The sequence below is a fragment of the Candidatus Pelagibacter sp. HIMB123 genome (assembly GCF_052048195.1).
Classification (GTDB): Bacteria; Pseudomonadota; Alphaproteobacteria; order Pelagibacterales; family Pelagibacteraceae; genus Pelagibacter.
In genome coordinates this window covers 1-57,671 of the sequence record NZ_JBNAIL010000014.1, presented here as the reverse complement: position 1 = coordinate 57,671, position 57,671 = coordinate 1, and the positions used below count along the sequence as shown (strand labels likewise).

At 28.6% G+C, this 57,671-nt stretch carries 59 protein-coding genes (1 of these 59 running past the window's edge); 31 read left to right on the top strand and 28 right to left on the bottom strand.

The window, feature by feature from the left end; all coding sequences use genetic code 11:
- A protein-coding gene (gene metX / locus ACTTBL_RS04070; RefSeq protein WP_023854674.1) for a homoserine O-acetyltransferase MetX crosses the window boundary here: on the bottom strand, positions 1-1,037 show its 5' portion. The gene continues 79 nt to the left of window position 1, outside the view; the window shows 1,037 of its 1,116 coding nt (coding positions 1-1,037); its start codon is at positions 1,035-1,037; its stop codon lies off the left edge, out of view.
- Between the two features lie 191 nt (positions 1,038-1,228).
- On the opposite strand from metX, the gene hisC reads away from it, so the two are divergent.
- Both hisC and ACTTBL_RS04060 read left to right on the top strand, forming a co-directional pair.
- On the top strand, positions 1,229-2,314 hold the full coding sequence (gene hisC / locus ACTTBL_RS04065) for a histidinol-phosphate transaminase (protein WP_440643731.1): 1,086 nt from the start codon (positions 1,229-1,231) through the stop codon (positions 2,312-2,314).
- Entirely contained in the window at positions 2,311-3,207 is an 897-nt protein-coding gene (locus ACTTBL_RS04060) for a prephenate dehydrogenase (RefSeq protein WP_440643730.1), read from the top strand. The genes hisC and ACTTBL_RS04060 overlap by 4 nt, the downstream gene beginning before the upstream one ends.
- Here ACTTBL_RS04060 and ACTTBL_RS04055 read toward each other — a convergent pair.
- Genes ACTTBL_RS04055 through ACTTBL_RS04045 form a run of 3 tightly spaced genes read right to left on the bottom strand, consistent with a single transcriptional unit; the run spans position 3,204 to position 6,758 of the window.
- Complete coding sequence (locus ACTTBL_RS04055) at positions 3,204-3,950, bottom strand: C40 family peptidase (protein ID WP_440643729.1); 747 nt, start codon at positions 3,948-3,950, stop codon at positions 3,204-3,206. The two genes, ACTTBL_RS04060 and ACTTBL_RS04055, sit on opposite strands and share 4 nt — an antisense overlap.
- Positions 3,940-5,316: an AmpG family muropeptide MFS transporter gene (locus ACTTBL_RS04050; RefSeq protein WP_440643728.1), complete on the bottom strand. Its 1,377-nt coding sequence runs from the start codon at positions 5,314-5,316 to the stop codon at positions 3,940-3,942. Before ACTTBL_RS04050 ends, ACTTBL_RS04055 begins: the two co-directional genes overlap by 11 nt.
- A gap of 2 nt (positions 5,317-5,318) precedes the next feature.
- Positions 5,319-6,758, bottom strand: a complete 1,440-nt coding sequence (locus tag ACTTBL_RS04045; RefSeq protein ID WP_440643727.1) for a TrkH family potassium uptake protein — start codon at positions 6,756-6,758, stop codon at positions 5,319-5,321.
- 91 nt (positions 6,759-6,849) lie between these two features.
- Between ACTTBL_RS04045 and ACTTBL_RS04040 the strand changes: the two genes are divergently transcribed.
- The 4 genes from ACTTBL_RS04040 to ACTTBL_RS04025 are packed head-to-tail and all read left to right on the top strand — an operon-like array spanning position 6,850 to position 10,382.
- Entirely contained in the window at positions 6,850-8,412 is a 1,563-nt protein-coding gene (locus tag ACTTBL_RS04040) for a lysine--tRNA ligase (RefSeq protein WP_440643726.1), read from the top strand.
- The gene (locus ACTTBL_RS04035; RefSeq protein ID WP_440643725.1) at positions 8,412-9,464 is read left to right on the top strand and encodes a quinone-dependent dihydroorotate dehydrogenase; all 1,053 of its coding nucleotides are present in this window, start codon (positions 8,412-8,414) and stop codon (positions 9,462-9,464) included. Before ACTTBL_RS04040 ends, ACTTBL_RS04035 begins: the two co-directional genes overlap by 1 nt.
- 52 nt (positions 9,465-9,516) lie before the next feature.
- Positions 9,517-9,828 (top strand): 50S ribosomal protein L28, encoded by a 312-nt coding sequence (rpmB, locus tag ACTTBL_RS04030; RefSeq protein ID WP_023854682.1) that lies wholly within the window; start codon positions 9,517-9,519, stop codon positions 9,826-9,828.
- Positions 9,828-10,382 carry a queuosine precursor transporter gene (locus ACTTBL_RS04025; RefSeq protein WP_440643723.1) on the top strand — a complete coding sequence of 185 codons (555 nt, stop codon included), beginning with the start codon at positions 9,828-9,830 and terminating at the stop codon, positions 10,380-10,382. Before rpmB ends, ACTTBL_RS04025 begins: the two co-directional genes overlap by 1 nt.
- On the opposite strand, the gene speB is transcribed toward ACTTBL_RS04025, so the two are convergent.
- From speB to ACTTBL_RS04010, 3 genes are read right to left on the bottom strand one after another with little or no spacing between them, the layout of a single operon-like run.
- On the bottom strand, positions 10,379-11,254 hold the full coding sequence (speB, locus tag ACTTBL_RS04020) for an agmatinase (RefSeq protein WP_440643722.1): 876 nt from the start codon (positions 11,252-11,254) through the stop codon (positions 10,379-10,381). The two genes, ACTTBL_RS04025 and speB, sit on opposite strands and share 4 nt — an antisense overlap.
- Positions 11,255-11,256: 2 nt before the next feature.
- Positions 11,257-12,300 (bottom strand): 1,9-bis(guanidino)-5-aza-nonane synthase, encoded by a 1,044-nt coding sequence (locus ACTTBL_RS04015; protein ID WP_440643721.1) that lies wholly within the window; start codon positions 12,298-12,300, stop codon positions 11,257-11,259.
- Positions 12,300-13,484 carry a type III PLP-dependent enzyme gene (locus ACTTBL_RS04010; protein WP_440643720.1) on the bottom strand — a complete coding sequence of 395 codons (1,185 nt, stop codon included), beginning with the start codon at positions 13,482-13,484 and terminating at the stop codon, positions 12,300-12,302. Before ACTTBL_RS04010 ends, ACTTBL_RS04015 begins: the two co-directional genes overlap by 1 nt.
- A 167-nt stretch (positions 13,485-13,651) precedes the next feature.
- On the opposite strand from ACTTBL_RS04010, the gene ACTTBL_RS04005 reads away from it, so the two are divergent.
- Entirely contained in the window at positions 13,652-14,215 is a 564-nt protein-coding gene (locus ACTTBL_RS04005) for an ActR/PrrA/RegA family redox response regulator transcription factor (protein ID WP_075505213.1), read from the top strand.
- On the opposite strand, the gene ACTTBL_RS04000 is transcribed toward ACTTBL_RS04005, so the two are convergent.
- Complete coding sequence (locus tag ACTTBL_RS04000; protein WP_440643719.1) at positions 14,208-14,759, bottom strand: biotin transporter BioY; 552 nt, start codon at positions 14,757-14,759, stop codon at positions 14,208-14,210. The two genes, ACTTBL_RS04005 and ACTTBL_RS04000, sit on opposite strands and share 8 nt — an antisense overlap.
- Before the next feature lie 114 nt (positions 14,760-14,873).
- Between ACTTBL_RS04000 and polA the strand changes: the two genes are divergently transcribed.
- From polA to ACTTBL_RS03965, 7 genes are read left to right on the top strand one after another with little or no spacing between them, the layout of a single operon-like run.
- Positions 14,874-17,648: a DNA polymerase I gene (gene polA / locus ACTTBL_RS03995; protein ID WP_440643718.1), complete on the top strand. Its 2,775-nt coding sequence runs from the start codon at positions 14,874-14,876 to the stop codon at positions 17,646-17,648.
- A 50-nt stretch (positions 17,649-17,698) separates the two neighbouring features.
- Entirely contained in the window at positions 17,699-18,406 is a 708-nt protein-coding gene (locus ACTTBL_RS03990; RefSeq protein ID WP_075484256.1) for a response regulator transcription factor, read from the top strand.
- Positions 18,406-19,947: a sensor histidine kinase gene (locus tag ACTTBL_RS03985; RefSeq protein WP_440643717.1), complete on the top strand. Its 1,542-nt coding sequence runs from the start codon at positions 18,406-18,408 to the stop codon at positions 19,945-19,947. The genes ACTTBL_RS03990 and ACTTBL_RS03985 overlap by 1 nt, the downstream gene beginning before the upstream one ends.
- Before the next feature lie 42 nt (positions 19,948-19,989).
- Positions 19,990-21,276 carry an adenosylhomocysteinase gene (ahcY, locus tag ACTTBL_RS03980; RefSeq protein WP_440643716.1) on the top strand — a complete coding sequence of 429 codons (1,287 nt, stop codon included), beginning with the start codon at positions 19,990-19,992 and terminating at the stop codon, positions 21,274-21,276.
- Positions 21,260-21,709 carry a tRNA (adenosine(37)-N6)-threonylcarbamoyltransferase complex ATPase subunit type 1 TsaE gene (tsaE, locus tag ACTTBL_RS03975; RefSeq protein WP_440643715.1) on the top strand — a complete coding sequence of 150 codons (450 nt, stop codon included), beginning with the start codon at positions 21,260-21,262 and terminating at the stop codon, positions 21,707-21,709. Before ahcY ends, tsaE begins: the two co-directional genes overlap by 17 nt.
- 16 nt (positions 21,710-21,725) lie before the next feature.
- Positions 21,726-22,670, top strand: coding sequence for a phosphotransferase (locus ACTTBL_RS03970; protein ID WP_440643714.1), 945 nt, complete (start codon positions 21,726-21,728; stop codon positions 22,668-22,670).
- A gap of 4 nt (positions 22,671-22,674) precedes the next feature.
- Positions 22,675-23,364 carry a sugar phosphate nucleotidyltransferase gene (locus ACTTBL_RS03965; protein WP_440643713.1) on the top strand — a complete coding sequence of 230 codons (690 nt, stop codon included), beginning with the start codon at positions 22,675-22,677 and terminating at the stop codon, positions 23,362-23,364.
- Here the strand turns inward: ACTTBL_RS03965 and ACTTBL_RS03960 are convergent.
- Positions 23,342-24,049, bottom strand: coding sequence for a 2,3-bisphosphoglycerate-dependent phosphoglycerate mutase (locus ACTTBL_RS03960; protein WP_440643712.1), 708 nt, complete (start codon positions 24,047-24,049; stop codon positions 23,342-23,344). The two genes, ACTTBL_RS03965 and ACTTBL_RS03960, sit on opposite strands and share 23 nt — an antisense overlap.
- A gap of 45 nt (positions 24,050-24,094) precedes the next feature.
- On the opposite strand from ACTTBL_RS03960, the gene ACTTBL_RS03955 reads away from it, so the two are divergent.
- Both ACTTBL_RS03955 and ACTTBL_RS03950 read left to right on the top strand, forming a co-directional pair.
- A complete protein-coding gene (locus ACTTBL_RS03955) occupies positions 24,095-24,490 on the top strand; it encodes a VanZ family protein (protein ID WP_440643711.1) in 396 nt (131 codons plus the stop codon).
- A complete protein-coding gene (locus ACTTBL_RS03950) occupies positions 24,471-25,070 on the top strand; it encodes a transglycosylase SLT domain-containing protein (protein ID WP_440643710.1) in 600 nt (199 codons plus the stop codon). The genes ACTTBL_RS03955 and ACTTBL_RS03950 overlap by 20 nt, the downstream gene beginning before the upstream one ends.
- Here the strand turns inward: ACTTBL_RS03950 and ACTTBL_RS03945 are convergent.
- The 4 genes from ACTTBL_RS03945 to msrA are packed head-to-tail and all read right to left on the bottom strand — an operon-like array spanning position 25,060 to position 30,399.
- Positions 25,060-28,188 carry an efflux RND transporter permease subunit gene (locus ACTTBL_RS03945; RefSeq protein WP_440643709.1) on the bottom strand — a complete coding sequence of 1,043 codons (3,129 nt, stop codon included), beginning with the start codon at positions 28,186-28,188 and terminating at the stop codon, positions 25,060-25,062. The genes ACTTBL_RS03950 and ACTTBL_RS03945 overlap by 11 nt on opposite strands.
- A gap of 14 nt (positions 28,189-28,202) precedes the next feature.
- Entirely contained in the window at positions 28,203-29,138 is a 936-nt protein-coding gene (locus tag ACTTBL_RS03940) for an efflux RND transporter periplasmic adaptor subunit (RefSeq protein WP_440643708.1), read from the bottom strand.
- Between the two features lie 3 nt (positions 29,139-29,141).
- A complete protein-coding gene (locus ACTTBL_RS03935) occupies positions 29,142-29,954 on the bottom strand; it encodes a rhodanese-like domain-containing protein (protein ID WP_440643707.1) in 813 nt (270 codons plus the stop codon).
- A gap of 1 nt (position 29,955) precedes the next feature.
- A complete protein-coding gene (msrA, locus tag ACTTBL_RS03930; protein ID WP_440643706.1) occupies positions 29,956-30,399 on the bottom strand; it encodes a peptide-methionine (S)-S-oxide reductase MsrA in 444 nt (147 codons plus the stop codon).
- A 34-nt stretch (positions 30,400-30,433) separates the two neighbouring features.
- On the opposite strand from msrA, the gene ACTTBL_RS03925 reads away from it, so the two are divergent.
- The gene (locus tag ACTTBL_RS03925; RefSeq protein WP_440643705.1) at positions 30,434-31,315 is read left to right on the top strand and encodes a DMT family transporter; all 882 of its coding nucleotides are present in this window, start codon (positions 30,434-30,436) and stop codon (positions 31,313-31,315) included.
- Positions 31,308-31,943, top strand: a complete 636-nt coding sequence (locus tag ACTTBL_RS03920; RefSeq protein ID WP_440643704.1) for a DNA-3-methyladenine glycosylase family protein — start codon at positions 31,308-31,310, stop codon at positions 31,941-31,943. Before ACTTBL_RS03925 ends, ACTTBL_RS03920 begins: the two co-directional genes overlap by 8 nt.
- Before the next feature lie 9 nt (positions 31,944-31,952).
- On the opposite strand, the gene ACTTBL_RS03915 is transcribed toward ACTTBL_RS03920, so the two are convergent.
- The gene (locus ACTTBL_RS03915) at positions 31,953-32,840 is read right to left on the bottom strand and encodes a hypothetical protein (protein WP_440643703.1); all 888 of its coding nucleotides are present in this window, start codon (positions 32,838-32,840) and stop codon (positions 31,953-31,955) included.
- Between the two features lie 32 nt (positions 32,841-32,872).
- On the bottom strand, positions 32,873-33,160 hold the full coding sequence (locus ACTTBL_RS03910) for a DUF1330 domain-containing protein (RefSeq protein WP_440643702.1): 288 nt from the start codon (positions 33,158-33,160) through the stop codon (positions 32,873-32,875).
- A 43-nt stretch (positions 33,161-33,203) separates the two neighbouring features.
- Between ACTTBL_RS03910 and ACTTBL_RS03905 the strand changes: the two genes are divergently transcribed.
- On the top strand, positions 33,204-33,527 hold the full coding sequence (locus ACTTBL_RS03905) for a c-type cytochrome (protein WP_440643701.1): 324 nt from the start codon (positions 33,204-33,206) through the stop codon (positions 33,525-33,527).
- An 8-nt stretch (positions 33,528-33,535) separates the two neighbouring features.
- Here the strand turns inward: ACTTBL_RS03905 and puuE are convergent, their stop codons facing one another.
- The 4 genes from puuE to uraD are packed head-to-tail and all read right to left on the bottom strand — an operon-like array spanning position 33,536 to position 36,400.
- A complete protein-coding gene (gene puuE, locus ACTTBL_RS03900) occupies positions 33,536-34,435 on the bottom strand; it encodes an allantoinase PuuE (protein WP_440643700.1) in 900 nt (299 codons plus the stop codon).
- Positions 34,432-34,923, bottom strand: a complete 492-nt coding sequence (locus tag ACTTBL_RS03895) for an ureidoglycolate lyase (protein ID WP_440643699.1) — start codon at positions 34,921-34,923, stop codon at positions 34,432-34,434. Before ACTTBL_RS03895 ends, puuE begins: the two co-directional genes overlap by 4 nt.
- Positions 34,920-35,906 carry an allantoicase gene (gene alc, locus ACTTBL_RS03890; RefSeq protein WP_075505192.1) on the bottom strand — a complete coding sequence of 329 codons (987 nt, stop codon included), beginning with the start codon at positions 35,904-35,906 and terminating at the stop codon, positions 34,920-34,922. The genes ACTTBL_RS03895 and alc overlap by 4 nt, the downstream gene beginning before the upstream one ends.
- A complete protein-coding gene (uraD, locus tag ACTTBL_RS03885) occupies positions 35,903-36,400 on the bottom strand; it encodes a 2-oxo-4-hydroxy-4-carboxy-5-ureidoimidazoline decarboxylase (RefSeq protein WP_440643698.1) in 498 nt (165 codons plus the stop codon). The genes alc and uraD overlap by 4 nt, the downstream gene beginning before the upstream one ends.
- A gap of 47 nt (positions 36,401-36,447) precedes the next feature.
- Here uraD and uraH point away from each other — a divergent pair, with 47 nt between their 5' ends.
- From uraH to ACTTBL_RS03855, 6 genes are read left to right on the top strand one after another with little or no spacing between them, the layout of a single operon-like run.
- Positions 36,448-36,798 (top strand): hydroxyisourate hydrolase, encoded by a 351-nt coding sequence (uraH, locus tag ACTTBL_RS03880; protein ID WP_023854712.1) that lies wholly within the window; start codon positions 36,448-36,450, stop codon positions 36,796-36,798.
- Complete coding sequence (gene xdhA / locus ACTTBL_RS03875) at positions 36,799-38,235, top strand: xanthine dehydrogenase small subunit (RefSeq protein WP_440643697.1); 1,437 nt, start codon at positions 36,799-36,801, stop codon at positions 38,233-38,235.
- The gene (gene xdhB / locus ACTTBL_RS03870; RefSeq protein ID WP_440643696.1) at positions 38,236-40,539 is read left to right on the top strand and encodes a xanthine dehydrogenase molybdopterin binding subunit; all 2,304 of its coding nucleotides are present in this window, start codon (positions 38,236-38,238) and stop codon (positions 40,537-40,539) included.
- Position 40,540: 1 nt separating this feature from the next.
- A complete protein-coding gene (locus tag ACTTBL_RS03865; protein ID WP_440643695.1) occupies positions 40,541-41,011 on the top strand; it encodes a nucleoside deaminase in 471 nt (156 codons plus the stop codon).
- Positions 41,011-41,919 (top strand): urate hydroxylase PuuD, encoded by a 909-nt coding sequence (locus ACTTBL_RS03860; RefSeq protein WP_440643694.1) that lies wholly within the window; start codon positions 41,011-41,013, stop codon positions 41,917-41,919. The genes ACTTBL_RS03865 and ACTTBL_RS03860 overlap by 1 nt, the downstream gene beginning before the upstream one ends.
- Before the next feature lie 16 nt (positions 41,920-41,935).
- Positions 41,936-42,460: a phosphoribosyltransferase gene (locus ACTTBL_RS03855; RefSeq protein WP_440643693.1), complete on the top strand. Its 525-nt coding sequence runs from the start codon at positions 41,936-41,938 to the stop codon at positions 42,458-42,460.
- Between the two features lie 51 nt (positions 42,461-42,511).
- Here the strand turns inward: ACTTBL_RS03855 and ACTTBL_RS03850 are convergent, their stop codons facing one another.
- The 5 genes from ACTTBL_RS03850 to ACTTBL_RS03830 form a co-directional block, all read right to left on the bottom strand.
- A complete protein-coding gene (locus ACTTBL_RS03850; RefSeq protein WP_145596867.1) occupies positions 42,512-43,582 on the bottom strand; it encodes a BMP family ABC transporter substrate-binding protein in 1,071 nt (356 codons plus the stop codon).
- A gap of 78 nt (positions 43,583-43,660) precedes the next feature.
- Complete coding sequence (locus ACTTBL_RS03845; protein WP_440643740.1) at positions 43,661-44,581, bottom strand: ABC transporter permease; 921 nt, start codon at positions 44,579-44,581, stop codon at positions 43,661-43,663.
- An 8-nt stretch (positions 44,582-44,589) separates the two neighbouring features.
- A complete protein-coding gene (locus tag ACTTBL_RS03840) occupies positions 44,590-45,654 on the bottom strand; it encodes an ABC transporter permease (RefSeq protein ID WP_168189256.1) in 1,065 nt (354 codons plus the stop codon).
- Entirely contained in the window at positions 45,651-47,141 is a 1,491-nt protein-coding gene (locus tag ACTTBL_RS03835) for an ABC transporter ATP-binding protein (RefSeq protein WP_440643692.1), read from the bottom strand. The genes ACTTBL_RS03840 and ACTTBL_RS03835 overlap by 4 nt, the downstream gene beginning before the upstream one ends.
- 3 nt (positions 47,142-47,144) lie before the next feature.
- A complete protein-coding gene (locus ACTTBL_RS03830) occupies positions 47,145-47,735 on the bottom strand; it encodes a nucleoside deaminase (RefSeq protein WP_440643691.1) in 591 nt (196 codons plus the stop codon).
- A 125-nt stretch (positions 47,736-47,860) separates the two neighbouring features.
- Between ACTTBL_RS03830 and ACTTBL_RS03825 the strand changes: the two genes are divergently transcribed.
- Entirely contained in the window at positions 47,861-48,166 is a 306-nt protein-coding gene (locus ACTTBL_RS03825) for a hypothetical protein (protein WP_075505181.1), read from the top strand.
- 137 nt (positions 48,167-48,303) lie between these two features.
- The gene (locus ACTTBL_RS03820) at positions 48,304-49,626 is read left to right on the top strand and encodes a uracil-xanthine permease family protein (protein ID WP_075536546.1); all 1,323 of its coding nucleotides are present in this window, start codon (positions 48,304-48,306) and stop codon (positions 49,624-49,626) included.
- 47 nt (positions 49,627-49,673) lie between these two features.
- On the opposite strand, the gene ACTTBL_RS03815 is transcribed toward ACTTBL_RS03820, so the two are convergent.
- Entirely contained in the window at positions 49,674-50,120 is a 447-nt protein-coding gene (locus ACTTBL_RS03815) for an Hsp20 family protein (protein WP_440643690.1), read from the bottom strand.
- 102 nt (positions 50,121-50,222) lie between these two features.
- The gene (locus tag ACTTBL_RS03810) at positions 50,223-52,298 is read right to left on the bottom strand and encodes a S9 family peptidase (RefSeq protein ID WP_440643689.1); all 2,076 of its coding nucleotides are present in this window, start codon (positions 52,296-52,298) and stop codon (positions 50,223-50,225) included.
- 15 nt (positions 52,299-52,313) lie between these two features.
- On the opposite strand from ACTTBL_RS03810, the gene ACTTBL_RS03805 reads away from it, so the two are divergent.
- The gene (locus ACTTBL_RS03805; RefSeq protein ID WP_075505178.1) at positions 52,314-52,817 is read left to right on the top strand and encodes a J domain-containing protein; all 504 of its coding nucleotides are present in this window, start codon (positions 52,314-52,316) and stop codon (positions 52,815-52,817) included.
- On the opposite strand, the gene ACTTBL_RS03800 is transcribed toward ACTTBL_RS03805, so the two are convergent.
- Complete coding sequence (locus ACTTBL_RS03800; protein ID WP_440643688.1) at positions 52,814-53,776, bottom strand: glycosyltransferase family 9 protein; 963 nt, start codon at positions 53,774-53,776, stop codon at positions 52,814-52,816. The two genes, ACTTBL_RS03805 and ACTTBL_RS03800, sit on opposite strands and share 4 nt — an antisense overlap.
- A gap of 49 nt (positions 53,777-53,825) precedes the next feature.
- Between ACTTBL_RS03800 and ACTTBL_RS03795 the strand changes: the two genes are divergently transcribed.
- Genes ACTTBL_RS03795 through ACTTBL_RS03785 form a run of 3 tightly spaced genes read left to right on the top strand, consistent with a single transcriptional unit; the run spans position 53,826 to position 57,141 of the window.
- Positions 53,826-54,710, top strand: coding sequence for a dihydrodipicolinate synthase family protein (locus ACTTBL_RS03795; protein WP_440643687.1), 885 nt, complete (start codon positions 53,826-53,828; stop codon positions 54,708-54,710).
- Positions 54,711-55,901, top strand: a complete 1,191-nt coding sequence (locus tag ACTTBL_RS03790) for an SAM-dependent methyltransferase (protein WP_075505175.1) — start codon at positions 54,711-54,713, stop codon at positions 55,899-55,901.
- Between the two features lie 28 nt (positions 55,902-55,929).
- Positions 55,930-57,141, top strand: a complete 1,212-nt coding sequence (locus tag ACTTBL_RS03785) for a hypothetical protein (RefSeq protein ID WP_440643686.1) — start codon at positions 55,930-55,932, stop codon at positions 57,139-57,141.
- A gap of 324 nt (positions 57,142-57,465) precedes the next feature.
- Here ACTTBL_RS03785 and ACTTBL_RS03780 read toward each other — a convergent pair.
- Positions 57,466-57,671: DCC1-like thiol-disulfide oxidoreductase family protein (locus ACTTBL_RS03780; RefSeq protein ID WP_440643685.1), on the bottom strand; the 206-nt coding region annotated here is incomplete at its 5' end.

Genomic DNA, 57,671 nt, shown 5'->3' with positions numbered 1-57,671 from the left:
TGACCTTTATCTGACTCAATTTCTACAAATCCAACATCAGCTCCTATTGAGTTTAAAGCAATTACAATATCTTTGTTTTCTTGGGTTGGATAAAGCCAATCTGAAGTAAAAGAAATTATAAAAAATTTCGCGTTTGTATTTATAAATGCTTCTGAAAGATTACCATTAAATTGCTTAGCTAAATCAAAATAATCCATAGCTCTAGTAATATAAAGATAACTATTTGCATCAAATCTATCTACGAAAACTGAGCCCTGATATCTTAAATAACTTTCTATTTGAAAATCAGCGTCAAATCCAAATTTAAGATCTTCTCTTTCTTGCAACTTTCTTCCAAATTTTTCCTGCAAACCTTTTTTAGATAAATAAGTAATATGAGCTGCCATTCTAGCTACTGCCAATCCTTTTCCAGGATTAGTATCGCTTGATGTGTAATTCCCATCTTTCCAGTTACTATCAGCTGTAATAGCTTGTCTACCTAGCTCGTTAAAAGCAATATTTTGAGCTGAATGACTAGATGTGGTTGCTATCGGTATCACTGTTTTGGATTTATCAGGAAAGTTGCTAATAAACTGAAGGACTTGCATACCTCCCATTGAACCACCAGTTATAGAAAACAGTTTATCAATACCAAAATGATCAAGTAAATTATATTGAGCATTCACCATATCATTAATTGTAATAACGGGAAAATTTGTTCCAAAAATTTTTTGATCAGGATCTTTATGACTTGGTCCGTATGATCCCATACATCCACCAATTACGTTAGAGCAAATAACAAAATATTTATTCGTATCGATAGCCTTATCAGGACCTACTGCATAACTCCACCAACCCTCTTTGTTAGTTACAGGATTAATTCCCGTTACAAATTGATCTCCTGTTAGAGCATGAAAAACTAATATTGCATTATCTTTTTTTGAATTAAGTGAACCGTAAGTTTCATAGGCTATTGGAAAATCTTTTATGGTCTTTCCACAGTCTAATTTTAGTGGTTTTTTTACAATTAAAGTTTTTATGTTTTTCTCAGTATTCATAGTTTTTGACTGTTTCGAATTGTGAGAAAAAAAACTATTTTAGCGGTTTTTTTTAAGCGCTCGCAATTCAGTTAAATCAGCGCACAATTTTTTTACTAGAACTTATTTATTATGTCAATTTTTTAAAAAAACCTCTTATTCTCTATAAAATTTTGTAATTTTATCTATAAAGAGAACATAAATTAAAAAAAATGATAACTCCAAATTTCAAAAATTTTAAAATTGAGGCTTATAAGCCTGGCAAATCAAAAGTTAATAAACTTAAGAACGTAATTAAGCTTTCTGCAAATGAGTCTGCTTTAGGTATGAGCCCTAAAGCAAAGAAAATAATATCAAACAAAAATCTGAATTTAGATAAATATCCAGATGGAAAATCTCAAAATTTAAGAAAAGCAATATCTAAAGCTTATAGATGTAATTCTGAGAAAATTATTTGTGGAGCTGGTTCAGATGAAGTTATTCAAATGCTTTGTCAGTTGTTTTTAAACCCAAAAGATGAGGTTGTAGTACCAGAGTACAGTTTTTTAATGTACAGAATTTACTCAAAAATTGTAGGTGCAAAAGTTGTATTTGCAAAAGAAATTAATTTTAAAGTTTCAGTAAATGAAATTTTAAAAAAAATAACGAAAAAAACTAAAATTGTATTTATAGCTAACCCAAACAATCCTACAGGAACTTACTTAACGAAAAAAGAAGTTTTAGAATTAAGAAAAAGATTAAATCAAAAAATTTTACTAGTTATAGATGATGCCTATGCAGAATATATGAAAAACAAAGATTATTCATCTGGGTTAGATTTGTTTAAAAATAAAGACAATGTTTTCATCCTTAGAACTTTTTCAAAAATGTTTGGATTAGCTTCTCTTAGAGTAGGTTGGGGATATGGCTCAAAAAAAATAGTTGATGCACTAAATGTTATAAAACCACCATTTAATGTAAATGGTATTGCTCAATTAGCTGCCACCGAGTCATTGAAGGATAAAGCTTTCATAAATAAATCTATTAGACATAATTTATTATATTCTGAAAAAATTAAGAAATTTCTTGAGGCATATAATATTTTTTCAAATTCAGTTTCAGCAAATTTTTTGTTACTTAATTTTGAAAAATGCAGATATTCAGCAAAATTTCTGTATGAAAAACTTAAAAATAAGGGAATTATTTTAAGATCAACAGAAGATGGTTATCATATAAAGAATAAATTAAGGTTAACTATTGGATCTAAAAAAGAAAACATAAAATTTATGAGTGTTATTAAGCAAGTATTGAAAAAATGAAAAATATTTTAATTATTGGCTGTGGATTATTAGGTTCATCTTTATTAAGGCGTATTAGCAAAAAAAAAATAGCAAAAAAAATATTTATTTATGAAAAATCAAAATCAAATATTGCTAAGATAAAAAGATTAAAATTACCTGGAACAATTGTTAAATCATTAAAAGAAGGTGTAAGTAATTCCGATTTAATCATCTTTTGTACACCAATGAGTGAATACAAAAATATTATTTTAAAAATTAATAAATTTATACCATCGAAAACATTGATTACAGATATTGGTTCTTCAAAAATTGAAACTTCTAAAATTATAAATAAATTTTTAAAGAAAGGTATTCATTGGATTCAAAGTCACCCAATAGCTGGATCAGAGGTCAGTGGACCAGAGCATGGTAAAGAAAATATGTTTACTGATAGATGGTGCATAATAATTAAAGAAAAAAATATTAAAAAAAATTATATAAATATTCTAACTAAGTTTTGGAAAAAAATTGGAGCAAAAGTAGTTGTTATGAGCGCCGAAAAACATGACAAAATTTTTTCTATTACTAGTCATTTACCTCACTTAATTGCGTATAATCTGGTGAAATCTGCACAAGATTTTGAGAAAAAACAAAATTATGAGCTAATCAAATATAGTGCTGGTGGATTACGAGATTTTTCTAGGATTGCAGCATCAAATGAAATCATGTGGAGAGATATTTTTTTTAACAATAAAAATAATATTTCAAAAGCGATTGATTTATTTATTAAAAATTTAAATCAATTTAAAAAAGATATTAATTCAAAAAATAATAAGTCTATCGTAAAGAAACTTACTCAGACTAAAAAAGTAAGGTCAAAAATCATCAAATTGAAACAAGATATTGATAAACCTGATTTTGGAAGAAATTAATATTTTATTCTAGATACTTTTTTTACCTTTAGCTTGGCAGTTTTTTCAATTCTATTAATTGTTTCTATAATTGGCATAATAATTACTTTTCTTTCTGGACCATAAGCATGAATTAGTTGTTTAGAATTTAAGCACATAGCAACATGACCTTTCCAAAAAATAATATCTCCTTTTTTAAATAGTCTTTTCTTTGAATTCTTTTTTGTATATTTGATCTGATCTTTTGTATCTCTTGGATAAAACGAATTATTATAAAAATAAAAAATTTGCAATAAAGCTGAACAATCAACACCTTTAAATGTTTTTCCACCCCAAACATATTTTACTTCGAGAAATTTTTTAAATATTTTTGTAAAATTATTTTCTTTATGGTTTATTTTTTTAATATCAGCTTTTTTAATCCATTTATTTTTTTCAATTTTTACGTAATTCTTATTTTGATCAAATACAGATAATTTGGATGCAAATGGAAGCCAACTGATAGTTCCAATTCCAGGTTTTTTATAAATCTTTGCTTTTAGTGAACTGACTTTATAATTGGGGCTAAATTTTTCTATATATTTTGAATTTTTTATAAACCCCTTATAATTATCAAATAAAGTTTTAATTTTTATCCAATTTTTACTTTTTGCTAGTATTTTGAATTTTTCACCATGTATAATTTGTGAAGTTACCTCAGATCTTTTCGAAGCATTTTTGTAAATATTCGAAAAATTACCTATGAAATAAAAATTATTTTGCACCAATTTTAATTTTGTTTTTAATTAACCACAAACAAATTAATGATGGTATCACCATTATAGTCGTTAAAACAAAAAATGTTCCCCAATCTCCGTTTAACCAGTCAACTAGAGCGCCTGAGGATGAAGCTAAGGTAGTACGACCAGCAGTACCAATTGAAGCAAGCAATGCATATTGTGTGGCTGTATAAGTTCTGTCAACTAGTAATGATATAAATGCAACAAATGCTACAGTTGCAAAAGCTGCTGTGATATCATCGGCTATAACCGCAATTGCAAATAAAATTTCTGATTTTCCAGTCCACGCTAAAACTGCGAATAAAAGGTTGGTTATAGCCATTAATCCACCAGCAAAGAACATAGTTTTAATTGTTCCAGCTCTCATGGCCATTACACCACCCAACAAAGTAAATACAACTGTTGTTATCCAGCCAAGTCCTTTTGAATAAATTGCAATTTGACCTTTGGAGAAACCAATTTCTTTATAAAAAACAATAGACATTCTTCCCATAAATGCCTCACCTATCTTGAACAAGAAAACAAATCCTAAAATTCCAGCTGCAATGGCAAAACCATTTTTTCTAAAAAAACTAATGATAGGTCCGCCTATAGTTCCTGTAATATATGCGATAAAGTTTGTAATAATATTGCTAGATCCAAGTTTTCCTTCAATTAATTTGTCTGTTTCTCTCTGTTTTGCTTGTCTGTTTGTCTCTATAGGTTCATGAACAAACATTAATCCAATATTCATTAAAATTATTAAAATACCTAAAATTAAAAAAGTAGCTTGCCAATAGTCAGCCACCCCTAGGTTTTCAAAAAATTCTGCTGTGAATAAAGCAACAACTCCACCTAATTTATAACCTGTCCACCAACCAACAACAGCCATAGCTGCACCAGCAGCCATTGATTTTCCTTCATTTTCATTTATCTGTTCAATTCTTAATGCATCTACAGTTATATCTTGGGTTGCTGACGCAATAGCAATAATTAAACCTACAGTGATTAATAAAGCCAAATTTTCAGTTGGATTAATCACACTCCAAACAACAAGACTTAACAAAATAATTAATTGCATCAAAACTATCCATCCTCTTCTATGACCTAATTTTTTTGTTAGTATTGGAATTTGAATTCTATCTATAATGGGAGCCCACAAATAATTGAAAGCATATACTCCAAAAATTAAACCTGCCCATCCAATTGTTGATCTACTAAGACCTTCTTCTTTAAGCCAAAGACTTAAGCTGCTTGCAATTAATACCCATGGAAATCCACTTATTGCACCTAATAAAAGAATTCTTAACATTCGAATATCTTTATAAACTGCAAGAGAATCAAGCCATGTTTGTTTTTTTGTTTCAGACATTATTAATTTCTCCAAAAAGATGGTAAGAACAATACTAATATTGCAAACAACTCAAGTCTACCTAAAATCATACCTACAGTTAAGATCCATTTAGAAATATCAGGTAAAGATGAAAAATCTCCATTAGGTCCTATTATAGGACCTAAACCAGGACCAACATTTGATATTGATGTTGCCGCTCCAGACATAGCGGTTATAAAGTCGAGACCTGTTAATGATAATAATGCAGCTAAAATAAAAAAAATAACAAAATAAAAATAAATAAATGAAATTATTGATGCAATAAATTTATCATCAACAGATCCTTGATCGTATTTAATTACAAATATTCCCTTGGGATATATAATTTTTTTTAATTGATTTAATATAAATAAATATAGAATCTGAATTCTAAAAATTTTAATACCACAAGTAGTTGATCCAGCACAGCCCCCAATAAACATTAATGCAAGAAATATTGTTATAGGAAAACTTCCCCAACCGTCGAATTCAGCATTTACATAACCTGTTCCAGTCAATATTGAAATTGTATTAAAAAAAATAGATCTCAAACTAAAGTTTCCGTTATTATTAAATAATAAATAAATTGATAATATAATTATGCTTATAATTATTATTTTAATAAATGTTCTGATTTGAATATCGTTTAAAAATATTTTTTTATTACCACTAATAAATTTAATATATGCAATAAATGGAATACTTCCTAAAATTATAAAAATCATTGATGATATTTCTATAGGAACACTGTCAAAATATCCGATAGATTGATTATAATTAGAAAATCCACCAGTAGCTATGGTAGTCATAGAATGAGTTAAACTATCGAATTTCCCCATTCCAAATATCCAATATGATAATGCACAAAGAGCGGTTAGACCTGAATAAATATAAATAAGTCTCAAAGCTATTTCTTTTGATTTAGGAAGAATTTTTTCAGAAGAGTCGTTGCTAGAAATTTTAAATAATTGCATACCACCAACATTCATTATTGGCATTAGTGTAATTGCCATCACAATAATACCAATGCCACCTAGCCATTGTAGTATTGCTCTCCATAATAGAATGCCTTTTGGAGTATTCTCTAAGTTGGAAATAATTGTAGATCCAGTTGTTGTAATACCAGACATACTCTCAAAAAAAGCATCAGTAATTGAAAGTTCCATAGTCGAAAATATAAATGGTAAAGATCCAAAAATAGCAATACTTAACCAGGACAAAGCAGTTAATAAAAATGCTTGTTGTAAATTTAACTTTTTGTCGTGGTCTAGATTTGAAAGAAAAAATAATGATCCAAAAATTATTGTCACAATAGATGCACCAAAAAATGATGAATCTATTTCAGAATAAATAAATTGAGCAATTATAGGGATGAACATTGAGACCCCTAAAATTATTTGCAAAATTCCAAGTGTAAAAAAAACAGTTTTATAATTAGACATTTTGAAAGAACATTATTTTATGGTAAATAAATTTCAACTCTATAAGAATTAATAAAATCGCCAATTTAAGATTTTTATAAAAGATATACTCGTGATTAAAAAAGAAATTTTAGACAAAACAAGTGCTTGGCCTTTCGTTGAAGCAAAAAAAATGCTTAGAGAGAGAAAATCATTTATTGATAAAAAAGGGAAAATTACCCTTCAAACAGGATATGGCCCAAGTGGCCTTCCTCATATCGGAACATTTGGTGAAGTTGCAAGGACTTCAATGATGGTAAATGCCTTAAAGCAACTTACAGATTTACCAACTGAGATAATTACTTTTTCTGATGATATGGATGGTTTAAGAAAAGTTCCTGATAATGTTCCTAATCAGGAATTATTAAATAAAAACTTACATAAACCATTAACACAAGTTCCTGATCCATTTGAAAAATTTGCAAGTTTTGGAGAACATAATAATGAAATGTTAAAAGATTTTTTAAATAGTTTTAATTTTAAATACAGTTTTAAAAGTTCGACATCTTTATACAAAGGTGGTTTTTTTAACCCAACTTTAAAAATTATTTTAGAAAATTATGATGGTATAATGAACATTATACTTCCAACTTTAGGCAAAGAACGTCAACAAACTTACTGCCCTTTTTTACCTATTTGTCCAGACACAGGTCATGTCCTCGAAATTCCAGTTATAGAAATTGATAAAAAAAATTCTAAAATAATTTTTGATAATAAAGGAAAAAAATTAGAATCTAGTATTTTGGATGGAAATTGTAAATTACAATGGAAAGTTGATTGGGCAATGAGATGGTATGCTCTAGATATAGATTTTGAAATGTATGGAAAAGACCTTATTGAGAGCGCAATTTTATCAACTAAAATAATAAATTTGATTGGTAAAAAACATCCATCTGGATTTGCTTATGAATTATTTCTTGATGAAAAGGGTGAAAAAATTTCAAAATCAAAAGGAAATGGTATTACTATCGACCAATGGTTAAAATATGCTTCACCCGAAAGCTTATCTTTATACATGTATCAAAATCCAAAAAGAGCAAAAAAACTTTATAAAGAAATAGTCCCTAAAGCTGTAGATGAGTACCTTGATAATATTGAAAAATCAAAAAAACAAACTGAACAACAATTAGTGATGAATCCTGTTTGGCATGTTCATAATGGACATATTCCAAAAGAAGAGATGATTATGACCTTTTCTATGTTGTTGAATTTAGTTGAAACAAGTAACGCTGATAACAAAGATTTATTATGGAAGTTTGTTAAAAAATACAAATCTAATATTCATGAAAAAAATTTTCCGATTTTTGATGGACTAGTAGGTTATGCAATTAAGTATTTTAATGATGTTATTAAGGCTCAAAAAAAATATAAAAATCCATCTGAAAATGAAAAATTAGCTCTACAAGCCTTAGTTAAAACTTTAGAACAATGTAATGACCAAATGTCTCCAGAGGATATACAAACATTAATTTATTCAACAGGCAAAGAAAATGGGTATTCAGAAAACTTAAGAGATTGGTTTAAGTTAATTTATGAAGTGGTGTTTGGAGATGAAAATGGACCTAGAATGGGTTTTTTTATAAGTTTTTTCGGTGTTAACGAAACAAAAGAATTGATAATTAGTAAATTGAAATAATGTATTCAAATTTAAGATCTTTAATATTTAAAATAGATCCTGAAAGAGCACATTTTTTAGCAATTCAATCACTCAAACTCAATTTAGTTTCAAATATATTTGATGAAAACAAAAACGATCCAATTTTAAAAACAAAATTATTTAATCAAGATCTTGATAATCCTATCGGTATTGCTGCAGGTTTTGATAAGAATGCAGAGGTATATAACCCTTTATTTAAGCTGGGTTTTGGATTTGTTGAAGTAGGTACAGTTACTCCATTAAAACAATATGGAAATGAAAAACCAAGAGTATTTAGATTGGTAGAAGATCAAGCATTAATTAATAGGTTAGGTTTTAACAACCACGGATCAGATACAATATTAAACAGAATAAAATCTAATAAAAAACTAGGTGTGCTTGGTGTAAATGTAGGTCCAAACAAAGATTCTAATGATAGATTGAATGATTATTTAATTGGATTAGAAAAATTTTCTGAAGTTGCAGATTATATTACAATTAATATTTCGTCACCAAATACTGAAAATCTAAGAAACTTTCATGATGAGAATAAATTAAAAGAGTTATTAAAATCTATATCAGAGAAAAAAAAACAATTAAAAACTGAAATTCCTGTAGCTGTAAAAATTTCACCAGATATAAATGAAAATCAAATTGACTTAATTTCAGAAATACTTTTAGAAAATGAAATAAGCGCAATAATAATTTCAAATACTTCCGAATCTTCTCGGGAAACACTTCAAAATATACAGAGACATCAAAAAGGTGGTTTATCTGGAAAACCTATTGAGAAAAAATCAAATCTTTTAATAAGTAAATTCTATAACTTAATAAAAGGTAAAATTAAAATAATTGGAGTAGGTGGCGTTGACTCTGGTAAAGCAGCTTATGACAAGTTTTTATTAGGAGCAGATTATGTTCAGTTGTATACCGGCATGGTATTTCAAGGACCCAATATTGCTGGGATGATTAAAAAGGACCTAAAAGAATTACTAATAAGAGATGGTGTCAAAAATTTCACAGAAATTGTGGGAAATAAAACTGTTTCTTAAATGTATTAAACTTGACGCCTTCAATATCTCCCCTTATATAGGCACTGTTATTATGTCAAAAAAATGTGAACTTACCGGTAAAATTCCTATGAAAGGTCATAATGTTAGTCATGCTAACAACAAGACTAAAAGAAGATTTTTACCGAATCTTAAAAAAGTAAAATTTACAAGTGAGCTTACTGGAAGAAGTTTAAAACTTACTGTAAGCAATTCAGGTGTAAGATCAGTTGACAAAAAAGGAAGTTTTGATGAATTTTTAAAAACTGTAAAAAATAAAAATTTATCTCCTAGATTAAAAAAGTTGAAAAAAGTAGTTTTAATTAAATCCCCTTTTAAAAAGAAACCTGTAGCTAAATCAGCTTAATGAACAAATTATTTATCATCCTGTCAATAATGATGGGGGTTGTTGTACTATCTTCTAATTATTTAGTTCAGTTCCCAATAAACTATTTTGGATTAAATGAGATTTTAACTTATGGAGCTTTTAGTTATCCAATAGCTTTTTTAATAACAGATTTAGCAAATAGGTCTTATGGAAAATTATTAGCAAGGCAAATTGTATATTTGGGCTTTTTAATAGGAATTATATTTACATTGTTATTCTCAACTGATTTTGCAGATTTAATATCTGTAAGAATTGCAATAGGATCAGGGGTAGCTTTTATTACTGCTCAATTATTAGATATTCAAATTTTTGATAGATTAAGAAAAAAAGAGTGGTTTGTAGCACCACTTACTTCATCTTTGATTGGATCAACAGTTGACACATTTTTATTTTTCTCAATATCATTTTATGCAACAGGGGTACCTTGGGTTACTTTATCTCTTGGAGATTTAGCAGTAAAAGTTTTAGTTGCTCTAATAATGTTGATACCGTTTAGAATGTTATTGAAAATTATTAAACCAATTAAAGTTTAATATAAAAATTTATAAGACAAGATTTTATAAGCTAGCTTTGCAACAAGAAAATTATAAGAATTAAATCCTTTAATTGGAGACAGTTCATTAATATCTGCACCAACAATTTTCGAGTTTTTAGCTGCAATTCTTATTATATCCAATGTTTCATCCCACAAAAGTCCTCCTGGTTCAGGTGTACCGGTTGCAGGCATAATACTTGAATCTAGCCCATCTACATCAAATGTAAGATAAACAGTTTTATTTTTAATTAGTTTTTTAAATTTAGACAAATTCCATTTTTTTTTATCTTTCGCCCAAAAAATATTTATTCTTGAAGAATTTTTTTTTAAAAATGGGATTTCACTTTTCGAGATATTTCTTATGCCAAATGAAATTAACGAAACGTTTTTATAATCTAGACACCTTCTAATAGCTGAGGCATGTGAAAATTTTTCTCCATTATAACTTTGACGTAAATCTGCATGAGCATCAAAATGTAACAGACAAATGTTTTTATATTTTTTAGTAAAAGGAACAATACATCCAGGAGTTATTGAATGCTCTCCACCCAAAGTCATTGGAAAGAGTTTTTTATTTAAAATTTCTTTATTAATATTAGAGATTTTATTCAGTGCTTTTTTGATATTTTTATCAATTTTAAATGGTTTTAAAGTTTTAATACCTATTTTTTTATAAGGTTCGCAATTAAGCTCTTCATCATACAGCTCAACTTGATGAGATGCTTTTATAATTTCTTTAGGTCCATTTTTTGTTCCTCCCCCATAACTGACTGTTTTTTCTAAACCAAATGGAACAATTACAGCTTTTTCTTTAAAGCTAAATTTATTATCAATTCCTAAAAACCCGTTTTTATTTGATAGATATTTCAATTTTATTTAAAAATTTTAGTAAAGTTTTTTCTTGTTCTATTTTTCCACTCACCCTTATGATAAGCATCACTTGCTATCAATGGTAAAACACTAGTTGCTTCTGCAAACACCATCTGTTCTTTTGTAATATCTACTTTTCCCCATGAACTTGCTTCTTTTAATGTGGAGCTACTACAAGCACCGTCTCTACTATCAGCAACAGTAATTTGAACAGCATATTTATGCATGTCTACATCTTTTCCTAATAGTTCAGCACAAATTACAGTATCTTGAATAAAGTTTTTAGGCACACCACCACCAATCATAAATAATCCAGAACCTTTAGATTTGATTTTAATTTCTGTTAGTTCTCTAAATTCTCTAACCGAGTCTATCGTCATATGTTTTTTTGGATTTTGCTCTTGATGCATAACTAACCCGAATCCTGCACTTGAGTCGGTAAAAGCAGGGCAGAAGATAGGAACATTGTTGTTAAAAGCGGTTTCAATCAAAGAGTCTTTTTTCTTTGAGTTATTCTTTAAATATTTTCCCATTTCATAAATGAACTCTCTTGAAGTATAGCTTCTCGCTTCTAAGTTATTTGCGATTTCACATATGATTTTATCACACATTTGAAGCTCTTCTTCATCTATATAGGTATCGTAAATTCTATCTATATAGTTATTCCTCAGCTCAGTATCATCTTGAAATTGTGAACCTTGGTAATGTTTAAAACCAAGAGCTTCAAAAAAATCCATATCTACTATTGAGGCACCTGTTGCAACGATTGCATCTACCATATTATATTTAACTAAATCTTTATAAATATTCATGCATCCAGCTGCCGAAGTAGAGCCTGCTAAAGTAAGGAAAATTGTACAATCTTTATCTTTAAGCATCTCGTTATAAATATTAGCAGCATTTGCTGTTTCTCTAGAAACAAATGACATTTTTTCCATTGAGGATATAATTTTTCTAGAGTCGAAAGAAGTTATATCGATATGCTCAACAGGATTTTTTAAGAAATCTCTTTTACTGTTATGACCTGGATTTTTTTGACTCGACATTAAGCTACCATGTTAGCTTTGTTAATGTCTTTATCATACATTGTCATTATTGGGTTATCTTCAACTTCATAAATTTCATTTGAGTAATAACCATTAAACTGAGTTCTAAATGTTAATCCGTATGCCCCAAGTTGACCAAGTTCAATATAATCATTTTCTTTAATATTATTTGGAAGCAAAAAAGGACCTTTCATATAATCCATGCTATCACATGTAGGTCCAAAGAAATCAAAAGCAGTTAATTTTTTTGAAATTATTTTATTAGAATTTTCTTTAATCATTCTAGATGGGAATACAATGTTTGGTGTACCAGCATCAAAAAGAGTACCATAAGTACCATCATTAATATAAAGCTTTTGTTTTTTTCTTAAATTAACCCTTACAATTGTTGAACCACTTTCTGCAACTATAGCTCTACCAGGCTCACAAATAATTTCAGGAAGTTTTTCAAGCTTTAAATTTTCTAAACTCTTATTTATTTCATTAAAATAACTATCTAAAGATTGTGGAATTAAGTCAGGATAGATTGTAGGGAAACCTCCACCTACATTAATGTAATGTGGAATAATTTTTGTCTTTTTGATTATATTTCCAATCTCACTAATTCCTTTTGAATAAGAAATTGGATGCATACATTGTGAACCAACATGAAAACTTAAACCAATCTTTTTGGCATGTTGTTTTACAAGTCTTAATAAACCTATTGCTTCGGATGTTAAAGCACCGAATTTTTTTGATAAATCAATTTCTGCATGTTCATTTGAAACAGCAACTCTTACAAATAACTCTAAATCTTTAGCATTATTTGTACTTTCAATTATTTTAATAAGCTCATCTTTAGTATCTAATGAAAAAGTTTTTACACCATAATTAAAATAGGCTTCTTTAATACTTTCTCTACTTTTAACAGTATGCATATAAGAGCATTTTGCTGTATTGCTAAAAGTTCTAATATTTTTAATTTCCTCAATTGAAGCAACATCAAATTGCTCAACTCCACTTTCTATGATTGTTTTGATTACCTCAGGTTGCGGATTAGTTTTAACTGCATATAAAATTTTACCTGGAAATTTGTTAAGGAAAAATTTAACAGCAGATTTAATGGAATTCTTTCTAATACAGTAAACTGGTTTTTCAGGTTTCAGCCGATTAACTAATTCTTCAACTGATTTAAATTTTTGCATTTTAAATGCCTCCAAAAAAAATTTAATAAAAAAAAGTCTTTTTAAAAAAAACTTTAATATTTTTTGGCATATAAAGTAAACAGCACTAAAGTAAAGCAAATAATTCAAGCCAGAAATGCGTAAAATTCATATATTGTAATATCTTGTAGAGACCCCATATAAGAGCCATGAAAGAAGAAGCAAAACTACAGAATCTTAGTGATTTTGAAAATAAGTCATTATTAATCGTGGATGACGATAATCCTTTCCGTGAGCGTTTAGCAAGAGCGATGGAAAAAAAAGGATTTGAGGTTTTTCAAGCTGAGAGTGTACAAAAGGGAGTTGAATCTGTAAAAACTAAAAAACCTGGTTTTGCTGTTGTAGACTTAAGGCTTGCAGATGGTAATGGACTTGAAGTTGTAAAAGAAATTCAGTCTTCAAATAGTGATAGCAGGATCATCATGTTAACTGGATATGGAAATATTCCTACGGCAGTAGCTGCAATCAAAGAAGGTGCCATAGATTATTTGGCTAAACCTGCAGATGCAGAAGATGTAGAGAAAGCATTATTGGCAGATCCTTCAAAAAAAGCAGCTCCACCAGAAAACCCGATGTCGGCTGATAGAGTTAAGTGGGAACATATACATAGAGTTTTCGAATTATGTAATAGGAATGTTTCAGAAACAGCCAGAAGACTTAAAATGCACAGAAGAACTCTTCAAAGAATTCTTTCTAAAAGATCACCTAGATAAATTTTTTAATTTTAATTATTTGCTTAGTTAAAAGAGCTAAAAGCATAATTTTAAAAATCTCGGCTAATAGAAACGGTTTTGCTCCTAAAGCAAAAATTGGCTTATCCCATCCAATCAATGTTCCAAGCCAAATTAGACCCAAAATATAGATTGTTGAAGTTGCAATTATTAGCTTAAATAAAACAACGAAAAAATTATCATCAATCTTTATTTTAGAAGCCAAGTAACAAGCCGTTAAAAAACCAATTAAGTAACCCATAGTTGGCCCTGTAAAGTAAACTAACCCAACACCTTTTTCAGGTGAATTTGAAAATACAGGAAGACCTGAAATTCCTTCAATTAAATACAGACCAATTGTAGCAAGTGCAATTTTATGTCCTAAGCTTATTCCTAAAAACAATACAACAAATGTTTGCATAGTCATAGGAACTGGATAGAAAGGAATTTTGATCTTTGCTGATATAGTTAGTGCTATTGAACCAAGAACAATAACAACCAGAGATTTAAATAGTTTAGCTTGCGTGAGATTTTTTGTTAATTCCATTGTTAAATAATACTCAAAATATAAAAAATAATCTACTTATAATTGTTATAATAATTGAAAGTAAATTTTTTTATATACAGAATATGTTATCATTATAATATTTAATTATACTTCATGAATAAAATTCAAAAAACAGATCATTTTTATTTGATTGATGGCTCTGGTTATATTTTTAGAGCTTATTATGCTTTGCCTCCATTGACTAGAAAAAGTGATGGACTTCCAACAGGTGCTGTTAGTGGTTTTTGCAGTATGTTATTTAAATTATTAGAGGACTCAAAATCTGATCAAAACTTGCAAAAACCAACACATTTTGCAGTAATATTTGACTCAGCAAGAAAAACTTTCAGAAATGAAATTTATAGTGATTACAAAGCTAATAGGTCAGAGGCGCCTGATGATTTGGCTCCTCAATTTGAGTATATAAGAAAATCAGTACTAGCATTCAATTTACCATCTGTGGATCTTCCTAATTATGAAGCAGATGATTTAATAGCCACATATGTTGATCAAATCCTTAAAAAAGGTGCAAAAGTTACAATTGTCTCATCAGATAAAGATTTAATGCAGCTTTACAAAAAAGGGGTTCGAATTTTTGACCCCATGAAAAACAAATTTATAACTGACGACGATGTCTTAAAAAAATTTGGCGTAGATGCTTCAAAAGTTATTGATGTGCAATCTTTAGCAGGAGATAGTAGTGATAATGTTCCTGGTGTTCCAGGGATAGGTGTGAAGACAGCTGCAGAGCTAATTAACAAATATGGTACTTTAGAAAATTTACTAAAATCTGCTAATGAGATTAAGCAAAATAAAAGAAGAGAAACATTAATAGAGAATAAGGATAAAGCATTAATAAGTAAAAAACTTGTAACACTAGATCATAACTCTCCTGTTAATAGAGAGTTAAGTGAATTTAAATTGCAAAATATAGATAAAGATAAATTATATAAATTTTTAAGAGAAATGGAATTTAACAGGTTGTTAAGTTCTGCAATTTCTGCTTATGGAGAACCTGAACTAGAAAGTAATAAGATTGAAACTCAAAATCTAGATAAACAACAAACGATAAATAACAAAAATTATTATTTAATTAATAGTTTAGATGAAATTGATAAATGGATAGAGGAGGCAGAAGAAGTTGGTGAAGTTGCTGTAGATACAGAAACTACATCATTAGATCCACACCAGGCTGATTTAGTGGGCATTTCTCTTTGCTCTAAAGTTGGGAGAGCATGTTACATACCAGTTGGTCACAAGTCACCCAAGTGTCTTAAAAAAGACGCAGTAATTAAAAAATTAAAAAAAATATTAGAAGATCCTAGTATAAAAAAAATAGGTCAAAATATAAAATTTGATTTTATCGTACTTTATAAGCATGGAATAACGCTTTCATCAATGGAAGATACGATGCTAATGTCTTATGTCTTGGATGCAGGAAAAAATAGACATAATATGGATACTTTATCAGAAATTCATTTAGGACATAAAACTATTTCTTTTAAAGAGATGGTAGGAACAGGTAAGAAAGAAATTAATTTTAGCGAAGTAGAATTAGATAAAGCAAAAGATTACGCTGCTGAAGATGCCGATGTTACTTTTAGATTATACAAGAAATTTATCAAAAATTTAAAATCTGAAAAAATGATAAATATCTATGAAATTTTTGAAAAGCCACTAATTAAAATTCTAGCATTTATGGAAATTGAGGGAGTTGAAATTGATAGTAAGTTTTTAAAATCTCTTTCATCTAAATTTGAAAAAAAAATCCAAAAACTTGAAAAAGAAGTATTTAAAATTTCTAAAAAAGAGTTCAATATCGCATCCCCAAAGCAATTAGGTGAAATAATTTATAATGACTTGAAAATAGCTGGATTAAAGAAAACTAAAAAAGGAAGTTTTGCAACAAGTGCAAGTGTTTTAGAGGATTTAGCCTTTAAAGGTCATGAGTTTCCAAAATTAATTTTAGACTGGAGGCAAGTTTCAAAATTAAAAAATACTTATTCAGACGCTTTACCCGAACATTTAAACCCAAATACCAAAAGAGTTCATACTTCCTTTTTGCTGGCTGCTACAACAACTGGAAGACTAGCATCAAGTGATCCCAACTTACAAAACATACCAATCAAATCAGAGGATGGAAAAGACATAAGAAAAGCTTTCACTGCAAAAAAAGGACACCTGTTAATTTCTGCAGATTACAATCAAATTGAGATGAGAATTTTAGCAGATTTAGCAGATGTGAAAGAACTTAAAAAAGCTTTTAAAAATAAAGAAGATATTCACTCTTTAACAGCTAGCCAAATATTTAATATTGATATCAAAAAAGTTAATCAAGATCACAGACGAAAGGCTAAGGCTATTAATTTTGGAATTATTTATGGAATTTCGCAATATGGATTAGCTAAGCAAATAAATGTTTCTAATTATGAAGCGGAGGAATTTTTGAATTCATATTTTGCCAAGTTTCCAGAAATTAAAGTTTATATGGATAATACAATTAAATTTTGTAGAAAAAGTGGATATGTTAACAACATTTTTGGACGAAGATCTCACTTTAATGGAATAAATGACAAAAACTTTAATGTCAGAAATTTTCAAGAACGTGCTGCAATTAATGCTCCCATTCAAGGTTCTGCTTCTGAAGTGATGAGATTAGCCATGATAAGGTTAGATAAGAAATTATCAGAGGAAAAAAATTCTAATTCAAAAATGCTTTTGCAAATTCATGATGAATTAATTTTTGAAATTCCAAAAAAAGATGAAAAAGTAATGATTAAATTAATTGAGAAAGAAATGACCAGTGTAGCTCAGAGTGATTATCATTCTTTTTCAACTCCTTTAACAGTTGATATTAATGTTGGAGATAATTGGGGTATGTTACATTAAATTTATAACATTGCCCAAATTAGGACAATTTAGTATTTTTAAACTACTTTATGCAAAAACAAACAATAGCTTTAATTGATGACGATAGAAATATTTTAACAAGTTTGAGTATCGCATTGGAAAAAGAGGGTTTTAAAGTTCAAACATACATTGATGGTGAAAGTGCATTAATCGGTTTAACCAGAATGCCACCTGACTTAGCAGTCATAGATATAAAGATGCCCAAAATGGATGGAGAAGAATTACTAAAAAAACTTCGAAAAAAAACTTCCTTACCAGTAATTTTTTTAACATCTAAAGATGATGAAATTGATGAGTTGTTAGGTCTAAAGCTGGGTGCAGATGATTTTGTAAAAAAATCAGGAGGTTTTTCTATAAAAGTTTTGATTGAAAGAATTAGAGTGCAGTTAAGAAAAAAAGATTCAAATAATATTCTAGAGGAAAATAAAAGTCTGATATCCCATGGAAGATTAAAATTAGATCCATCACAACTTGAGTGTGAATGGAATGGAAAACAGCTGCCTGATAAATTGACAACAACTGAGTTTTTAATTGTTAAAGAGTTAGCAAAGAGGCCTGGTATAATTAAAGAAAGAGCTCAGCTTATGGATATAGCTTACCGAGAAGATACAGATATTGAGGATAGAACTATTGATAGTCACGTAAAACGAATTAGAAAAAAATTTAAAAAAGTAGATCCTGATTTTTCAGCTATTGAAACTAGGTATGGTAGTGGATATAGATGGAATGTTAGCTAATGTTTAGTAAATACTTAAAAACTCTTTCTATATTAAAAAAATTTTTATTTATAAATTTTGTAATTTTTACAATTATTGGACTATTTACATTCATATATTTAAATAATATTCAGCCAAGTTTAATAAAAAAAAAATCTCAAAATCACACAAACATCATTAACAACACCATTGATAATATTTTAAGGTTAGATGTAAAATTCCAATCTGACGATATTAGAAGATTTTTATTTTCTACAAGGTTTATTTTTCAAAATTTAGATAGAGTAATATTTTTTGATGATCAACTTAACCTTATTGGTGACACTGATACTTTAGATCTTGATCCAAGATCATTCTCTGCAAGGCTTGATAGAATTGAATTTGAAAGTTTAGATAATGAGGAAATAGAAAAAACTATTGAGGAAAAAAATATAAAAATTGATGAAAAAAAACCTGTTTCATTCAAAGATATATTAAAAAATTATTCTAGTTCTGAAAATTTAGGAGCTCCTTACACATTTATTCAAGAAGATTTTAATCAATTTAATGTAACAACTATTAAGAATGTTACAAAGAATGAGATAAATCTTGGTTATGTAGCTATTACAGAAAACGCTAATGAAATAAAGACTGCAATAGATGAGAGAAAAGCATTTGTAATAAGAACAGCTATATCAGTAGGATTTGTAATATTAATTTTTTCTTTTGTTTTAAGCAGATATTTTATTAAACCGATACAGAATCTCGTTGGATATACAATTCGTATCAAAGAAAAAAGTCAAGCTAAACCAGGTATTGAAAATTTAAAAAAAAGAAATGATGAATTAGGACTTTTATCTAATTCTTTAGAGGATATGACAAACGAGCTTCAAAATAGAGTTGCACATGCTGAAAATTTTTCGACAGATTTAGTTCATGAAATTAGAAATCCATTAGCATCTTTAAAAAGTGCATCAGAAATTTTACAAGACACAAATGATAGCGAACAAAGAAATAGATTATTGAATATACTTAGTCATGACGTTCAAAGAATAGAAAGATTAATTACTGATTATTCGCAAATGTTAAAGGATGAAGTTGCTTTAAGTAAAGAAAAAATGAAAAAAATTAATATTGAACCTATCATTCAATCTGTTGTTGATGATTACAATAATATTCATCAAGTGAAAAAAGGAATTAAAATTGAATATAAAAATGACGGAAAAGATAAATATTTAATAAATGGTATAGAAAACAGAATTGAACAAATCATTGCAAATTTATTAGATAATTCAATATCATTTAGTAAAGACGGTACCAATGTTTTTGTTGATGTTTCTGTTAATAAGAAAAATCAAATATCAATCAAAATTATTGATGAAGGACAAGGATTTAAAGAAAAAGACACATCAAGAATATTTAAAAGATTTTATAGTAATAGACCTGAAAAATTTGGAGAACACTCAGGCTTAGGTTTAAATATAGTAAAAAACTTGGTTGAACTCCACGATGGTGAAATTGTAGCATCTAATCGTATTGATAAAGAAGGAGCAATGATAGAGATAAGATTTCCCAATGTTTAATCATTTCTTGATAAATAAATACTTAGCTGTATAAGACTTGCCATGGAAGATTATAAAGTAAAAGACATTGCTCAAGCTGAATTTGGTAGAAAAGAAATATCAATAGCTGAAAGTGAAATGCCTGGTTTAATGGCTTTAAGAGAAGAATATTCTAAAGAAAAACCATTAAAGGGCGCAAGGATTATAGGATGTCTTCATATGACAATTCAAACAGCGGTGCTAATAGAAACTTTAGTTGCATTGGGTGCTGAAGTTCGTTGGTCTTCTTGTAATATTTTTTCAACTCAAGATCATGCGGCTGCTGCAATTGCAAAGGCTGGGATCCCTGTTTATGCTTGGAAAGGTGAAACTGAAGAAGAATATTTATGGTGCATTAAACAAACTATAGTTGGAAAACCTGACTGGAAACCTAACATGTTATTAGATGACGGTGGAGATTTAACAGCTATCATGCATAACGAGTATCAGGATTTAATGAAAGATATTAAGGGTGTTTCAGAAGAGACTACCACTGGAATTAAAGCACTAAATAAAATGGAAAAAGATAAATCCCTTTTAGTTCCAGCAATAAACGTGAACGATTCTGTCACAAAATCGAAATTTGATAATTTATATGGATGTAGAGAAAGTTTAGTTGACGGTATAAGAAGAGCGACTGATGTAATGATGTCTGGAAAAATTGCAATTGTTGCTGGTTTTGGAGACGTTGGAAAAGGAAGTGCTGCATCTTTAAGACAAAGTGGTGCTAGAGTTTTAGTTACTGAGGCAGATCCAATTTGTGCTCTCCAAGCTGCAATGGAAGGTTATGAAGTGGTATTAATGGAGGAGGCTATAAGTAGAGCGGATATAGTTGTAACAGCTACAGGTAACAAAGATATTGTTACCGCAGACCACATGAGAGATATGAAGGATAGAGCCATCTTATGTAATATTGGTCACTTTGATAATGAAATACAAGTTGAGGCTCTTAAGAATTACAAGTGGACTGAAGTAAAACCTCAAGTGCATGAAATAGAGTTGCCTAGTGGAAAAAGAATTATTCTTTTAGCTGAAGGAAGATTGGTTAATCTTGGTTGTGCAACTGGACATCCAAGTTTTGTAATGAGTGCATCATTTACTAATCAAGTAATTGCTCAAATAGAACTTTGGCATAATCATAAAAATTATGAAAATAAAGTTTACGTACTTCCAAAACATTTAGATGAAAAAGTAGCAACTCTGCATTTAAAAAAGGTTGGAGCAAAACTAACAAAGTTATCAAAAGAGCAAGCAGACTATATAAGCGTTGGAACAGAAGGTCCTTTCAAACCAGATGCCTATCGCTATTAAAGATAGCACAATCGATATCACTTCAGAGAAGTTAACTAAAGAATTAGCTAAAGAATTTACAAAATATCTTAAAGGTGGTGAGTTTGTTTTTTTATATGGAGAGATGGGTGTTGGCAAAACAACCTTTGTTAAATATTTTATAAATGAGTATCAAAAAATAAATAATTTAACACAAACAGAAATTACAAGCCCTACTTTTAGTTTATTAAATGAGTATCAGATAAAAGATATAAGAATAAAACATTATGATTTATTTAGAATTAATAGGAAAGAAGATATCAATAATTTAGATATTTTTGAAAAAGATAATAAATTAATAACACTTATAGAATGGCCACAATTAATTGCTGATAAACAAGATGTAAAATTTATAACTTTAACATTTAATTATTTAAATCAATTAAATGATAGAACTGTAGATATAAAAGTTTAAATTAAAACCTATTTTGATGAAAAGCTTAGCAAAATTGAAAAAAATAAAAGGTGACGCTTCTTTTAGAGAATTTTACAGAAACAGAGATAATAAATCTATTATTGTACTATCCAAGAAAGAAAAGTTAAAAAATCTTTTAATTTACGACGCGATAAATAAAATTTTAATTAAAAATAAAATTTTAGCACCAAATTTGTTAAGTGAAAATTACAATAATAATTATATAGAAATAAATGACTTTGGAGGTCAAACTTTGTTTCAAATTTTAAAAAACAAAAAGAATAATAAATATGTTATTTTTAAAAAGATAATAAAAATTTTAAATAAAATACAATTAATAAAAGATAAAAAAGTAAAAAATTTTAAAAACAAATTATATAAAGTTCAAGAATATAAAAACAATATTTTGTTTGATGAAACTAAACTTTTTTGTGAATGGTATGCACCAAAGATATTGTCTAAATCTAAAAGTATTCAATTTAGAAAAAAATTTAGATTAGAGATAAAAAAATTATTATCAAAATTAAATTATAAAAATGTTACATTTGTTCATAGAGATTTTCATGTTTCAAATTTGATGTATCACAATAAAAAAATTGCAGTAATAGATAGTCAAGATGCACTAATTGGCAATAGAGCTTACGATTTAGCATCCTTAATTGACGACGTAAGATTAAAAACATCTAATGAATTAAAAGAAAAAGTATTTAAGTTTTACATCAAAACAAATAAAAAAATTGATTTGAAAAAATTTAAAAAAGATTTTGAAATATTATCTGTTTTAAGAAATTTAAAAATAATCGGTATATTTATGCGTTTAGCTGTTAGAGACAATAAAAAAAAATATTTAAAATTAATTCCCTACGCTTGGGAAATGATTAATCATAGAATTATACAGCAAAATGAATTCAATAATTTGATGTTACTATTAAAAAATAATTTTCCAAAATATATAAGGTAGAGTTGTGAAAATAAATACAGCTTTAATTTTATGTGCAGGTTTTGGTAAAAGATTAAATCCAGTTACTTTAAATACTCCTAAGCCCTTATTAGAGATTAAAGATATAAGTATGCTTGAGAGATGTATTCATTTAATCGAAAAACTAGGTATTCAAAAAATCTTATTAAATACTTTCTATTTAAAAGATCAATTTTCAGCTTTTTTAAACAGTAAAAATTTCAATATTGATATCAAAATAATTGAGGATGGTGAGCATATTTTAGATACAGGAGGAGGTATTCAAAATATGATTAAAGACTCTAATGAAAAGGATTTTATAATTTTTAATCCAGATACAATCTGGAGTAATGACTATAAAGATGAGATATTAAAAATGGAAAAAATGTATTTTTCTAAAAAATTGGAAAACATTCTTCTTTTAGTAAATAAAAAATTTAGTTTTGATAAAAAGTTAAAAGGTGATTTTAATTTAAAAAATAATTTAATTAACAAAGAGGTTGAAAAAGAATTTATTTACATTGGATGTCAAATAATTAATAAAAAATTATTTATTAAAGAGAAAATAGAAAATTACTCAATTTTGGAAATTTGGAATAATTTATTAGATCAAAAAAAATTATTTGGCTATGAAAGCCAAAAAGATTTTTATCATTTAACTGATCTGGATATTTTTAAAAAACTAAAAGATCTTTAGCTCTTTTTTGATCAAGATATTTGCAATTAGAAATTTTGCTATTTTCTAATTCAATTAAAAGTGGGTTTCCTGTTGGAATTTCAAGTTTAGAGATCTCATTATTATTTAAACTAAACAAATATTTGCAAAGAGCCCTAATGGAGTTTCCATGAGCAGAAATGAGGATATTTTCACTTGTTTTGTTCTCAATCTCTTTGTTATAAAATTTTATTACTCTTTCATATGTGTCTTTTAGTGACTCGGTATCAGGAATTTTTTCTAAAGGAATGTTTTTGTATGTTTCAATATTTAGTGGGTGATATGGATTTTTTTTATCTAAAGGGTCGGGTCTAAGATCCCAAGAACGTCTAAATTGATGAACTTTTTCTTCTCCAAGTTTTTTTTTCATTTCATCTTTATTTAATCCTGTCAAAGCTCCATAATGTCTTTCGTTTAATTCCCATGCACTCTTTACATCTTTAAAATCTTGTAATTCTTCCTGTATGATTTTTAAGGTATTTTTAGCCCTTAATTGAAAAGATGAGTAATACAGATTAACCTCAATTTTTTCTTGTTTTATTAATTCACCAGCTTTTTTTGCTTCTGATTTTCCATTTTCTGTCAGATCTACATCAACCCATCCAGTAAATTTTTTTTCAAGATTCCATACACTTTGACCGTGTCTTACTAAAATTAAATAACTCATTTGTTTATCTTTTAAATCAATTTGATAAATAAAACTATATTATTAATGATTAATTATTTTTCGAAATATAAATTTATTTTTTATTTATGCAATTTCATTTTAATTGTTTTGTATTTGTTTCCAGGCAGTTTGCTTGGTTGTTATTTTTATGACGATTGTAAAATACAGCCTCAAATAACTGCAAATTTTATTGTTTCAACAAATCATTTATATGCCTATATAGTTCTCTCAATTATTGGTTTTGTAACTTACCGAAAAAAAAATCAATTCAACATTTTAAGTATTTATTTAATATTTTTGTCTATTGTACTTGAGGTGTTACAATACTTTGTACCCAATAGAAGTTTTGAATTTTCGGATTTATTTGGAAATCTAGCAGGTGTAATTATAGCCATAATTATATTTTACTTTTTTAAAAAAAATGAAAATTTTGAAAATTAATTATTTATTTATTTTAATAATTTTTATTTCAGGTTGCTCATCTGTTCCGAAAAATACAGCAGATAGTTGTTCTATATTTAATGAAAGATACATGTGGTATAAACATGCAAAAAAAGCTGAGAAAAAATGGGGGACCCCAGTTTATTTACAGCTTGCAATTATAAAAATGGAATCCAGTTTTGACTGGTTAGCAAAACCTCCTAGACAGAGATTATTTAAAGTAGTGCCTTATAAGAGACCATCAAGTTCTTTCGGGTATTCACAGGCTGTAAAAGGAACGTGGAAACAATATAAAGAAGAAACTGGGAATAAGCTTGCTGTTAGGACAAGATTTAAAGACAGTGTAGATTTTATTGGTTGGTATACTAATAAAACTGAAAAAATTTTAAAAGTTTCAAAAAAAGATGCTTTCAAGCAGTATATTGCTTATCATGAAGGGTGGGGTAACTATAAAAATTATAAAAAAAATAAAAAAGTAATTAATCTAGCCAAAAGAGTGGAGAAACAATCAAATATTTATAAGCAACAATTATCAGAATGTAAAAATTCTTTATCAACTTCAAAATATATTATTTTTTAGAAAGTTGTTTTTTTAGCTCAATATCAACAGCATCAATTCTTTTACTATTTTTGGCAAGAGTTAAGTACATTGTTGGGGTTACGTAAAGTGTGAAGAATGTAGATATTATCATTCCACCAAGTATAGTCGATCCAACAGCCAACCTAGAAGCTTCACCAGCACCTGGTCCAATATTTCCAATTACTAATGGAAGCATTGCTATCATTGTACTTATAGATGTCATCATAATAGGTCTAAACCTTAGTTCGCAAGCTTCTTTAACTGAGGCTTGTATTTCTTTTCCGGTAGTTCTAATTTGATTTGCATAATCAACAATTAGAATACTGTTTTTTGTCGATATACCGATTAGAATCACTAAAGCGATTTGGGAAAAAATATTTATTGAACTATTTAAAAATAGGATAAATACCAATCCTCCAAAAACAGCCAATGGCACTGTAAGCATAATTATAAATGGGTGTACAAAAGAGTTAAATGTTGCTGCCATAACTAAATAAGCAGTCAATAACCCAAGGGCAAATATTAAATAAAGTTCATTTGTGGTTTCTTTTACCTCTTCTGACTCACCTTTCCAGGTTATTTGATTATTAGGTGCAACTTCTGCCATAATATTTTCTAGGTACTCAATTGCTTCAAATAAAGAGTAATTTTCATTTACATTTGCTGAAATAGTCACTGCTCTCTGTCTATCATATCTAGCTAATTCTTTTGCAGATCCCTCTTCTTTTAAATCAACTAAATTTGATAGTGAGATCAATTCACCAGTTATACTTGATCTAACAAATAATTTACTTAAGCTATCTTTATCTTTTCTATCAACTAAATATTGCTGGAGAATAATTGGATATTCTTTTCCCAATTTGTTAAATGTAGTAACTCTTTTACCACCATATAAAGTTTCCAATGTTTGACCAATAGCTCTAGTAGATATTCCTAAATCTTTTGCTTTATTTTTATTGATCACCAATTTTACTTCTGGTTTGTTTCTATTATAATCTGATTCAATTCTTGATAATCCTCTATTTCTTCTAAGTTTACTTATTACTTCTTTTTGAATGCTTTCTAATTCTTCATAAGTGCTTCCTAATATTACCATTTGGACTGGTTTATTATAATTGGAAACCCTGATTCCTTGAGGGGAGATTGGAAAAGCTAGAGTTTGAGGAACAGTTACTATCTTGCCAATGGCTTGTCTCATGATTGTCAAAGCATCTTTATCTCGTTTTTTCCAATCGTCTAGTAAAGCAATTATAATAAAACTATTGAATGAATTTGCAGAACTACCAAAACCCGGAACTCTCATGATAAATCTATTATAGGGACTATCTTCAGCCTGTAGCAATGGAAGCAATCTCTTCTCTACATCTTGAGCTCTTTGTTGTGTATAGTCAAATGAACTGCCTTCATCAGTAAATCCAATAACCAAATAAACACCTCTATCTTCTTTTGGAAGAAGTTCTTTAGTTGTGTACGTAAATAAAGCTATTGATCCAGCTATGATTAAAAAAATAAAAGTTATTATAGTTTTTTTTTTATTAATCCAATAATTTAAAGTTTCTTTGTAGAAATTTGAAAAACCTTGAAAAAAAATATTAAATTTTTTTACAAAAAATCCATTACTTGATTTTTTTTTCAAAAATTTACTTGCAAGCATTGGAGATAAAGTTAAAGCAACAAATGATGAAACAACAATAGAGAAAGATAAAGCTATAGCAGTTTCTCTAAATAAAGTTCCAGATATTCCTTTGATAAATATTAATGGAATAAAAACAGCTAGCAGAATTAAAGTCGTTGCAATAATTGCAAATGTAATTTGTTTTGAACCGTTGTAAGCTGCTGCTAATGAGTTTTCTCCATTTTCTATTCTTCTATAAATTGCATCAGTCATTATGACCGAGTCATCCGTAATAATTCCAATTGCAAGTATAAAGCTAAGTAAAACAAAAATATTAATAGATAGATCAAACAGATAAATTCCAAGAAAAGATGCAATTAAACTTACAGGTAGTGCAACTGCAGGAACGATAACTGCTTTAATATTACCTAAAAATAAATAAATTATTATTACAACCAAAACAAATGCTATTGCTAAAGTTTTATAAACCTCGTCAATTGCTGCATTAACATATGTGGCTCTGTTAAATGAAACTTCTAACTTTAAGCCTTCGGGCAATGTTTTTCTTACTTCAATAATTTTTTTTTGAATTTCTTTTGAAAGCTCAACTGTTGAGGCGCCACTTTTTGCGTAAATTCCTATACCAACTGTCTTTTGATTTAAATTTTTTTTGCTTTGAGCTTTAAACAATGTTTTTTCAGAAACAGGACCAAATTCTACATTTGCTACATCTGATAGTCTTACAATTTTATCTTTTGTTCTTTTAATAGGTAAAAATTTTAATTCATCAATATTTGTATAAGACTTATCTAAATTAATAGTCAAATCTATATTATCTGCTTCTAAAGTCCCTGCAGGCAAACTTATGTTTTCATTTCTAAGTGCACCTTCTACTTCCTGAATAGTCATGTCATTTGCAGCTAATTTAATAGGGTCAATCCAAACTCTAACACTAAGCTCTCTAAGTCCTCCTAGTAGAATTCTTCCAACATTTTTTACACTTGAAAAAGAGTCTACTAGATATCTATCTGCGTAATCACCAAGCTCTAAATCTGACCAAGTTGAAGATGAAACAGAAAGCCACATAGTTGTAGTAAATCCAGCAGCTTGTTTTAAAATTTGTGGAGCATCAGCTTCAGAAGGTAGATTATCAACTACTCTAGCTACTCTTTCTCTTATATCATTAGCAGCATCATCTAGCTCAATATCAGTATCAAACTCTATGTTGATACTACTTCTTCCGTTTTCAGATTTGGAGTCTATATTTTTTATTCCTTCTGCACCTCCTATAACGTCTTCTATCACTTGAGTTATTTCCTGATCTATGATTGGAGCTGAAGCGGATTTGTAATCGACTTTAACTTGCACTACTGGTGGCTGCAAACCATCAGGTAACTCTCTAACTGGTACTTCAGAGTAAACAAATAGACCAAACACAATAAGTATTAAAGATAGCACCCAAGCTACAACTGGTCTTCTTATGCTAACTTCAGTTATATACATTTAGTTTTTTATTATTACTTCTTATTTTCTTCTTTAGTTGATTTCTTTTTTTTACCCCAACCTGATGAATTTTGTTTTGAACCATATTTTATTGGTTTAATTTTTCCATTAGGTCTTGTTTTTTTTAGACCTTCAGCAACTACCGTGTCACCATCTTCAAGTCCAGATGTGATTTCTACAATGCCTTTTTTTCTTAAGCCTATTTCCACTGGTACTTTTTTCACAGTATTTTCTTCGTCTACTTTATATACGTAAACATTATCACCCTCCATTATCAAGCTAGTATCAAGAATACTTAACGAATTTCTTTCATTATAATTAATAGAGATTTCTAATAACGATCCAGACAGAAGTTCATTGTTAGGGTTATTTAATTTAATCCTTACTGGTAGAGATCTTTTATTTGTGTCAATTCTACTTGCAGTGGAGTCTACAGTTCCAGAATATTTTTTAAGAGCATTTCCAGAGAATTTTATATCTGCGTTTTGGCCTTTTTTCACATAAGGCGCAAAAGTTTCGGGTATATCGACATCAACAAATAGAACAGAAGTGTCTTCTAAATTTAATACAATTGAGCTTTGAGACACATCTATATCGTTTGAAAAATCTCGTTTTCCAATAATTCCGTCAAAAGGAGTAGTTATATTTCTATTCTTTAATTTTGCTATTACATCTCCTGATTTGACTTTTGTGTTAAATTTGATTGGTTCCAATATTTCATATTTTTCAATATTAAAGGATTTAATTTGTGCAGGCACAGCAGTACCAAATGTTTCAATTGTATTTTGAAATAATTTTTGCTCAACTACTTTAACAATTATTCCTGGAGGAGGTCTTTTACTAAATTTTTTTTTGAAATGATTACCAATCATTGTTCTGGCAATGATTACAGCCGCAATGATAAAAAAGAAGATAAGTACTATTGATGTGATTTTAGTTGATCTTTTCATATATTAACTCTTTCCATACTCAGACCATGAGCCATCGTATATTGAAGGCATATATTTAGCATTTATTAGAGAATAAGCTAGTGCCAATACGCTTGCTGTTACCCCAGAACCACACGAAAATACTATATTTTTTTTTTGATCAAATTTAAATGACTCAAATTTTTTTTTGATTTCTTCTTTTCTTATAAATGTATGGTCTTCATTAATTAATTCGGAAAATGGAAGGCAAAAAGAATTTTTTATTGAACCACTTCTTAAACCTTTCCTTGGTTCAGCAACTTTTCCTTCAAATCTTTCTCTACTCCTTGCATCAACAACATTAAATTCTTTTTTATTAATATTTTCATCAATCTGTTTTTTACTTTTAACAAGCTCCTTATTTTCTTTACTAGAATATTTAGAACTTTTAATGATTACTTCTTTGTCATCTGTGGCTTTGTTTTCTTTTTTCCATTTTTTTAGCCCACCATCGAGCACATGAACTAGTTTAGGGTCATGTCCATAATAAATTAAATTGTACCAACATCTGCAAGAACTAATAACATCAGAATTATCGTAAATTACTATTTCATCATCATTTTCTATGCCCATATTACTCACTATTTTTTCCCAAGATTTACTATCAGTAAGCATATGTGGTAAATCAGTATCTAATTTAGAATTTTTATCTAAATCAAAAAAAATAGCATTTGGAATATGTTCCTTTGTATATTCCTCAAAACCGTTTCTTTGAGTTTGAGGCATATGCCATGAGCAATCAATAATTTTTACTTTATCAATATTATTTTCTAACCAACTTGTATCAACTAATGACATTTTATCTTTTTTCCAAATATCTTTGATGATACTCTTCAGCTGGGCAATAATTTTTAACTAAAGAAGTTTTTGTTACTACTTTTCCTAATAATTTGACGTTTTCTTTTTCTATCATTTTTTCAGCAGTAATTTTCTGCTGATCATTTAAATAAAATATTTCACTTCTATATTGAGTTCCGAAATCTGGTCCTTGAGAATTTAATGTTGTTGGATCATGAATTTCAAAAAAATATTCAAGAATTTTCTCGTAAGAAATTACTTTAGGATCAAAATCTAATTTTACTACTTCTGCATGATTTGTTGTGCCTGTGCATACTTCTTTATAATTTGTTTCAGCATTATTACCTCCACAATAACCTACCTCTGTTTTTATAACTCCATCAAGTTTACTAAACTTAATTTCTGGTCCCCAAAAACATCCTAATCCTAAAATTGCTATTTCCATTGATAATTAACTTAATTAATCTAAATTTAATCATATGCTATCAAAAAATCAATTAGGCTTTTTTTACATGTTCATATCGGTATGTGCATTTTCACTTATGGATGTGATTGTTAAATGGTCTGAGGATTATCCCGTTGGACAAGTATTATTTTTCAGAGGATTTTGTGGAATAATTCCTATTTTATTTCTTATTCCTAAAGATAGATATTTAGATTTTTATAAAACAACTAGACCGTTTCTTCATTTTAAAAGATGTTTAGCAGGATTAATTGCTTTGGTTTCTATATTTGTAGCATTAAGAAATTTACCTTTGGCAACAGTTGTAAGTATATCTTTTGCAGCGCCAATATTTATAACAATATTTTCAATTTTTTTATTAAAAGAAAAAGTTGGTATTTATCGATGGTTAGCGGTCTTAGTTGGATTTGTGGGTATAATCTTCATAACTGAACCAGGTTTTAGCTCTTTAAATTTATATTATATTTATCCAATAATTTTTTGCTTAGGTTTATCTTACGTTGCTATTGCTATAAGAAAATTATCATCAACTGAGCCTGCTTGGTTGATTAGTTTTTTCTTTTCATTCTCTATAATGCTTTTAAGTTTTTTATCTTTTTATCAGGGATGGATCTTGCCAAGTTTACTTGATTTATTTTTGCTATCAATGGTTGGTATATTAGGTGGTCTTGCAAATTTATGGTTGTCACAATCTTATAAATATTCAGAAGTGAGTTTGGTTTCGCCTTTAAAATATCTTGGATTAGTATTTGCCATAATATTTGGATATTTTATTTGGAACGAAATACCAACTTCTAAAACTTTATTAGGCGCTTTATTGGTTATTGTTTCATCTATTATAATATTTAGAAGAGAGATGTATTTGAAAAAAAAGTTATCTGTTTCTCGACATGAGTAAAACCCCATCATATTGGAATAAAGCAAAAAAATATTTATCTAAAAAAGATAAAATCATGTCTTCTTTGATTAAAAAATATAAATCCCCTTCAGAGATAGTGCTAACTTCAAGAAAAGATGTCTTTTTCTCTCTTTGTAAAAGTATAATTGGACAACAAATTAGTGTAGCTGCTGCTAATTCAGTTTTTTTAAAATTTAAGAAAAAATGTAAAAATAAAATTAACGCAAAAACAGTAAGCAAGCTGTCTACTATTCAGCTCAAAAGTTGTGGTCTAAGTAGACAGAAAGTGAAAGGTATAAAAAGTTTAGCTCAAAAAATATTAAGTAAAGAGTTTAATCCAAGACTTATTTCAAAAATGTCTGATGAAGATGCTATAATTTATCTTTCTCAATTAAGACAAATTGGAAGATGGTCAGCAGAAATGATTTTATTATTTACTTATAATCGTCCTAATATTTGGCCAATTCAGGATATTGGTTTATTAAGAGCTATTTCAAAAAATTTTAATAAAAAATATCTACCACCAGAAAGCTACGTTAAATATTTAAACAAAAAATTTTCACCCTATTGTTCAGTTGCAACTTGGTATTTATGGAGAAGTATAGATCCTGAGCCTATACAGTACTAAATCTCTATATCAATCTATCCATTCTCTGTATTGTTCTATATTATCAGTTAAAAATTTAGGTAAATTTTGTATCGGATAATTTTCTAATTTGTTCCCACCTAATTTATTTTGTCTTTGATCAGCTGATAAATTATAAACTGCAATTTTATCTTTTATTATTTGATCAATTTGATCAGTAGTTAATGGATTTTTATCAAATTCAATATGATGAAGATATGATTTTAATTTATGTTTTATTTCTTCAGCTGTTTTTAAGTTGGTAAAATGCCATCCACCATTTTTAATTATCTTACAATTAATAAACTTTTTTTCAGAAAAAAATGCATCTAACCTATAAAATGGGTATTTACGATCTTTTATATTTCTTAACCACTGAGGATTTTTAAAATATTTCTTTCTGCAGCCCCTTGACCCTTTCCATGATAAGTTAGGTAATTTTAAATTAAATTTGTAATAAAGCATATCTTGTTCAAACAAAAAAATTTTTTGATTTATTTGATTAAAATCTAAATCATTTAGGTTTGGTATTTCGTCTACATCTGAAATTAAAATAATATCTTCGCTTTCAGCACTTTTTAAACCTTTTTCAATGAAATTTCTTTGACCATTTTCCCTAAAAATTGCATTCATAATCAATTTTCTTGATTTCTCTTTTTCGTTATCATTTGCATTGATACTTTCAATATTTTCTGGGACTTGATCATAAATAAGATAAATGATTTTATCTTTAAATTGTTCAAACTTATTTTGATTAAATTTTAATTCTCTCTTTTCTCCACGATGAGTGAATGTACTTTCCACAATTACAAAATAATCAACGTATTTGTTTAAAATATTTAGCCTAAGATCTAAAATCATTTCCTCGTCAAAATACATAAAACAATCAAATATCTTCATGCTCTTAATTTATAAATTTAAAATTTATTATCTTACATTCCCTCAAAAATTATGTGTTCTCTAGTAGCATTATTTTCCAAATGCGTTCTAGCTTCAACATACTCTTCAGAATTGTAACAATTTTTTGCTGTTTCAATATCTGGAAATTCTGCAAGCGCTACCCTAACCATTTCCCTACCTTCCAAAGTTACATTATTTGCACTTCTCGCTATTATTTTTCCAGAATATTTTTCAACCGCCTCTTTAGCTTTAACGGCATATTTTTTAAGTCTTTCGTCATCTTTTATTTCAGTATAATTTGCAATCCAATAAGCTTTCATAATTCTCCTTTTTAAATTTTTTTAATTATGATACCAAATTTATATGAAAAAATTATTTTTAAATTTCTTTTGTACATCATTATTTTTGATATTTTTATCATTAACCCACGTTAATGCTGATGAATTGTTTAATAAGGGAAAAGAAGTTTTTCTGGGAACTGGAAATTGTGCAGCATGTCATATGCTCTCAGATGCTGGATCGAACGCAATGGTTGGTCCAAATTTAAATGAAATTAGACCTGATATTCAAAGAATTATAATGGCAGTTAGAAACGGTATAGGAGTAATGCCCGCAATGGAGGGTATACTAACTGATGATGAAATAGAAGCAGTTGCTCACTATACTTCTATAGCTGCAGAACAATAATAAAAATTTTAACTATAATTTTTTATCCAATGTTTAGCTATATCTACTCTTTTGCAGATCCAAATATCCTTAAATTTTGTGATGTAATTTAAAAATTTTTTAAGAGACTGTATTCTACCAGGTCTTCCAATTAATCTACAATGTAAGCCGACCGACATCATCTTTGGTGAAGTTTTTCCTTCCTCATAAAGGGCATCAAAACTATCTTTTAAATAATTATAAAATTGTTCACCCGAATTAAATCCTTGACTGGTTGCAAACCTCATATCATTATTATCAAGTGTATAAGGAACCATTAGCTGTTTTTTATTTCCTTTTTTTATCCAATAAGGAAGATCATCACTGTATGTATCGCTACAGTATAAAAAACTACCATTATCAATTACTAAATCTAGAGTATTTTCACTACACCTACCAGTGTACCAACCAGCAGGTTGATTACCAAAAATCTTTTTTATAGATTTTACTGCAAGTTTCATATCATTCTTTTCTTTTTTCTTTGATACATTTTGATAGTCAATCCATCTCCACCCATGACTAGCAACTTCATAGTTTGCTTTTTTTATAGCCGAACAAACTTCTTTATTTCTTTCCAATGCCATACCAACTCCAAAAATAGTAAGTGGAATTTTCTTTTTATTAAATAGATCGTGAATTCTCCAAAACCCTCTTCTTGATCCATATTCATAAATTGACTCCATATTTAAGTGTCGACCTTTAATTGGTTTTGCTCCTATAATTTCTGATAAAAATATTTCTGAAGTTTTATCACCATGAAGAGTACAATTCTCTGCTCCCTCTTCGTAATTAAGCACAAATTGCAAAGCTAACTTAGCATTACCAGGCCACTTTACTTTAACTTTTTGGGAACCATATCCTACCAAATCTCTTGGGTATTTTTTTTTCATTTTTTCAAAATAATTTTATCTTTTTTAAATTTATGAATAACGAGATTGTTTCCTTTTCCTTTTCTATCAACAATTAGGAAATTCATATTTTTCATAGAAATCAACGGAAAGTGCCAAATACCAGCATTGTAATTAACCCCAGTTTGTTTTGGGACTAAAAAGGATTGGATTTTATTTACATCTGGTTTATCTCCTTTTGGTGCTACAAATACTAAAAATTTTGTATCTTCCATAGGTATAAAGGCTTGGCTTCCTAAAGGGTGTTTTTCCATCATATAAATTTTCATAGGAAACCTTCTTTTTTTTGCTTTAAAAATACTAACAATTGCTTTCCCTTTGTTTTTAGATGCATCTACGTTTATCAAATTATCAAATCTTTTTGCATATCCATCATTAATATTTATAGGATTTTTTTTTGACGTATCTATTAATTGACCAAATTTAGAAAAATTTTTTTTAGTAATTTTTTTTGCTTTTATTATTTTCATCTCACAAAATTTCCGAATGCCCTTATTCTTGAAATTCCACCGTCTGGATAGATATTTATTCTAAGATAATTTTCCTTACTTCTCTTAATTAAGAATTTTTTAAAAATATGTTTCTTGTGAGCTGACAGTTTTGACTTATTTAAAATAAACTTCCAATTTTTTGAATTATTGACAATTGATTTATTGGACAGATCTTTTGAAATGCTTGCAGTTTGAATTGAGCAACTATCGGGATAGTTTCCTTTAAAATGATGGGTATCTATCTCTAGTTTTTTTATTAATCCTGGTTTTCCAAATTTTATTATAAGCCAATCAAAGTTTTTTCCTCTACTTCTTCTTGTTTCCCAACCATCTCCCATATTTTTTCCTTTTCCAGGTGCTATGATATTTTCAGCCCTGCCGAAATGTTCATTATTACAACCAATAATTGAAGCGCCATTTAAAACAGATGTAAGGTTGATAGTTTTGTTATTTAAAAAGTTTTTCTCCATTTCAATTTTTCCATAAAGTCTTAGTCTCGCAACTCCACCATCTGGAAAAATGTTTAGTCTTATATAATTAAAAACAGATTTGTTGTTTGATTTGAAGTTATGGTTTCGGCTTGGCCCAAGTTTTTTCTTGCTCAGTAAAGAAATCCATTTTGTTTTCTTATTAGGCTTTGTTTTACTAAAGCAACCCTCCAACGAAGCATGTGTGGGCTGATTTCCATTGAAATGTGTTGTGTCAATGTCGATATCGAATATCTTTCCAGGTTTACCAAGTTTTAAAATTAAATAATCAAAACCTTTTGATCTTCTTCTCCTTGTTTCCCATCCATCCATCCATTTACCATGCTTGTCAAATAATCCATCTTTAAAAACTGGATTTTCGATGTTTAATATTCTATGAGCAGCTGCAAAAAAATCGTCAGTCTTAAATATAACCTTAGTTCCAATTCTTGGATCTGCTAAGTTAATCATTTTTGCACTTATAAATTTTTTCATTTTTTGTTTATTTCATTCAAACGAAAAGTTGCGATTTTTTTTACTTGTTTTTTTGCTTCAAGGAATTCACTTTCTACATCACTTTGTATTCTTTGTCTAAAATTATTCAAAATTTCATTTTTATCTTTACCTTTTACGGCAATTATAAAAGGAAAATTAAACTTTTTTTTATATTCTGCATTTAATTTTTTAAATTCCTCATATTCATCATTAGAACATTGGTTTAATTTTGCAGAGGCTTGTTCTGATATAGATTCAGAGGTCATTTTTTTTGCTATAGCAAGCTCAGGATGAGCATTTAAAATCTCTAAAATTTTATTCTTTTCGTAATTTTCATAAATATCAAGCATTTTAAATACAATATCTTCAAAGTTTTTAAATGGTTTTAACTCAAAAGCTTCCATAGCAACTGACTCAGTTTTCTCAAAAACATTACCAAATATAGACAAAAAATCAGACTTGTTAAGATCGTTAATGTTATCTATTGTTCTCATATAACTTTTAAAAATTTAAGTTTGAAATTAAATGATACTATAATTTTATGACAAAGCTCACAACTCATGTTTTAGATGTGTATTCTGGTAAACCTGGCAAAGGTATCTTGGTTGAGTTGTTTTATATCAATAATTCAGAACGAAAAAAATTAACGTCAACAAAACTCAATGACGATGGTAGAGCTAATTCACCATTAGCAGAGGGAGATGTTTTTATTAAAGGTAAATATGAATTAATTTTTCATATTGGTGATTATTTTAAAAATACATCTTCAGCTAGCGATGTACCATTTTTGGATGATGTTGTTATAAGATTTGGTATTTCAGATCCCTCACAGCATTACCATGTTCCTTTACTTGTTTCACCTTGGAGTTATTCTACTTATAGAGGTAGTTAAGTGATATCGAGTTCTGTTAAATTTCTATTAAATGACAAGCTTATAGTAATCAAAAATCCCGATCCAAATCAAACGTTACTTAATTATATTAGAACTGAATTAAAAAAGACCGGAACTAAAGAAGGATGTTCGGAGGGTGGTTGTGGTGCATGTACAATTGTTTTGGGTGAATTAGTCGATAATAAAATTGTATATAAAGCAATTAATTCTTGCATTTCATTTGTCCCCTCATTGAATGGCAAGCAACTTATAATTGTGGAGGATTTAGTTTCTGAAAATGGAAAACTTCACCCAGTGCAAGATGCGATGGTAAAATTTCATGGTTCACAATGTGGTTTCTGTACGCCAGGATTTGTCATGTCTTTATTTTCAATGTTTAAAAATAATAAAAGTCTCAATAATGAATTAATAACAGACTCTATATCAGGTAATTTATGTCGTTGTACTGGTTATAGACCTATAATTGATGCTGCCAAAAGTTTAAATAAGATAAACAAGAATGATCAATTTTCTAAAAATAAAAATAAAGTTATTCAGCAATTAAAAAAAATTAAACCGAAAAATGTTTATATTAAAAAAGATGATAAAATTTATTTTTCACCAAAAAATATTAAAGATTTAAAAGGTATAATTAAAAAACATTCTAACTTTAGTTTTCTTGCTGGTGGAACTGACTTATCTTTAAAAGTTACAAAAGAAAGAAAAGAAATTCCTTTTATAATTGATTTAAAAGAAATTAATGAATTAGATTTTATAAAAGTAAGTAAAAATTATTTAGAAGTTGGTTCTGCTACACCTTTAATAAAATTTGAAAAAGAAATTAAAAAATATTATCCAGATTTTTATTTGGTTCTAAAAAGATATGGCTCTGTTCAAATTCGAAATGTTGGAACTATAGGTGGCAACATCGCAACAGCATCTCCAATTGGTGACTCACTGCCAGTTCTATTATCTTTAAATGCAGAGGTTTTAATTGAAAGTTTTAACAAAAGAAAAGTGATATCTTTAAATCATTTTTTTCTTGATTACAGAAAAACTAAATTAAAAAACAATGAATTTATACACTCAATAAAAATACCATTATTTAAAAAAAATATTTTTAAGGCATTTAAGATCTCAAAAAGATTTGATGATGATATTTCATCTGTTTGTGGATCTTTTAATTTTGAGATTAATAATAATAAAATTAAAGAGGTTTATATTGCATATGGAGGCATGGCCGCTGTACCAAAAAGAGCTAAAGCATGTGAAAAAATTCTTAAAAATAAGCCTCTTACTATCAATACTTTTGATCAAGCAAAAAAATATTTAGAAAAAGATTTAAGTCCTATTGGAGACATGAGAGCTAGTAAAGAATACAGATTAGAGATAGCAAAAAATTTATTGATGAAATGTTTTGTAGAAATAAATTCTAATAAGTTATCAAGAGTAAATTAAATGAGCAAAGATAACTACATCGAAGAAATAAGACCACACGATAGTGCCTACAAGCATGTGAGTGGATATGCAGAGTACACTGATGATATTAATGAGCCAAAAAACACAATTTATGGTGCTATTGGTTTAAGCAAAAAAGCTCATGCAATAATTAAAAGTATAGACTTAACCGAGGTAAAAAAAAGTGAAGGAGTGATATCAATAGTTACTCAAAGAGATATCCCTGGTAGGAATGATGTGGGTCCAGTTTTTGATGGTGATCCAATTTTTCCAGAAAAAAAAGTTGAGTTTTTTGGTCAGCCATTATTTGCTGTTGCTGCTACAACTACAGAACTTGCTAGAAAGGCAGTATTAAAAGCCAAAATTACATATAAAGATTTAAAACCTGTTATTACAATTAAAGAAGCTTTAAACAAAAGGCAATTTTTATTTAAACCTAGAAAAATTAAAAAAGGCAATCCTTTTAAAAAAATAAAAAATTCAAAAAATAATTTAAAAGGAAATTTCACAACTGGAAGCCAAGAGCACTTTTATTTAGAGGGCCAGGCAGCTTTTGTTGTTCCTAAAGAAGACGATAATTTTTTAGTTTATAGCTCAACACAACATCCATCGGAAACTCAACAATTAATTGCAAAAATGTTTAATCAAAAAAGTAATTCTATAAATGTTGAAGTTAGAAGAATTGGAGGTGGTTTTGGTGGAAAGGAAACAAATTTTATGACTGCATGCATTTGCGCGTTGTTAGCAAAAAAATCAGGGCAACCAGTTAAATTAAGATTAGATAGAGATGATGATATAATTTTAACCGGTAAGAGACATGAATTTTTATCTGAATATGAAGTTGGTTTTAATGATCAAGGTATCATTGAAGGGTTAAAATTAAATTTATCTTCTAATTGTGGAATGTCACCCGATTTATCAGCAGCAATAAACGAGAGAGCTTTGCTTCATGTAGACAATGCATATTATATTTCAGATATCGAGGTAACAAATAATTTATGTAAAACAAATATTCCAACCTCAACTGCATTTAGAGGTTTTGGTGGAAATCAAGGGATGATGGCTATAGAAAATATTATAGATAATATTGCAAGGTACCTAAAAAAAGATCCTATAGAAGTCAGAAAGAAAAATTTTTATCAAAAAGATAAAAGGAATGTAACTCATTACGGAATGACAGTTGAAGATAATGTCATTAATGAAATATTTAAAAATTTAGAAATTAAATCTAATTACAAGAAAAGATATTTCGATATAAGAAAATTTAACGAAAAAAATAAATTTAAAAAGAAGGGTATAGCTATTACACCTTTAAAATTTGGTATTTCATTTACAACAATTCATTTAAATCAAGCTGGAGCCTTAGTTCATATTTACACAGATGGAAGTGTTCATTTGAATCATGGAGGAATTGAAATGGGTCAGGGGACACACACAAAGATTGCTCAGTTGGTAGCAAATTCATTAGGATTACCATATAATTTAGTTCATATCTCATCAACAAATACAGCCAAGGTTCCAAATACTTCAGCTAGCGCAGCTTCATCAACTACAGACCTTAATGGAGCAGCAGCGTTAAATGCAGTAGCAAAGATTAAATTAAATTTAGAAAAATTTATTAAGAAAAAATATAAGATCTATAATCAAGAGGCAGTCTATAAAGATCAATATATAATATTTGGAAATAGACAATTTAAATTTAAAAGCATAATTCAAGAGGCATATTTAAATAGAATTTCTCTTTCATCATCAGGCTTCTATTCAACACCAAAAATTAATTTTGATAAAAAAAAATTTAGAGGAAGACCTTTTTATTACTTTTGTTACGGAGCAGCTGTTTCGGAAGTAACTGTAGATACATTGACGGGTGAAAACATACTGGAAAGAGTGGATATCTTACATGATGCTGGTAAACCAATAAATCCAGCACTAGAACTGGGCCAGATAGAGGGTGGTTTTGTACAAGGACAAGGTTGGCTTACAATAGAGGAATTGAAGTGGAAATCAGATGGTCAGATAACAACTTTTTCTCCATCGACTTACAAAATACCTGCAGTAAGTGATATTCCAAAAAAATTTAATGTAGAAATTTTTAAAGAAGGATTAAATAAAGAAAAAGTTGTTAATAAAGCAAAAACAACTGGTGAACCTCCTTTAATGCTAGCCATGAGTGTTTTTTATGCAATTAAAGATGCAGTTGCTTCAATTGGAAATTACCAGTTTACACCTGAACTTAATGCACCTGCAACACCTGAAAGAATTTTAATGAGTATTAACAAAATTAAAAATAAAATAAAAAATTAAAATGGAAGGTAAAAAAAAATTTATGGCAAAAGCTATTGAACTTTCAATAAATAGTGCAAATACTATTGGGGGTCCCTTTGGAAGTGTTATAGTTAAAAATGATAAGATTATTGCAGAGGGCTCAAATAAAGTTACTTCTTCAAATGATCCGACTGCTCATGGAGAAATAGTAGCAATTCGAGAAGCCTGTAAAAACTTAAATACTTTTGATCTTTCTGGATGCGAGATTTATACTTCCTGTGAACCTTGTCCGATGTGTCTTTCAGCGATTTATTGGTCAAGGTTAGATAAAATATATTACGCAAATACTAGAGAGGATGCGAAAAATATAGATTTCGATGACTCGTTTATTTATACAGAAATTCCAAAAAAAATTGATGATAGGAAAATTAAAATGGTACAAATGCTTAGAGATGAAGCTTTAAAAGCATTTGAAATTTGGGATAAAAAAGTAGATAAAATAAAATATTGATGGAATTTTTACCTTATACAATAAAATGGTTAGAAGTTATTCTAAGATGGGGCCATGTATTATTTGCTATATTATGGGTAGGTAATAGTTTTTTATTTAATTACTTAGATAATAATTTAAATAAAAATATAACGAGTGATGATATCGATGGTGAAGGATATCTGATGCATTCAGGTTTTTTTTACAAACTTTCGAGGTTAAAAACATCTCCACCTCAGGATTACTTAAATAGATTAGTAATCTTCAAATGGCAAAGTTACTTAACCTTTGTAACTGGAATGTTGCTGTTAGTTGTAATTTACTATTATAACGCTGGTGTATTGATGGTTGATAAGCGTGTTCTCTTAATACCCCCTAGTTATGCAATTATTATCTCACTTTTATCGTTAATTATTTCTTGGTTTGTTTACGATCTTTTATGTAAATCAAAATTAATTGAGAATAATGTTTTATTTATATCCACAGGAATAATTTTGCTAGCAATAGTATCATTTGGACTTACAAAATTATTTGGACCGAAATTTGCAATTTTAAGTGTTGGATTAATTATTGGATCCAATATGTTTGGTAATGTTTTCACAGTAATTATCCCCAATCAAATGAACATAATTAGTAGCAGCGAAAGAGGTGAAAAATTTGATATGAGCTTATCTTTAGCAGCTAAACAAAGATCAATTCACAATAATTATTCAACTTTTTTAGTTTTGTTTATAATGCTTTCTGGGCATTCGAGCTTTTTAGTTTATCATCAATATAATTGGTTAATATTATGTGCAATTGCAGTTATTTCTGGTGTAGCAAGACATTATTTTAATTTAAGAGGAAGAAACATTCATAGGTTGTATATTTTAATTTCTTCAATAATAGCACTTATCGTTCTTGCAGTTTTAGTTTTATTATTTAAATAACTAGATATAAAAAATTATGTCTGAAAAAATGATTGTCAGCTGGGACGAGTATAACAAAACTGTTGAGAAACTAGCAATCCAAATTGATGAGAGCGGATATAAACCAACAATACTAGTTGGCATCATGCGTGGAGCAGCGCCGATGATAGATGTTTTAAGCAGAATTTTTAAATTAAAATGTGCGTATCTTGCAGTCGAATCTTACAGTGGTAAGGGAGTAGAGGATGAGCAGGGAGACATTGTATTTTCAAGAGAAATGAGTTCGATAGCACCTAATATGGGCGGAAAAATACTTTTATGTGATGATTTATCTGACACAGGAATTACTTTTAACAAAAGTATAGATTGGTTAAAAAAATACGAACCCATAAAGGATAAAATAGAGGATATTAAAACCGCAACATTATTTAAAAAAAAGAAATCAACATTTGAGCCAGACTTCTGTGCTAATAAACTTCCTGATAATCCTTGGATAGTACAACCCTTCGAAATTTATGAAGAATTAAGGATCGAAGAAATCAAAAAAAAACATCAGATATAAAAAAGGCCAGTTAAAAAACCGGCCTTTTAAATTTTTTAAATTGAAAATTGATTACTTAGGTATATCTCCTTCAACACCTTTAACGTAAGTCATCATTCCTGCAAGCATTCCATCATCTGCAGTTTTTCCTTCTGCTACCATTAAATTACCTTTCTGGTCATAAATTGGTCCAGTGAAAGAATGAACTTTGCCAGATGCTAAATCTGCTTGAAGTTTTTTAACTTTTGATCTTAGGTCAGCTGGCATTTGTGAATCTAAATCTGATATCACAACCATACCATCTCCAATACCATGCCAAGTATCTTTTTGATTCCATGTACCGTTCGCAACAGCTTTTACTCTGTCCACGTAATATGGCCCCCAATTGTTTTCAACTGAAGTCAATACAGCTTTAGGAGCAAACTTGTCCATATCACTTGCTTGTCCAAAAGCATAAACTCCAGCTTTTTCAGCCATTTGAACAATAGCAGTACTATCTGTATGTTGAGCAATTACATCAGCACCTTGATCGATTAAAGCTTTTGCTGCCTCTGCTTCTTTACCTGGATCGTACCAAGTGAAAGCCCAAACAATTTTAGTTTTAATATTTGGGTTAACTTTTTGAGCCGCTAAAGTAAATGAATTGATACCTCTGATAACTTCAGGAATTGGAAAAGATGCAACATAACCAATAACATTTGATTTTGTCATAGTTCCAGCAATTGTTCCTAAAATAGTTCTACCTTCATAGAATCTAGCTGCGTATGTTGAGACATTTGCATGTTCTCTTTTGTATCCAGTAGCATGTTCAAATTTTACATTTGGAAACTCTTTTGCAACTTTGTTAGTTGGATTCATGTATCCAAAACTAGTTGTAAAGATAATGTCATGACCAGAATTAGCTAATTGTCTAAGAACCCTCTCAGCATCAGCACTTTCTGGAACACCTTCTACGTAAGTTGTTTTAAATCCGGCAGCTTCAACAGCTTTTCTACCTACATCATGCTGATAAGTCCATCCATGGTCACCAGTTGGACCAATATAAACGAATGCTGCTTTCACATCCTTTGCTATTGCAGCTACAGTCAATGTAAACAATAAAACTAAAGAAGAGACGAAAGAACGAATAAATATTTTATGCATAAATTTATTTCCCCTTTTGATTTTTTAATAAAATTTAATCTAGATTAAATTATCTAAAAAAAAATAATTATTTTTGAATTAATTGTCTTTATGAAAAGATTTCCCCAGAGAACTAGGAGTACTTAGCCTAATTTTTCTACTATCACGAGAAATTACAACTAAAACTATTATTGTAACGATGTAAGGTAGAGCTGTTAAAAATTGCACAGGAATTCTTACTCCAATTGCTTGCATATGAAATTGAATGATTGTTAGCCCACCAAAAATCATAGCACCTATCAAAATTTTAATTGGATTCCATGTTGAGAAAACCACCAGAGCTAATGCGATCCAACCTCTTCCGCCTGTCATATTTTCAATCCACTGCGGAGTATAAATCATTGATAAATATGCACCAGCAAGTCCACTCATTGCACCTCCGTAAAGAATACATAAATAACGAACTAACCTTACTTTTATTCCTTGATTAGATGCTGAAACAGGAGAGTCTCCCACAGCTCTTACTATTAATCCTATTTTTGTTTTTTTTAAAAAATAGTTAGTCATGAACGGTAGAGCAAAAGCAAAATAAAAAACAATTGAATGTCCAAATAATATTGGACCTATAAGTGGTATTGTATCTTTTAAACTTTCAAATAAAACAGGAAATTCTTTTCCAGGAATACCTACAAAATTTTTTCCTATCATCGCTGATATTCCAATTCCAAATATAGTAAGCGCTAAGCCAGTAGCGACATGATTTGTGATTAATGTTTGTGTCAGGAATGCAAAAATAGTTGAGATTAAAACTCCAGCTAACATTGCTCCAAAAATTGCAATAATTAAACTTCCTGTAACGGTCATTAATGCGAAACCTGAAATAGCACCAATGATCATCATTCCTTCAACACCAAGGTTTAAAACTCCAGACCTTTCTGTAATCAGTTCACCACAAGAAGCTAAAATCAAAGGCACAGCAGAAGCCATGATTGATGCAATTATCAGTCCAATAAAATTTATATCGATGATCATTTTTTTGAGCCTATAAATTTAATTTTGAAAAAAAGTAAATAATCTGACGCAAGAAGAAAAAATAAAATCATTCCTTGAAAAACCTGGCCAGTATATTTTGGAATTTGCATAAATATTTGAGCTGTTTCGGCACCCAGATAAGTTATTGCAACAACTAAAGATGCAAAAATTATTCCGACAGGATGTAAACGGCCCAAAAACGCTACAATTATTGCAGTAAAACCATAATCTGGAGAAATTTCTCTATGAAGTTGTCCAATAGGTCCAGTTATTTCTCCAACTCCGGCTAAACCTGCGCAAGCACCACTTATTAAAAAAACGAGGATGATCATTTTTTTACCTTTGTAACCAGCATATTTTGCAGTCTTTAAACTAAAACCTGAAACTTTCATTTGGAACCCTAAATATGTTTTATAAAAAACAAACCAACTGACAATCACTGCAGCCAAAGCTAAAAATATTCCGGCGTGAATTCTTAGTCCTTCAAATAATAACGGAAGTTTAGCAGAGTCACTGAACTGTCTGGTTTCAGGAAAATTAAATCCTTCTGGATTGCTCCAAGGACCAACAACAAGATAGTCCAAAATTAATTTTGAAACATATACCAACATAAGACTTACTAATATTTCATTTGTATTAAAGTAAGTTTTTAAAATTGCCGGTATTGATGCATACAGCATACCACCAATTGCACCAGCTAAAATTACTATTGGAAGAATATAAAATCCTTCTTGCTCATAAAATAATAATGCTACTCCTCCAGAAACTATCGCCCCAAAAGTTAATTGACCTTCAGCTCCAATATTCCAGTTATTACTTTTAAAACAAAATGATAAACCGATTGCTATTAAACAAAGCGGTGTAGCTTTTAATAGTAATTCGCTGAAACCATATTTATCTGCAATTGGAACTATGAAAAAAAATTTAAGCGCTTCAAATGGTTTAAAACCTAAAATAAAAAAAATCAAACCTCCCGCTACTAATGTTAGAAAAATAGCTAACACAGGTGTAAAGAAAAAAATAGCTCTTGATGGTTGATCTCTTTTTACGATTTTGATCAATTTGCTCCTCCCATTAGTATCCCAAGTTTTTCAGAGGTTACTTCTTCAGCATTCATAATTTTTGACAATTTTCCTTTATGAATTACTGAAATTTTGTCACTTAATTTTAATAACTCATCAGTGTCTGTAGATATTAATATAATTGATTTATTTTGTTCATTGATTTTAATCAATGTTTCGTGGATATAATTTATCGCTCCAACATCTAAACCCCAAGTTGGATTAAAGCAAATTAATAAATCTGGAGATGTTATTAACTCTCTTCCAATAATTAATTTCTGCAGATTTCCTCCGGACAAAAATTGGCTTTTTAATTCAATGTTGTCTGTATTTACATTAAAATCTGAAATTATTTTTTTTGAATGCTCTTTAATTTTGTTTTCGTTTATTAATCCATTATTAAAAAAATTTGATGATTTAAAATTGTTTAGAGCCACATTTTCAAAAATTTTCATTTGAGGAATTGCAGCCTGCTCAAGCCTATCTTCTGGAGAAAAGGCCATCAAATATTCTCTTCTCTCTTGAGGATTTAAATCTCCTATGTAATTATTATTAAATTCTATACAATTCTTGTCTGATATAATTTCACCACTTAATACTTGAAATAATTCACTTTGACCGTTTCCTGATATACCAGCAATTCCCAAACACTCCCCTCGATTAACAGAAAAATTAATATCGATTAAATTTGTCTCAAAAGGATCTTCACTTGTAAAATCAAGATTAGTTATTTTAATTAATTGATCTGATGAAGTTTTTGCTTTTTTTTTCTTAATTGTTTTTAGGTTTTGACCTACCATTTTGTTGGCAAGTGACTCAATATTTTCACTCTTTATTTCACTTACAGAAACTAACTTTCCTCTTCTCATTACAGCAACTTCATCACAAAGCTGCATAACTTCCTTTAATTTATGTGTTATATAAATAATTAAAATTCCTTCTTCTGAAAATTTTTTCAAAGATAAGAACAATTCACTTGTTTCTTGTTCTGTTAATACAGATGTTGGCTCATCCATAATTAAAACTTTTGGATTTCTTATTAGACATCTTATTATTTCCACTTTCTGTTTTTGACCTGCTGACAGATTTAGAACAGGAATATCAAGATCAATTGAAAAATTGTATTTTTTCATAATTGAATCAATTTTTTCTCTTAAACTTTCCCTTTGTTCATCTGAGTCTATTATTAAGTTTTCAAATACGGACAAAGTTTCAAAAAGATTAAAATGTTGGAATACCATTCCAATATCATTTTTTTTTGCATCTAATGGCGAATTGAGCTTTAGATTATTTTTATTTAAATAAATTTCACCTTCATCAGGAAGGATGACGCCCGATAGAATTTTAACCAGTGTAGATTTTCCTGCACCATTTTCTCCAAGAAGAGCATAAATTTTACCACTATTAAACTCTAGCGAAACATTATCGTTTGCAACACACCCAGGATATATCTTTGTTACGTTTGAAATTTTAAGGTTTGTATTCATTACTTAGTTTAATGGTATAGAATTTTCATGTTTATTTTCTTGGTATTGATTTGATAAAGCTTGATATTTTTTTTTAATTTCGTCTAATTGTTTTAAAATATCTTCTTTTTTTGAAGTAGGTAAATTCTCAATAAGTAAATTTATATTATGACTTTTCCAATAGGAATTTTCTTTATTATATTCTCCATCGTTAATTTTAAATACTTCTTTGAGTATATTTAAATCGTGAGGAATTTTAAATTGATCATTTGTTTCAGTATAGGGAAACACATAATAAAAATTATCAAATCCAGAAAAAGTAATCCCACTCAAGCACATGCTACAAGGCTCATGTGAACTTAAGAAGATGCAGTCTTTTTCATTTGGTCTTGTATTTGCATCTAATTCATAAAATTTTTTAAGAGTATGCATTTCTCCATGCCACAATGGATTTTCTATTTCATTGTTTGTGTCTGCAACTACAAGCGATAAATCATCTTTTTTAATTATTGCTGCACCAAATATTTTACTACCTCTAGCAACACCTTGTTCAGTTAAGGGTAAAATTTCTTTTGAAAATATATTTAATATTTTTTCTAGGGCTTTTTCATTCATATGCTTGAACCATCAAATAAAGAACACAATTGTTACTATAATTAAACTCAAATTAATAAGAAATAAATTATTAATACAACTTTAAAGTTAGTAATTTATTAAACAAAAAATGTTAATTTAAACTTATGACAAAATTAAAATCAGCAGTAAGTCTTCTAATTATCATACTTTTTTTTTCGGGGTGTCAAACTGTTAAAGATAAAACAGATGCTATTGTTGAAAAAGAAAATGAAAAATTAAGTAAATTTCTTGGAAAATCAGCTAGCGAACTTCAGATGGAGCTTGGAAAACCAGACGAAGACTTTAAAAATGCTAAAGGGAACTTTGAGTTTGTTTATAATAGTAAAAAATATCTTGTTCCATGTGAGCGAAGGTTTGAAATAAATTCAGAAAATATAGTTGTGGGTTTTGTTTCAAACGGGTGTTTTTAAATTTATTGGTTGAAATAAATCTGTTCATTATAGGTTTTTTTTACTATTTTAAATAGAGTTATTCTAAACTACTTAGTTTTTTTATATTAATTCATAGTCAGTAATGTAACGTCTAATTAGTTAACGACGGAGGTTATATGGCTTCAAGAAAAACAAAAGTGGGCTCTACAAACAGTCCAGACAAGAAACTTCCATTAAATAAATCCATACCTTTAGGAATTCAGCACGTACTAGCAATGTTTGCTGGTAATATAACTGTTCCTATTATTGTGGCTGGAGTTTTTGGTCAAACGCCGGAACAAAAAATATTTTTGATTCAAATGGCTTTGTTTGTTGCGGGAGTTGCAACAATTATCCAAACAGTTGGATACAAAGAAATTGGTGCAAGACTTCCTATTGTTCAAGGAACCAGTTTTGCATTTATACCAATCATGCTACCATTTAAAGCAGCAGGATTAGGAGCAGTATTTACAGCAGCGTTCATTGGAGGAATTTTTCAAATTTTCATTGGAAAAGTTTTAAAACCAATAAGACATCTATTCCCACCATTAGTCACAGGTATAGTTGTGCTAATGATTGGATTTAGTTTGCTTAAAGTCGGTTTTATGTATGCAGGTGGAGGTGGATGGTTAATGAATAATAAACCTGAAATCTTTGCAAATGCAAATCATTTAACGGTTGCCGCTTCAGTGTTCATAGTTGCTATCTTTTTCAATCTTAGAGGTAAAGGAATGGCTTCTGCAGCTTCAATTTTGATTGGAATAGTAGCTGGCTTCATAGTTGCAGCAGCACTAGGAATGGTTAACTATGGTAAAATTGCATCTGCATCATGGTTTGCATTTCCAATGCCACTTCAATATGGAATTGATTTTGTGCCTGGTGCAATAATTCTAATGTTGTTTATGTCAATTGTTACAACGATTGAAACAATTGGGGACATAAGTGCTACTACAATGGGTGGTGCTAAACGAGAAGCAACGGATAAAGAAATATCAGGTGGAATTATGGCAGATGGTGTTGGTACTGCATTTGGTGCAATATTTAATGCGATGCCAAATACATCCTATTCACAAAATGCTGGACTAGTTGCGTTTACAGGAGTGGTAAGTAGGCACGTTGGAACTATTGCTGGAATAGTATTAGTTCTAATGGGATTATTTCCAAAATTAGGTGGAATAATTGCAGCAATGCCAGAGTCGGTGATTGGTGGAGCAGCAATCATTATGTTTGGTATGATTGTAGCTGCTGGTATTAAATTGATTTCAAGGGCAGAAATGGATCAAAGAAATTTATTAATCTTAGCTCTTTCTTTGTCTTTTGGAATTGGAATGTCATTATTACCAGACTTTGTGAAAAATATTCCAGATTTTGGAATAAGTTTAAAACTACTGTTAACAACTGGACTTATACCTGCTGGATTATTAGCATTTGTTTTAAATGCTATAATGGCAAAGAAATAATTAATTTAAACTTGTGGGGAGAAATCCCCACAAGCAAGGTTTAAGACTTATTTAATTTCAATAAGCTTCTTTTTTTTATGTTCTGGAATTATTCTTTCACAAGATATTGTTAAAAGACCATCTTTAAGCTCAGCACCATTAACTTTTACATCATCAGCTACAGTGAATGATCTTGCGAATTGTCTTTGAGAAATACCTTTATGAATAATTTCTCCATTAACATCACTGTTCTCAGATTTATTAACTTGTTTTGTTCTAACTGTTAATAAATTGTCCTCGAACTCAACCTCAACGTCTTTTTTGCTAAAGCCAGCCAATGCTACTTCAATTGCATAGTTGTCTTTGCCTGTCTTTCGGATGTTGTATGGTGGATAATTTGACTGCATTGTCAAATTCCCATTTCCCAACATATTTTCAAACTGGTCGAACATATCATCAAAACCAATTGAAAAAGGTCTAAGTGAGTTAAATATAGATAGATCCTTACTTGTCATAATATCCTCCTTTTTTAAGCAAGTTTATTTATGCAAGCCCCATTAGGCGACTTACTAGGTTTATATGGGAATTAATTTTTTTTTTTCAAGATTTAAAGTGCACTAAATTTTATTTGAAATTTTTAATGCAAATGCATAGTCAATAGCAATTTCTTCTATTGCCCCATCTCTTCCAGATTTTCCACCATGACCAGCATTCATTTCGGTTTTTAAAAGAAGTAAATTATTATCTGTTTTATAGTCTCTAAGTTTTGCCGTGAACTTTGCAGGTTCATCAAATAGAACCCTATTATCACTTAAACTTGTTGTAATAAAAATATGTGGATAATCCATCTTTTTAATATTGTTGTAAGGCGCATATGAAAAAATATAATCAAAATGTTCTTTATTCTCTTTTGCATTTCCAAATTCGTCAAATTCTCCCACAGTTAACGGTAAAGAATGATCAAGATTTGTTGTTAAAGAATCCACAAAAGGAACAGCCATGATAATTCCTAGAAATAATTCAGGAGATTGATTAACAACAGCTCCCATTAATAATCCTCCAGCAGATCCACCCATGCCAATAATTTTTCCTTTTGAGGTATAATTTTTTTCAATTAAATATTTTGCAGCATAAATATAATCTTCAAAGGTATTTTTTTTGTTTGTTAATTTTCCCTCTTTCCACCACTTCATACCTTTTTCCATACCACCTCTAATGTGAGCTGTGGCCCAAATTATATCTCTATTGATAAGACTTAATCTTGTGGAAGAAAAACTTGGGGACATAGAATTTCCATAAGACCCATATCCATACAATAAAACATTTGCAGACCCATCAATTTTTGTTTTTTTGTGTCTAGTAATTGTTAATGGAACCATTCTTCCGTCATGAGATTTAAACTCAACTCTCTCAACAATATAGTCATCTTTATTATGACCAGATGGGATCTCTTGTTCTTTAACAAGTTCTTTAGATTTTGTTGCTAAATTATATTTAAATACTCTAGAAGGAGTTTTAGGTGATGAGTATCCTAAATGAACTTCATCAGTATTTCTATCTTTTTGAGTTAAGCTTACTCCTGGAACATAAACAGTTTCATCAGAAAAAATTAATTCTTCTTCTATATTTGTAGAAATATTTTTGACAAATAATTTATCTAGTGCATCTGATGTCTCACCACGAATAATCCAATTTTTAAGAAATGTTAATCCACCAATTAAAACTTCATCTTTTGCTGGAATATATGTTTTCCAATTTTGATTTTCTAAATTGTCACAAATATCAATTTTAAAGTCTTCAGCATTTTTATTTGTGTGATTATAAAATTTACCATCCCATGAGTTAACAGAATATAGAACACCTCTTTCTCTTTTAATAATAAGTTTTGGGGATGGATTTAATTCATCTGATTTAAAGTAATATTGCTCTGAAGTATTATGGTCAGAAGTATTTATAAAAAAATATTTTTCATCTGAGCTTTTTCCAATTCCTACTGTAAAAGCCTCGCTTTTCTCCTCAAATATTAATTCATCTTTGCCCTCAAAATCACCTATTCTGTGCCTGTATATTGTTCTTGCTCTATGATTTTCATCAAGTTTAGAATAAAAAATATATTTATCATCCAAACTAAATGTTATTCCCCCGGATGTTTCTGCAATTTCTTTTGAAATAATTTTGTTTGTTTTTATCTCTCTTAAATAAATTGTATAATATTCAGATCCTTTAAGATCTAAAGAGTATCCTAGATATTTATCATTGTTACTTACTTCTAAATCTCCAACTCCAAAATATTCAGTTTTAAGTTTTTCTTTTTCTTTATCTCCATTCCATATTTCCTCAATATTTTCGGAACCAATTTTTTTTCTAAGTTTTATGGAATAATTTCCTTTTGTTGTAGTTTTTGTCCAATACTCATATGTGTGATCTTTATAGGGTAAAGACTCATCATCTAATTTAATTCTTGCTTTAATCTCATCAAATAATTTTTTTTGGATATTTTTTGTATCTTTTAAATGATGCTCTGAGTAAGCATTTTCATCTTCTAAATATTTTTTCACTTCAGGATCTAACTTGCTTTTATCTCTGAGAACTTCCAAAATATTATCTTGATGAATCCAGCTGTAATTGTCTTCCCAATCAATATTGTGACAAGTTTTTATCTCTAGTTTTTTTTTAAGTTGTGGTACTTTCATCTAATAAGGAAATATATGAATATTATTATTTATCTACTTGTAATTTTAGTCATCTTATATTTTTTATTAAGATGGTGGTCAAATATTTCTCCAAAAAAAATGTCCAAAGGAGTAAGACTGGTAACAATTTTATTGTTGGCTTTATTAGCAGTTTTATTTGCTATTGGTGGAAAATTTCTACTCACATTACCATTAACTCTTGCAAGTCTTGCTTTAGTTAAACTTAAAGGTTTATCATTGATACAATTGCTTTCTCTTTATAGACTTATTCAAACTTTGAGGAATTCTGGAAGATTTTCATTTAATCAGTATCAAAATAACAACTCTTCATCATTATCAATATCTGAGGCATATAAAATTTTAAATTTAGATATTAATAAAAAACCAACCAAGGAAGCGCTAAATAAAGCTTATCAAAAAATTCAAAAAAAAATTCACCCAGATATTTCTCCAGAGACTTCAAGATTATCTGCTATTGTTAATGAAGCTAAAGAAATAGTTCTTAAAGATATTTCTTAATTAATTATTGATAATAGTTTTTCATAAATCTTATCTGGATTTATTTTATCTTTACCTTGAGTGTTGTGAGAAACAGTAGTTTCTCCATCAGGAATAATTGGATACATATTTGTATTATAAGAACCATAAATTAATGGTGTGTCTGCCATTAATGTAATTGTTTTAATTCCTAATGCTGATGATAAATGCGAGAAACTTGTATCATTACAAATTGCAACATTGCAATTTTTTATAATAGGTAATGTTTCCTTTATACTGAGATTATCTAAAGCAACACACTTTTCTCTAAATTTTGTATTTAATATTTCCATTAAGATTTTTTGCTCATCTTCATTTTTACCTGTAGCTAAAAAAAACCTACATTTTTTAAAATTTTCTAATCTTTCTATTACGTTTATAAAAGTTTGTGATGGTATTCTTTTTGTTGGGCCAGAGCCACCTATACCCAACAAAATATTAAATTCATCATTTTTTATATTAAAGTTTGCTGCTGATTTTTGAACCAGATCATTATCAATTTGAATTTCTGGATTATCAATAGTTTCGATATTTAAGTATTTTTTTATTATAGCTTTAGCTGGTTCTGTAATGTGTTGATTTTGTTTTTCAAATAACGGGTATTGAAATATTTCTTTAACACCTGCTAATTTAGAAATTAAGTTATATCTCAAAGATGAATTAAAAATAAAAACTTTATCGAAATTATATTTTTTAAGATCACTTGCTAGTTTGAAAAATCCTTTAAAACCATCATGTTTTTGATTTATTTTATTGCCTCTTTCTAAGTGAATTATTTCATCAATATAATTTGTTTGATTTAAAAACTCGTTAGCTTTTGAATTTTCTTTAACCAACAAACTAACAGGCACTCCAAATTTATTTGAAATAGCTCTAATATAGGGTAGGAATATTACTGTATCACCTATACCCATCCTGTTTTGAACAGCTAATATTTTCATAGTTAATTTATAAACTTTACTAATTAATATTTTTATATAAATTTTTACTATGAGTAAAATTAAAGGCATTTATGCGGCTTCAATGTCGATCTTAAATGATGATTTGACGCTTGATATCAAAAAAACCATTCAGCACGCAGAAATGGTTATAGACAATGGTTGTCATGGAGCAGCTATATTTGGAAGTACGGGGCAGGCTCAACTTATACCTGTCTCTGAAAAAATTAATTTGTTAAATCATCTGACTTCAAGCAAACATAAAGAAAAGTATATTATTGGTACTGGTTTAAATTCTTTAGGTGAAACAATTAATTTAATGAGAGTTTCTAAATCTTTAGGTTTCAATAGATTCTTAATTATGCCGCCTGCTTACTATAAATATGGAGATAAAGAAGTAATAGAATTTTATAGCAAAATAGTAGAAGTAATTTCTGATTGTGAAATAGTACTATATAATTTTGAAAAACTCTGTGGTTATAAGTTTAGTATTGAATGTATTGAAGAGTTAGTGAAAAAATATCCAAAAAATATTATTGGTGTAAAAGATAGTTCTTATAATCTTTTTGAAAACTTAAAAATTGATAATTTTTCAGTTTTACCTGGATCAGAATCTAAATTATTTAAAGGACTTCAATTAGGCTGTTCAGGAATTATCACAGCTACATGCAATGCCACTTCTTCATTAGCAAGAAAAGTATATGATGATTTTAATAATGGACAAGACCAGACGGTAAACCAAAATCTTTGTGATGTAAGAGCTGAATTTGAAAAATATAATTTGATTTCAGGTTTACATACATACTTTAGTAAAAAAGAAATATATTATAAAAATCTTTTACCACCACTTAGCATATTAAATACTAAAGATGAATCGGATTTAATCCATAATTTAGAAAAATTAAATTTTTCATTAAAAAATACCGAGGCAGCTTAAATGCAATTAGCTAGATTTTTAAATAATGTTTTTAAAAAAGATGGATTTATATTAGTTGATGCTAATTCAAAAAGTTACATCATTGGAAATCCAAAAAGTGAAAACCCAATAAAAGTTAAAATTTTAAATAAAAATCTTCATTATAAGTTGCTATTTCATCCAGATTTATATTTTGGTGAAGCATATACAGATGGTGAAATAACTATCGAAAATGGGACATTAACTGATTTTTTGGATCTTTCTTTAATGAATTTTGGAAGAGGAGACTTAAATTTTTTTAGCTATTTGATTAATAGATTAAGAGGTTCTTATAGATATTTAACTAACTTTAATTTTATAAAAAAATCTAAGATGAATGTTTCGCATCATTATGATATTTCAGATGATCTTTATGACTTATTTTTAGATCCTAAAAGACAATATTCATGTGCATATTTTAAAAATGAAACAGATACATTGGAAACTGCTCAAAATAATAAAATTCAACATATAATAAAAAAACTTAATATAAAACCAAATCAAAAAGTTTTAGATATCGGATGTGGATGGGGTTCTTTAGCAGTGGATATAGCCAAAAGTGCAAACTGCGAAGTAACAGGTATTACACTTTCAGAAAATCAATTTAATTACTGCAAGAAAAGAGCAAAAGAACTTAATTTAGAAAATCAATTAAACTTTAAGTTAATGGATTATAGAGAGCTCAATGAAAAATTTGATAGAATAGTCAGTGTTGGGATGTTTGAACATGTAGGAAGAAAATTTTATAAAAAATTTTTTTCACAAGTTGAAAAACTTTTAAAAGATGATGGAGTATCATTAATTCATACTATAGGATCAGTAAATCCACCAAGAGATCCACATCCATGGATCACTAAGTATATTTTTCCTGGAGGCTATACTCCAAGTTTAAGTGAGGTAACAACACCAATTGAAAAAGCAGGCTTAATTGTTGCAGATATTGAGGTTTTAAGACTTCATTACTCACATACACTAAGACATTGGAAAGAAAATTGTATTCGAAATAAAGATAAAATAATTCAAATGTTCGATGAAAGATTTTTTAGAATGTGGGAATTTTATCTTGCTGGTTGTGAGATGGCATTTAAATGGGGTGATCAAGTTGTATACCAATTTCAATTAACAAAGAATTATTCTTCCACACCAGTCACAAGAGACTATATTTATCAATAAATAATTGGTAGAAACTAACTCCCTTAAGATGAAAAAAAAGAAAAAAAAATTAAAAAAAAGTATTTCTAAAAACCAAAAAAAAACCAAAAAAAAAGTTAAAAAATTATCTAAAAAGTCAAATAAATTTAAGGTTAAAAATAAATCTGTAAAAAAAATTAATAATCGAAGAAAACAAAAAAAATCAAAGAAACCAAAACAATCTAAAAAAATTTCAAAAAAATCTAAATCTATTGTATCAAAGAAACCAGATTTTCTTTTAAAATTAGTTAACTTTCAAAATTCTTTAAAGCCTGAATTTAAGTTTAGATTAAATTTCGGTTTTGAAAAATATATCCAAGCATTTTTTGATAAAATAGCAGACACAATTTCACAGTATAAAATTCTAAAAAAAGATGAAGCAAGAAGGTTAAAATTAGAAAAACAAGAAAAAGAAAGATTAGAAAAAATTGAAGCTGCAAAAGAAAAGCAAAAAGAGGCTGAATTAAAAGTTAAATTAAAAGAACAAGCTTTAAAAGATGAAATTAGATTAGAAAAACAAAGAACAAAAGAAATAAAACTATTCTTAAGAAAAGAACAAGCTCTTTTAAGAATTGAACAAGCAGAAAAACAAAAGCAATTTTTACAACAATTAAAATTAGATAAACAAATTGAAAAATTTAGAGTTAGAGAGGTTAAAGAATTAGAGAAATTGGAAAAAATTTCTTTAAGAGAAAAGAGAGAGGATTATGCTGGCTTACAACAAAGAATAGAAAAATTAAAAGAAAAATATCGAATTATTAGGGATCAAAAAATTAGAGAAAGAGTAGAGGCTTTAGGAGTTAAAATTCAAGGAGATGAAGATAGAGAGACACTGTTACAAAAAGAAAAAGAATATACTTTAGCTAGACAGAAAATTGAGTTTGCTCTCGAAAGTTTTTATAGAAGTGCTAGCAGTTTAGTATTTCAATTAAACAAAAGACATATAACAAGACATATGTCTATCTTTAGATGTATAGACAGAAGATTTGAAACAGGAGAAATATTTGTTAAATGGGATGAAGCCTTAGATGATGAATGGCTTTTATTAATTTATATAAAAAATAATTCACCAGATGAAGGAATAGTTATTGAAGATAAAACCAATCCAGAAAAAAATATTTCTCATGAGTTTAAAAATAATGAAATATTTAAGGCCTCAGATACCATGGTTGATGCTCTTACGCAGTTAATCGCAAGAAAAAGAGCCAAAAATATCAATTAAATTATCTTACATAATTAAGTATCATTAAGAATGTTACTTTCTTCAACATTAATGATTATTTTGTATCTAATATTAAAATATGTCCTTGCCTGGATAAGGTATTTTAACAGTCTCGACTCTAGATTAGGTCAATCTACATGGCGATGGAGTTATGATTACCCAGTAGTTGGTGAAAGAGATATTTCAGATTTAGATGATAAAATTTTTGTTAGACTGAGGAGGAAAAGAAATAGAGTTATTACTCTCATGTATTCAATATTATTAATTATGTTTTTACTATCCATGTCTTTACTAAGTGAATTTTTAATATTTTTTTTAACATAGTTATTTGAGTTGTTTTTTATTCTTTAAATATAAAAAAAAAGCAACAATTTCGTATCCATATTTAAAGATTGAGAAAATTATTGGAAGTTTAAAAAATTTATATAAAAATTTATATTTTGGAATTTTTTTCCAAACGTAAAGAAATGCCTCCGCACCTTCAATAATTTTACCATTCTCCTTAACATGTAATCTTCTTAATAATTCTT

Coding starts and splice junctions, on each gene's coding strand:
- hisC (WP_440643731.1), top strand. CDS start 1,229: ATGATAACTCCAAATTTCAAAAATTTTAAAATTGAGGCTTATAAGCCT.
- ACTTBL_RS04060 (WP_440643730.1), top strand. CDS start 2,311: ATGAAAAATATTTTAATTATTGGCTGTGGATTATTAGGTTCATCTTTA.
- ACTTBL_RS04050 (WP_440643728.1), bottom strand. CDS start 5,316: ATGTCTGAAACAAAAAAACAAACATGGCTTGATTCTCTTGCAGTTTAT.
- ACTTBL_RS04045 (WP_440643727.1), bottom strand. CDS start 6,758: ATGTCTAATTATAAAACTGTTTTTTTTACACTTGGAATTTTGCAAATA.
- ACTTBL_RS04035 (WP_440643725.1), top strand. CDS start 8,412: ATGTATTCAAATTTAAGATCTTTAATATTTAAAATAGATCCTGAAAGA.
- rpmB (WP_023854682.1), top strand. CDS start 9,517: ATGTCAAAAAAATGTGAACTTACCGGTAAAATTCCTATGAAAGGTCAT.
- ACTTBL_RS04025 (WP_440643723.1), top strand. CDS start 9,828: ATGAACAAATTATTTATCATCCTGTCAATAATGATGGGGGTTGTTGTA.
- ACTTBL_RS04015 (WP_440643721.1), bottom strand. CDS start 12,300: ATGTCGAGTCAAAAAAATCCAGGTCATAACAGTAAAAGAGATTTCTTA.
- ACTTBL_RS04010 (WP_440643720.1), bottom strand. CDS start 13,484: ATGCAAAAATTTAAATCAGTTGAAGAATTAGTTAATCGGCTGAAACCT.
- ACTTBL_RS04005 (WP_075505213.1), top strand. CDS start 13,652: ATGAAAGAAGAAGCAAAACTACAGAATCTTAGTGATTTTGAAAATAAG.
- ACTTBL_RS04000 (WP_440643719.1), bottom strand. CDS start 14,759: ATGGAATTAACAAAAAATCTCACGCAAGCTAAACTATTTAAATCTCTG.
- polA (WP_440643718.1), top strand. CDS start 14,874: ATGAATAAAATTCAAAAAACAGATCATTTTTATTTGATTGATGGCTCT.
- ACTTBL_RS03990 (WP_075484256.1), top strand. CDS start 17,699: ATGCAAAAACAAACAATAGCTTTAATTGATGACGATAGAAATATTTTA.
- ACTTBL_RS03985 (WP_440643717.1), top strand. CDS start 18,406: ATGTTTAGTAAATACTTAAAAACTCTTTCTATATTAAAAAAATTTTTA.
- ahcY (WP_440643716.1), top strand. CDS start 19,990: ATGGAAGATTATAAAGTAAAAGACATTGCTCAAGCTGAATTTGGTAGA.
- tsaE (WP_440643715.1), top strand. CDS start 21,260: ATGCCTATCGCTATTAAAGATAGCACAATCGATATCACTTCAGAGAAG.
- ACTTBL_RS03970 (WP_440643714.1), top strand. CDS start 21,726: ATGAAAAGCTTAGCAAAATTGAAAAAAATAAAAGGTGACGCTTCTTTT.
- ACTTBL_RS03960 (WP_440643712.1), bottom strand. CDS start 24,049: ATGAGTTATTTAATTTTAGTAAGACACGGTCAAAGTGTATGGAATCTT.
- ACTTBL_RS03955 (WP_440643711.1), top strand. CDS start 24,095: ATGATTAATTATTTTTCGAAATATAAATTTATTTTTTATTTATGCAAT.
- ACTTBL_RS03950 (WP_440643710.1), top strand. CDS start 24,471: ATGAAAATTTTGAAAATTAATTATTTATTTATTTTAATAATTTTTATT.
- ACTTBL_RS03945 (WP_440643709.1), bottom strand. CDS start 28,188: ATGTATATAACTGAAGTTAGCATAAGAAGACCAGTTGTAGCTTGGGTG.
- ACTTBL_RS03940 (WP_440643708.1), bottom strand. CDS start 29,138: ATGAAAAGATCAACTAAAATCACATCAATAGTACTTATCTTCTTTTTT.
- ACTTBL_RS03935 (WP_440643707.1), bottom strand. CDS start 29,954: ATGTCATTAGTTGATACAAGTTGGTTAGAAAATAATATTGATAAAGTA.
- msrA (WP_440643706.1), bottom strand. CDS start 30,399: ATGGAAATAGCAATTTTAGGATTAGGATGTTTTTGGGGACCAGAAATT.
- ACTTBL_RS03925 (WP_440643705.1), top strand. CDS start 30,434: ATGCTATCAAAAAATCAATTAGGCTTTTTTTACATGTTCATATCGGTA.
- ACTTBL_RS03920 (WP_440643704.1), top strand. CDS start 31,308: ATGAGTAAAACCCCATCATATTGGAATAAAGCAAAAAAATATTTATCT.
- ACTTBL_RS03915 (WP_440643703.1), bottom strand. CDS start 32,840: ATGAAGATATTTGATTGTTTTATGTATTTTGACGAGGAAATGATTTTA.
- ACTTBL_RS03910 (WP_440643702.1), bottom strand. CDS start 33,160: ATGAAAGCTTATTGGATTGCAAATTATACTGAAATAAAAGATGACGAA.
- ACTTBL_RS03905 (WP_440643701.1), top strand. CDS start 33,204: ATGAAAAAATTATTTTTAAATTTCTTTTGTACATCATTATTTTTGATA.
- puuE (WP_440643700.1), bottom strand. CDS start 34,435: ATGAAAAAAAAATACCCAAGAGATTTGGTAGGATATGGTTCCCAAAAA.
- ACTTBL_RS03895 (WP_440643699.1), bottom strand. CDS start 34,923: ATGAAAATAATAAAAGCAAAAAAAATTACTAAAAAAAATTTTTCTAAA.
- alc (WP_075505192.1), bottom strand. CDS start 35,906: ATGAAAAAATTTATAAGTGCAAAAATGATTAACTTAGCAGATCCAAGA.
- uraD (WP_440643698.1), bottom strand. CDS start 36,400: ATGAGAACAATAGATAACATTAACGATCTTAACAAGTCTGATTTTTTG.
- uraH (WP_023854712.1), top strand. CDS start 36,448: ATGACAAAGCTCACAACTCATGTTTTAGATGTGTATTCTGGTAAACCT.
- xdhB (WP_440643696.1), top strand. CDS start 38,236: ATGAGCAAAGATAACTACATCGAAGAAATAAGACCACACGATAGTGCC.
- ACTTBL_RS03865 (WP_440643695.1), top strand. CDS start 40,541: ATGGAAGGTAAAAAAAAATTTATGGCAAAAGCTATTGAACTTTCAATA.
- ACTTBL_RS03860 (WP_440643694.1), top strand. CDS start 41,011: ATGGAATTTTTACCTTATACAATAAAATGGTTAGAAGTTATTCTAAGA.
- ACTTBL_RS03855 (WP_440643693.1), top strand. CDS start 41,936: ATGTCTGAAAAAATGATTGTCAGCTGGGACGAGTATAACAAAACTGTT.
- ACTTBL_RS03850 (WP_145596867.1), bottom strand. CDS start 43,582: ATGCATAAAATATTTATTCGTTCTTTCGTCTCTTCTTTAGTTTTATTG.
- ACTTBL_RS03835 (WP_440643692.1), bottom strand. CDS start 47,141: ATGAATACAAACCTTAAAATTTCAAACGTAACAAAGATATATCCTGGG.
- ACTTBL_RS03830 (WP_440643691.1), bottom strand. CDS start 47,735: ATGAATGAAAAAGCCCTAGAAAAAATATTAAATATATTTTCAAAAGAA.
- ACTTBL_RS03825 (WP_075505181.1), top strand. CDS start 47,861: ATGACAAAATTAAAATCAGCAGTAAGTCTTCTAATTATCATACTTTTT.
- ACTTBL_RS03820 (WP_075536546.1), top strand. CDS start 48,304: ATGGCTTCAAGAAAAACAAAAGTGGGCTCTACAAACAGTCCAGACAAG.
- ACTTBL_RS03815 (WP_440643690.1), bottom strand. CDS start 50,120: ATGACAAGTAAGGATCTATCTATATTTAACTCACTTAGACCTTTTTCA.
- ACTTBL_RS03810 (WP_440643689.1), bottom strand. CDS start 52,298: ATGAAAGTACCACAACTTAAAAAAAAACTAGAGATAAAAACTTGTCAC.
- ACTTBL_RS03805 (WP_075505178.1), top strand. CDS start 52,314: ATGAATATTATTATTTATCTACTTGTAATTTTAGTCATCTTATATTTT.
- ACTTBL_RS03800 (WP_440643688.1), bottom strand. CDS start 53,776: ATGAAAATATTAGCTGTTCAAAACAGGATGGGTATAGGTGATACAGTA.
- ACTTBL_RS03795 (WP_440643687.1), top strand. CDS start 53,826: ATGAGTAAAATTAAAGGCATTTATGCGGCTTCAATGTCGATCTTAAAT.
- ACTTBL_RS03790 (WP_075505175.1), top strand. CDS start 54,711: ATGCAATTAGCTAGATTTTTAAATAATGTTTTTAAAAAAGATGGATTT.
- ACTTBL_RS03785 (WP_440643686.1), top strand. CDS start 55,930: ATGAAAAAAAAGAAAAAAAAATTAAAAAAAAGTATTTCTAAAAACCAA.